The sequence below is a fragment of the Streptomyces sp. NPDC005181 genome (assembly GCF_040608395.1).
In the GTDB taxonomy this organism is placed as follows: Bacteria; Actinomycetota; Actinomycetes; order Streptomycetales; family Streptomycetaceae; genus Streptomyces.
The window spans coordinates 113,139-170,507 of sequence record NZ_JBEXID010000003.1 but is presented as its reverse complement, the minus strand read 5'-3'; the positions used below and the strand labels follow the sequence as shown (position 1 = coordinate 170,507).

48 protein-coding genes and 2 pseudogenes (1 of these 50 cut by a window edge) are annotated in these 57,369 nt (G+C 69.5%); 21 read left to right on the top strand and 29 right to left on the bottom strand.

All coding sequences use genetic code 11. From position 1 onward, the window contains the following. Nucleotides 1–83: 83 nt before the first annotated feature. The 6 genes and pseudogenes from ABZV38_RS03785 to ABZV38_RS03760 all read left to right on the top strand — a co-directional run bounded on the left by ABZV38_RS03785 (nt 84) and on the right by ABZV38_RS03760 (nt 5,765). Nucleotides 84–1,619: a molybdopterin-dependent oxidoreductase gene (locus ABZV38_RS03785; protein ID WP_356324280.1), complete on the top strand. Its 1,536-nt coding sequence runs from the start codon at nt 84–86 to the stop codon at nt 1,617–1,619. An 83-nt stretch (nt 1,620–1,702) separates the two neighbouring features. Next, nucleotides 1,703–2,347, top strand: coding sequence for a fasciclin domain-containing protein (locus tag ABZV38_RS03780; protein ID WP_356324193.1), 645 nt, complete (start codon nt 1,703–1,705; stop codon nt 2,345–2,347). A gap of 188 nt (nt 2,348–2,535) precedes the next feature. Next, on the top strand, nt 2,536–3,054 hold the full coding sequence (locus ABZV38_RS03775; RefSeq protein ID WP_356324191.1) for a hypothetical protein: 519 nt from the start codon (nt 2,536–2,538) through the stop codon (nt 3,052–3,054). Between the two features lie 43 nt (nt 3,055–3,097). Beyond that, on the top strand, nt 3,098–4,651 hold the full coding sequence (locus ABZV38_RS03770; RefSeq protein ID WP_356324189.1) for an amino acid permease: 1,554 nt from the start codon (nt 3,098–3,100) through the stop codon (nt 4,649–4,651). Beyond that, nucleotides 4,621–5,217, top strand: a pseudogene (locus ABZV38_RS03765) (ADP-ribosylglycohydrolase family protein); the annotation flags it as partial. The gene ABZV38_RS03770 and the pseudogene ABZV38_RS03765, both read left to right, overlap by 31 nt. 110 nt (nt 5,218–5,327) lie before the next feature. Beyond that, nucleotides 5,328–5,765: an SPW repeat protein gene (locus tag ABZV38_RS03760; protein WP_356324187.1), complete on the top strand. Its 438-nt coding sequence runs from the start codon at nt 5,328–5,330 to the stop codon at nt 5,763–5,765. Nucleotides 5,766–5,922: 157 nt separating this feature from the next. Here the strand turns inward: ABZV38_RS03760 and ABZV38_RS03755 are convergent, their stop codons facing one another. Next, nucleotides 5,923–6,555, bottom strand: coding sequence for a helix-turn-helix domain-containing protein (locus ABZV38_RS03755; RefSeq protein ID WP_356324185.1), 633 nt, complete (start codon nt 6,553–6,555; stop codon nt 5,923–5,925). Between the two features lie 200 nt (nt 6,556–6,755). On the opposite strand from ABZV38_RS03755, the gene ABZV38_RS03750 reads away from it, so the two are divergent. The 5 genes from ABZV38_RS03750 (at nt 6,756) to ABZV38_RS03730 (ending at nt 14,686) form a co-directional block, all read left to right on the top strand. Then, nucleotides 6,756–7,574, top strand: coding sequence for an urea amidolyase associated protein UAAP1 (locus tag ABZV38_RS03750; RefSeq protein WP_356324183.1), 819 nt, complete (start codon nt 6,756–6,758; stop codon nt 7,572–7,574). Beyond that, a complete protein-coding gene (locus ABZV38_RS03745) occupies nt 7,571–8,206 on the top strand; it encodes an urea amidolyase associated protein UAAP2 (protein WP_356324181.1) in 636 nt (211 codons plus the stop codon). The genes ABZV38_RS03750 and ABZV38_RS03745 overlap by 4 nt, the downstream gene beginning before the upstream one ends. Then, a complete protein-coding gene (gene uca, locus ABZV38_RS03740; RefSeq protein WP_356324179.1) occupies nt 8,203–11,727 on the top strand; it encodes an urea carboxylase in 3,525 nt (1,174 codons plus the stop codon). The genes ABZV38_RS03745 and uca overlap by 4 nt, the downstream gene beginning before the upstream one ends. A gap of 9 nt (nt 11,728–11,736) precedes the next feature. Then, nucleotides 11,737–13,383 (top strand): allophanate hydrolase, encoded by a 1,647-nt coding sequence (atzF, locus tag ABZV38_RS03735; RefSeq protein ID WP_356324177.1) that lies wholly within the window; start codon nt 11,737–11,739, stop codon nt 13,381–13,383. Between the two features lie 199 nt (nt 13,384–13,582). Next, nucleotides 13,583–14,686, top strand: coding sequence for an LLM class flavin-dependent oxidoreductase (locus ABZV38_RS03730; RefSeq protein WP_356324175.1), 1,104 nt, complete (start codon nt 13,583–13,585; stop codon nt 14,684–14,686). A gap of 130 nt (nt 14,687–14,816) precedes the next feature. Here ABZV38_RS03730 and ABZV38_RS03725 read toward each other — a convergent pair whose 3' ends face one another. The 12 genes from ABZV38_RS03725 to ABZV38_RS03670 form a co-directional block, all read right to left on the bottom strand. Then, nucleotides 14,817–17,648 carry a DEAD/DEAH box helicase gene (locus tag ABZV38_RS03725; RefSeq protein ID WP_356324173.1) on the bottom strand — a complete coding sequence of 944 codons (2,832 nt, stop codon included), beginning with the start codon at nt 17,646–17,648 and terminating at the stop codon, nt 14,817–14,819. Nucleotides 17,649–17,698: 50 nt separating this feature from the next. Continuing rightward, nucleotides 17,699–18,589: a diacylglycerol kinase gene (locus tag ABZV38_RS03720; protein WP_356324170.1), complete on the bottom strand. Its 891-nt coding sequence runs from the start codon at nt 18,587–18,589 to the stop codon at nt 17,699–17,701. Between the two features lie 18 nt (nt 18,590–18,607). Further along, entirely contained in the window at nt 18,608–19,558 is a 951-nt protein-coding gene (gene tatC / locus ABZV38_RS03715) for a twin-arginine translocase subunit TatC (RefSeq protein WP_356324168.1), read from the bottom strand. 62 nt (nt 19,559–19,620) lie between these two features. After that, entirely contained in the window at nt 19,621–19,911 is a 291-nt protein-coding gene (gene tatA / locus ABZV38_RS03710) for a Sec-independent protein translocase subunit TatA (protein WP_356324166.1), read from the bottom strand. A 241-nt stretch (nt 19,912–20,152) separates the two neighbouring features. After that, entirely contained in the window at nt 20,153–20,350 is a 198-nt protein-coding gene (locus ABZV38_RS03705; RefSeq protein ID WP_330243944.1) for a hypothetical protein, read from the bottom strand. A 44-nt stretch (nt 20,351–20,394) separates the two neighbouring features. After that, nucleotides 20,395–20,664: a hypothetical protein gene (locus ABZV38_RS03700; RefSeq protein ID WP_356324164.1), complete on the bottom strand. Its 270-nt coding sequence runs from the start codon at nt 20,662–20,664 to the stop codon at nt 20,395–20,397. An 18-nt stretch (nt 20,665–20,682) separates the two neighbouring features. Then, nucleotides 20,683–21,639, bottom strand: a complete 957-nt coding sequence (locus tag ABZV38_RS03695) for a WYL domain-containing protein (RefSeq protein WP_356324162.1) — start codon at nt 21,637–21,639, stop codon at nt 20,683–20,685. A gap of 14 nt (nt 21,640–21,653) precedes the next feature. Further along, on the bottom strand, nt 21,654–22,607 hold the full coding sequence (locus ABZV38_RS03690; RefSeq protein WP_356324160.1) for a WYL domain-containing protein: 954 nt from the start codon (nt 22,605–22,607) through the stop codon (nt 21,654–21,656). Between the two features lie 138 nt (nt 22,608–22,745). After that, nucleotides 22,746–23,117: an FKBP-type peptidyl-prolyl cis-trans isomerase gene (locus ABZV38_RS03685; RefSeq protein WP_266987638.1), complete on the bottom strand. Its 372-nt coding sequence runs from the start codon at nt 23,115–23,117 to the stop codon at nt 22,746–22,748. 43 nt (nt 23,118–23,160) lie between these two features. Beyond that, entirely contained in the window at nt 23,161–24,096 is a 936-nt protein-coding gene (locus ABZV38_RS03680; RefSeq protein WP_356324158.1) for an FKBP-type peptidyl-prolyl cis-trans isomerase, read from the bottom strand. Nucleotides 24,097–24,222: 126 nt separating this feature from the next. After that, nucleotides 24,223–25,584: a Pup--protein ligase gene (gene pafA, locus ABZV38_RS03675; RefSeq protein ID WP_356324156.1), complete on the bottom strand. Its 1,362-nt coding sequence runs from the start codon at nt 25,582–25,584 to the stop codon at nt 24,223–24,225. Nucleotides 25,585–25,593: 9 nt separating this feature from the next. Beyond that, nucleotides 25,594–26,853, bottom strand: coding sequence for an MFS transporter (locus tag ABZV38_RS03670; RefSeq protein WP_356324154.1), 1,260 nt, complete (start codon nt 26,851–26,853; stop codon nt 25,594–25,596). Nucleotides 26,854–26,997: 144 nt separating this feature from the next. Between ABZV38_RS03670 and ABZV38_RS03665 the strand changes: the two genes are divergently transcribed. Further along, nucleotides 26,998–28,029: a LacI family DNA-binding transcriptional regulator gene (locus ABZV38_RS03665; protein ID WP_356324152.1), complete on the top strand. Its 1,032-nt coding sequence runs from the start codon at nt 26,998–27,000 to the stop codon at nt 28,027–28,029. Between the two features lie 55 nt (nt 28,030–28,084). On the opposite strand, the gene prcA is transcribed toward ABZV38_RS03665, so the two are convergent. The 6 genes and pseudogenes from prcA to arc form a co-directional block, all read right to left on the bottom strand. Then, nucleotides 28,085–28,921 carry a proteasome subunit alpha gene (gene prcA / locus ABZV38_RS03660; protein WP_356324150.1) on the bottom strand — a complete coding sequence of 279 codons (837 nt, stop codon included), beginning with the start codon at nt 28,919–28,921 and terminating at the stop codon, nt 28,085–28,087. Nucleotides 28,922–28,979: 58 nt separating this feature from the next. Then, a complete protein-coding gene (gene prcB / locus ABZV38_RS03655; protein ID WP_356324148.1) occupies nt 28,980–29,825 on the bottom strand; it encodes a proteasome subunit beta in 846 nt (281 codons plus the stop codon). Next, nucleotides 29,777–29,968 (bottom strand): annotated as a pseudogene (locus ABZV38_RS03650) (endonuclease domain-containing protein); the annotation flags it as partial. The gene prcB and the pseudogene ABZV38_RS03650, both read right to left, overlap by 49 nt. 100 nt (nt 29,969–30,068) lie before the next feature. Beyond that, on the bottom strand, nt 30,069–30,287 hold the full coding sequence (locus ABZV38_RS03645) for a ubiquitin-like protein Pup (RefSeq protein ID WP_266745237.1): 219 nt from the start codon (nt 30,285–30,287) through the stop codon (nt 30,069–30,071). Between the two features lie 120 nt (nt 30,288–30,407). After that, the gene (dop, locus tag ABZV38_RS03640; RefSeq protein WP_356324146.1) at nt 30,408–31,919 is read right to left on the bottom strand and encodes a depupylase/deamidase Dop; all 1,512 of its coding nucleotides are present in this window, start codon (nt 31,917–31,919) and stop codon (nt 30,408–30,410) included. Nucleotides 31,920–32,155: 236 nt separating this feature from the next. Further along, nucleotides 32,156–33,922 (bottom strand): proteasome ATPase, encoded by a 1,767-nt coding sequence (gene arc, locus ABZV38_RS03635; protein ID WP_356324144.1) that lies wholly within the window; start codon nt 33,920–33,922, stop codon nt 32,156–32,158. A gap of 241 nt (nt 33,923–34,163) precedes the next feature. Here arc and ABZV38_RS03630 point away from each other — a divergent pair, with 241 nt between their 5' ends. Continuing rightward, on the top strand, nt 34,164–34,475 hold the full coding sequence (locus ABZV38_RS03630; protein ID WP_356324142.1) for a ferredoxin: 312 nt from the start codon (nt 34,164–34,166) through the stop codon (nt 34,473–34,475). Nucleotides 34,476–34,515: 40 nt separating this feature from the next. Here the strand turns inward: ABZV38_RS03630 and ABZV38_RS03625 are convergent, their stop codons facing one another. The 3 genes from ABZV38_RS03625 to ABZV38_RS03615 form a co-directional block, all read right to left on the bottom strand. Then, nucleotides 34,516–35,097, bottom strand: a complete 582-nt coding sequence (locus ABZV38_RS03625) for a hypothetical protein (RefSeq protein WP_356324140.1) — start codon at nt 35,095–35,097, stop codon at nt 34,516–34,518. A gap of 259 nt (nt 35,098–35,356) precedes the next feature. Further along, nucleotides 35,357–36,262 (bottom strand): tRNA (adenine-N1)-methyltransferase, encoded by a 906-nt coding sequence (locus tag ABZV38_RS03620; RefSeq protein ID WP_351793904.1) that lies wholly within the window; start codon nt 36,260–36,262, stop codon nt 35,357–35,359. Between the two features lie 51 nt (nt 36,263–36,313). Then, on the bottom strand, nt 36,314–37,561 hold the full coding sequence (locus ABZV38_RS03615; RefSeq protein WP_356324278.1) for a site-2 protease family protein: 1,248 nt from the start codon (nt 37,559–37,561) through the stop codon (nt 36,314–36,316). Between the two features lie 171 nt (nt 37,562–37,732). Here ABZV38_RS03615 and ABZV38_RS03610 point away from each other — a divergent pair, with 171 nt between their 5' ends. Both ABZV38_RS03610 and ABZV38_RS03605 read left to right on the top strand, forming a co-directional pair. Continuing rightward, a complete protein-coding gene (locus tag ABZV38_RS03610) occupies nt 37,733–38,578 on the top strand; it encodes a PD-(D/E)XK nuclease family protein (protein WP_356324276.1) in 846 nt (281 codons plus the stop codon). Nucleotides 38,579–38,587: 9 nt separating this feature from the next. After that, nucleotides 38,588–39,259, top strand: a complete 672-nt coding sequence (locus tag ABZV38_RS03605; protein WP_356324138.1) for a response regulator transcription factor — start codon at nt 38,588–38,590, stop codon at nt 39,257–39,259. 45 nt (nt 39,260–39,304) lie between these two features. On the opposite strand, the gene ABZV38_RS03600 is transcribed toward ABZV38_RS03605, so the two are convergent. The 3 genes from ABZV38_RS03600 to metH all read right to left on the bottom strand — a co-directional run bounded on the left by ABZV38_RS03600 (nt 39,305) and on the right by metH (nt 45,605). After that, complete coding sequence (locus ABZV38_RS03600; RefSeq protein ID WP_356324136.1) at nt 39,305–40,906, bottom strand: ABC transporter substrate-binding protein; 1,602 nt, start codon at nt 40,904–40,906, stop codon at nt 39,305–39,307. Between the two features lie 364 nt (nt 40,907–41,270). After that, entirely contained in the window at nt 41,271–41,972 is a 702-nt protein-coding gene (locus ABZV38_RS03595; protein WP_356324134.1) for an HAD family phosphatase, read from the bottom strand. Nucleotides 41,973–42,092: 120 nt separating this feature from the next. Next, nucleotides 42,093–45,605 carry a methionine synthase gene (metH, locus tag ABZV38_RS03590; RefSeq protein ID WP_356324132.1) on the bottom strand — a complete coding sequence of 1,171 codons (3,513 nt, stop codon included), beginning with the start codon at nt 45,603–45,605 and terminating at the stop codon, nt 42,093–42,095. Nucleotides 45,606–45,845: 240 nt separating this feature from the next. Between metH and ABZV38_RS03585 the strand changes: the two genes are divergently transcribed. From ABZV38_RS03585 to ABZV38_RS03560, 6 genes are all read left to right on the top strand, one after another. Continuing rightward, nucleotides 45,846–46,610 carry an IclR family transcriptional regulator gene (locus ABZV38_RS03585; protein ID WP_356324130.1) on the top strand — a complete coding sequence of 255 codons (765 nt, stop codon included), beginning with the start codon at nt 45,846–45,848 and terminating at the stop codon, nt 46,608–46,610. A 231-nt stretch (nt 46,611–46,841) separates the two neighbouring features. After that, entirely contained in the window at nt 46,842–47,633 is a 792-nt protein-coding gene (locus tag ABZV38_RS03580) for an MIP/aquaporin family protein (protein WP_356324128.1), read from the top strand. A 55-nt stretch (nt 47,634–47,688) separates the two neighbouring features. Then, nucleotides 47,689–49,224: a glycerol kinase GlpK gene (gene glpK / locus ABZV38_RS03575; RefSeq protein ID WP_356324126.1), complete on the top strand. Its 1,536-nt coding sequence runs from the start codon at nt 47,689–47,691 to the stop codon at nt 49,222–49,224. A 5-nt stretch (nt 49,225–49,229) separates the two neighbouring features. Next, nucleotides 49,230–50,840, top strand: a complete 1,611-nt coding sequence (locus ABZV38_RS03570; protein WP_356324124.1) for a glycerol-3-phosphate dehydrogenase/oxidase — start codon at nt 49,230–49,232, stop codon at nt 50,838–50,840. A gap of 156 nt (nt 50,841–50,996) precedes the next feature. Next, nucleotides 50,997–52,055: an LLM class flavin-dependent oxidoreductase gene (locus ABZV38_RS03565; RefSeq protein WP_356324122.1), complete on the top strand. Its 1,059-nt coding sequence runs from the start codon at nt 50,997–50,999 to the stop codon at nt 52,053–52,055. Nucleotides 52,056–52,175: 120 nt separating this feature from the next. Continuing rightward, a complete protein-coding gene (locus ABZV38_RS03560) occupies nt 52,176–52,847 on the top strand; it encodes a FadR/GntR family transcriptional regulator (protein ID WP_356324120.1) in 672 nt (223 codons plus the stop codon). Nucleotides 52,848–52,993: 146 nt separating this feature from the next. On the opposite strand, the gene ABZV38_RS03555 is transcribed toward ABZV38_RS03560, so the two are convergent. The 4 genes from ABZV38_RS03555 to ABZV38_RS03540 all read right to left on the bottom strand — a co-directional run. Beyond that, nucleotides 52,994–54,046: an ABC transporter permease gene (locus ABZV38_RS03555; protein ID WP_356324118.1), complete on the bottom strand. Its 1,053-nt coding sequence runs from the start codon at nt 54,044–54,046 to the stop codon at nt 52,994–52,996. Next, the gene (locus ABZV38_RS03550) at nt 54,043–55,563 is read right to left on the bottom strand and encodes a sugar ABC transporter ATP-binding protein (RefSeq protein ID WP_356324116.1); all 1,521 of its coding nucleotides are present in this window, start codon (nt 55,561–55,563) and stop codon (nt 54,043–54,045) included. The genes ABZV38_RS03555 and ABZV38_RS03550 overlap by 4 nt, the downstream gene beginning before the upstream one ends. A gap of 130 nt (nt 55,564–55,693) precedes the next feature. Further along, a complete protein-coding gene (locus ABZV38_RS03545; protein WP_356324114.1) occupies nt 55,694–56,734 on the bottom strand; it encodes a sugar ABC transporter substrate-binding protein in 1,041 nt (346 codons plus the stop codon). An 88-nt stretch (nt 56,735–56,822) separates the two neighbouring features. Beyond that, on the bottom strand, nt 56,823–57,369 hold the 3' portion of the coding sequence (locus ABZV38_RS03540; RefSeq protein ID WP_356324112.1) for an SDR family oxidoreductase. 233 nt of this gene lie beyond the right edge of the window; only the last 547 of its 780 coding nucleotides appear in the window; its start codon lies off the right edge, out of view; it ends in the stop codon at nt 56,823–56,825.

Genomic DNA, 57,369 nt, shown 5'->3' with positions numbered 1-57,369 from the left:
AACAGATCGATGTGCAGGAGCACGGGGCCACCGGGTCCCGGCGGTCCCGCTGGGCACGTGGCGGTTTCGCCGGGCTCAGCGGTCTGATCGCCGGGTTCTGCGCCCTGGCCGTGGCCGAACTGGCCTCGGCTGTCGTACGTCCGGAGGCGGGTCCGGTCGCGGCGGTGGGCGGAGCGGTCATCGACCGCACTCCCCCGGCCGTGAAGGACTTCGCCGTACGGCACTTCGGCACCGCCGACAAACTGGTGCTCCAACTGGGCATCCTGGCGCTGCTGGCGGTATTCGCCGTGGCGGTCGGGATCCTGGCGTTGCGGCACCGGCTGCTCGGCTCGGCGGCCGTTCTGGTCTTCGGCGTGGTCGGGGCGGTGGCGGCGGTGGGACGGCCGGAAGGCAGCCCCTCCGATGCCCTGCCCTCGGTGGTGGGTGCCGTAGTAGCCGCAGGAGTGCTGTACTTCCTGGTCGGACGGCTCGGCCCGGTGCTCCGTCCCTCTCCCGCGACCGGAGTGAGGGACGGGCAGGGGGACGGCACCTTCGACCGGCGCGGTTTCGTGATCGCGGCGACCGCTGCGGCGGCGGCCTCGGCCGGTGCGGGGTTCCTGGGACGGCGGCTGACGTCCTCCGTACAGGCCGGTGCCGCCGCCTCACGGCATGATCTGGTCCTCCCGGTACCCGAGTCGCCGGCGCCCGCCGTACCGCCCGGGGCTGATCTGCGGATTCGCGGGCTGAGCTCGTTCATCACCCCGAACAAGAGCTTCTACCGGGTGGACACCGCCCTGGTCGTGCCGCGCATCGACGCCGATTCGTGGCGGCTGCGGATCCACGGCAAGGGAGTCGCCCGCCCTCTCACGGTCAGCTTCCAGGACCTGCTGGGGCGGGAGATCATCGAGCGCGACATCACCCTGGCATGCGTCTCCAACGAGGTCGGCGGCCCGTACGTGGGCAATGCCCGGTGGATCGGTGTGCGGCTGGCCGACCTGCTGCGCGAGGCCGGGGTGAAACCGCCTTCGCGGGGTGGTCCCGCCGACCAGATCGTGGCGCGCTCCGTCGACGGTATGACGATCGGCACGCCGGTCGAGCCGGTCATGGACGGGCGCGACGCGATCCTCGCCCTCGGCATGAACGGCGAACCCCTGCCGTTCGCGCATGGCTTCCCGGTCCGCATGGTGGTGCCGGGACTGTACGGGTACGTCTCGGCCTGTAAGTGGATCAAGGACATCGAGCTGACGACGTTCGCCTCGTACGACGCCTACTGGGTCAGGCGCAACTGGTCCCAGCAGGCGCCGGTCAAGACGGAGTCCCGGATCGACACACCCCGTCCGTTCGCCTCGCCGAAGCCCGGCATCGTGCCCGTCGCCGGGGTGGCCTGGGCCCAGCACCGGGGGATCTCCCGGGTGGAGGTCCGAGTCGACGGCGGCGCGTGGCATCCGGCCCGGCTCGCGGCACAGGACAACCGGGACACCTGGCGCCAGTGGGTGTGGGAGTGGCCGGCCGCCTCCGGCCATCACACGCTGGAGGTCCGTGCGACCGACGGGACCGGGGCCACCCAGACCGGCGAACGCGTCGGCACCGTCCCGGACGGTGCGACCGGCTGGCACTCGGTGGTGGTCGACGTGTCCTGACCCGAACACCCCCCACACGCACCTTCGTTCCTTCGTTCTCAACCCTTTCGCGCGCCTCGCGCATCTCGCTTCAGGAGAATCACATGACCCCCTTGCACCTTCGCCGTGCCGCCGTTGCCTTCTCCGCCGCCGCGCTGCTGCCGCTGGCCCTGACAGCCTGCTCCAGCGACTCCAAGGACTCCTCGTCCGGCTCCGACGCAAGCGCGGCCAAGACATCGCCGGCGCCCGCGGCGAGCGCGTCGATGGATATGAACGAGCCGTTCGGAACGGCCTGTTCGTCCGTGCCGAAGAACGGTGCGGGCAGCTTCGCGGGTATGGCGAAGGATCCCGTCGCCACGGCAGCCTCGCACAACCCGGCGCTCTCCACCCTGGTCACCGCGGTGAAGAAGGCCGGCCTCGTCGACACCCTGAACAACGCGCAGAACGTCACCGTGTTCGCGCCGACCAATGACGCGTTCGCGAAGATCCCGCAGGCCGACCTGGACAAGCTGCTGGCGGACAAGGAGCAGCTCACCAAGGTCCTTACGTATCACGTGGTGGGTCGGAAGCTGGCGCCGCAGCAGTTGGACAAGGGCTCCTTCGCCACGCTGGCCGAGAGCGAGCTGACGACCTCCGGCACGGACATGGCGTACACGGTGAACGACACCTCGAAGGTCGTCTGCGGCAATGTCCCGACCGCCAACGCCACGGTGTACATCGTCGACACCGTCCTGATGCCCCCGCAGTAGCGTCACAGGGACACCACCGGCCGGCCGGGGCTGCGTCACCGCCCCGGCCGGTCTCTGCCGTGCGCGACCGCAGTGAGCACTTCGGCGCCGCACGGACACGGCCGTGTCATTCAGCGGAAACGGGCTCTCCCTAATTTCTGTCATCCGACAGGAATGCGGCTCCGGCCGCTGCGCCGCAAGGGGCCGCCATGTCCGCGAAGCCGCACGCCCTCCCACCGTCCGTCCCCGAACTGACCGGTGTCTGGCACCCTTCGCTGCTCGTCGGTGCGGACGGACGCCGGGACACCACCACCGCTGTGACCTGGGTGCAGGGCCCCGCCCGGTACGCGGATCTGCGGCAGCCCGCGAACCACCCCCGCCACCGCGGCGTCACCTCCCTGTGCGGCCTCCGCTTCGACGAGCTGCTCGCACTCACCCGCCAGGAGGCCTTCGCGGGGCGGCTGCGGCAGCGCTCCGCCGTGTTCCACTGGGCCCGCGCCCTCGACTTCGGGCCCGTCGGGCTCCCGGATGCCGGGCGGCTGCGCCGCGAGGGCGCCGTGCTCGTCGCGCGTCCCGGTGTCGTCGCCGGAGAACACCTCTACGCGCAGACCGTCCAGACCTTCCGCTATCTCGGGCGGCGGCTGGCCGACGGCGAGACAGCCCTGCCCGCGGGCGCCCTGCCCCTCTCCTCGTTCGGCCAGGAAGCACGCCACGCCCCTCGTTCCTGAACGCCCTCCTTTCCCCTCCCCGTCCCTGAGAGCAGGTGCTGCCATGTCCGTCACCGCCCCCACCGACGTACTCCCCGATCCGCCCGTACCCACGGGATCCGGCTCTCCCCTGCAGGAGTTCGGCTACCGCCAGGAGCTCCACCGCAGCCTCGGCCGCTACGCGTCGTTCGCCGCGGGCTTCTCCTTCATCTCGGTCCTGACGACGGTCTTCCAGTTCTTCGCCGTCGGCTACTCCTTCGGCGGCCCGGTCTTCTTCTGGGCCTGGCCCGCGGTGCTGATCGGCCAGTTGCTGGTCGCCGCCTGTTTCGCCGAACTCGCCGCCCGCTACCCGATATCCGGTGCGATCTATCAGTGGTCGTCGCGGCTGTCCAATCTGACCTTCGGCTGGTTCGCGGGCTGGATCATGGTCATCGGCCAGATCGTGGTGGTCGCCGCGGCCGCGCTGGCCCTGCAGATGGTGATGCCGCCCATCTGGTCGGGGTTCCAGCTGATCGGCGGCGACCCCGCGCCGCTGTCCCCGACGGGTGCCACGAACGCGGCGCTGCTCGGCACCGTCCTGCTGGTCCTCACCACGCTGGTGAACATCGTCGACAACCGCGTGATGTCGGTCATCAACCGGGTGGGTGTCACCGCCGAGATCATCGGCGCCGTCCTGATCGTCGTGCTGCTCCTCACCCACTCGGAACGCACCCCGTCCGTCACCTTCCACACCGGTGGCGCCGGGACGGGGGTGTTCGGCGCACTGCTGGTGGGTTCGTTCACGGCCGCGTACGTCATGATCGGCTTCGACAGCGCGGGCGAGATGAGCGAGGAGACCCGCGACCCGCGCCGTACCGCACCGCGCACCATCCTCTCCGCTCTGGGCGCGGCCGGTCTGCTGGGCGGGCTGCTGGTGCTCGGTGGGCTGCTGGCGGCGCCCAGCCTGACCGACGGTCATCTCGCGGTCGACGGGATGAGCTACGTGCTGACGAGCAGTCTCGGCGACGGAGTCGGCCGGGTGCTGCTGGTGGACGTGGTGATCGCCATCGCCGTGGCGACCCTCGCCGTGCAGACGGCGGCGTGCCGCATGCTGTTCTCGATGGCCCGGGACGGCCAACTGCCGTGCTCCGGCCTGCTGTCGAGGGTCAACGCGCGCACCGGGATGCCGACCGCCCCGGCCGTGGTCGTGGGCGTGCTCTCGGCGGTCCTGCTGCTGCTCAACTTCGCGTCGCCCGATGCGTTCCTGGCCATCGGCACCACCTGCATCGTGATGTTGTACCTGGCGTACTCGATGGTGACGGGTCCGCTGCTGGTCCGCCGGCTGCGCGGTACGTTCGCCGCGCGGACGGACGCCGTGGACGAGACGGGCCGGCCGCTGTTCTCCCTGGGCCGCTGGGGCATTGCCGTCAACGCGCTCGCGCTGCTGTACGGGCTGGTGATGACCGTCAATCTGGCCTGGCCGCGGGCCGCGGTGTACGACCCTGCGGGCGGGCACTGGTACTTCCAGTGGTTCACGGTCCTGTTCCTGACCGCGACGGTCCTGGTCGGCGCGGCATATCGGGCGTACCGGAGCAGGCGGGTCTCCCTAACGGGCGTGCGGCGGGCAACGGTTCGCTGATGCGGGCGGCGACCTCTGCCGTGTACTTCGCGAGAGCCGGCGGCCCGGAGCCGGCGGCGCGGGCAGCAATGATGGACCCCGCCCGCCGGATCGCGGCGCTGACGCACGGCGACCGAGCCGCCTGGGAAGGCACCGCCGTCCTCCATGACCTGATCCGGGTGGCACTGAACGGCGACGACCCGCTCACCGCTGTCCCTGGCGCCCTGGCCGCCGTACACGACGCCCAGCGCGAACGCTGGGCGACCGTCCTGGCGCCCGGCTGGCACCCCGGCCTGGCGACGGAGTTCAACGGGGCGGTGTGGCCGTGCCTGGGCACCGCTGTCTGGGCGCTGCGTACGACACGTACCTTCGAGGCCGCTCTGGCGGTCGCCATCGACGTGGGCGGGGACACCGACACGGTCGCGGCCGTCACCGGCGGCCTGGCCGGGGCGGTGTACGGGAGGAGGGCGATCCCTTCGCGCTGGACGGAGCCGCTGCATGTCCCGCTGCCGGGGGCCGGGGGCCGGGTCCTGCGAACGGCCCAGCTGACGGCCCTCGCCCGCCGCCTGGATTCGCAGAGCTCATAGGGTGCGAAACATGCACATAAGGCCCAGATAAGCGCAGAATGGTGTGAGGAGGCGCCTACCGCACTTCACCCTCCGCGGTCGGGCCTGCAGGATCGAAGGAGACGACTCTCATGTCCAACGTCTCACACACCCGCGCTGACATAACCAGTCACCCGGATGTTTCCGAAATGCGGGAACGCTATGCCCGCATGCTCGGCGGTCGCGATGTGGCACTCGTGGACGGACCGGTGTTCCTCGTCGGCCTCTACTGCGCCGTCTCGCCCTGGGTACTCCACTTCACCGCAAGTCAGCCCACACTCGTGCAGCACAACCTGATCATGGGGATCGCGATCGCGGTTCTGGGACTCGGGTTCACCGTGATGCCGGCCCGGATGTACGGCCTCAGCTGGGCCATCTGCGCCATAGGCATCTGGATGATCGTGTCGCCGTGGATCGTCGGCAGCAGCCCCGACATGGGCGTCATTCTCAACAACGTCATCATCGGCGGTCTGGCCCTGCTGCTCGGCCTGGTCTGCGTCGGCGCCTCGATGAAGAGCGATCGGACCTAGCACATGCCCGGCGGATGACCGCCGGGACGAACGGAGGACGGAAGGCCGTCGGCCGGTCCGCACCGAGCGGGCCGGCCGAGGCATGCCCCCGCCCGCGCCGCGCGTGCCGATCGGCTCAGGCATGGTCCGGCCCCGAACACGCATGGCCCCCGGCCGATCAGCCGGGCTCCGCCCCCACAATTCTCAACGCCGCATCCGCCGTCGCCGCCGCGAACGCGGCCACCGGCCGTTCCGGCCCCGAGCGGCGGACCAGGATCACGCCCTCGATCAGCCCGAAGACCAGATCGGTCCGGAGCGCCAGCTCCCCCTCGTCCAGCGCCGCCCCTGCCCGGGTCGCCGCCAGCAGCGCCCCGTACGCCTCCTTCAGCTCGGCCCGCACCCGGTGGAAGCCGGCGAACCGCTCGGCCCGCACCTCGGGCAGTACATACAGGGCGCCCAGGTTGTACGGCCCGCCGCACAGCAGTGCCACGTCGGAGCGGCAGAGCTCCCACAGCCGGTCCTCGGCGGACGTCGCCTCGTCGGCGAGCAGCTTCCCGGCCAGCGCCAGCGACGGAGTGACCGTGGATTCCAGGAGCTCCGCGAGAAGGTCCTCCTTGCCCGCGACGTAGTGGTACATCGTCGCCTGCCGCATGCCGGCCCGTTCCGCGACGGCTCGGGTGGTGGTCGCGGCGTATCCGTGGGTGGTGAACAGTTCGGCGGCGGCCGTCAGCAGTTCTTCGCGCGCGGACAGCCCGCTGTCCGCGCGCTGCTGGGCGCGCGGCCGGCCGACCCGTCTCCCGGTGGTGGACACGGGCCGATCGTCGCACATCCGCGCCTGCCCCGATCTTGGTGAGCCCTCGGTAACTCCCGCGCAACGGACGGGCAATGGCCCCGACTTGCCCGCGCCCTAATTTCTGTCGCACGACAGAAATGCGTGACGGACATGCACCGCAGAGGTGCGCGACAGCAGTGCGCGATCGACACAGGCACGTCGAGCCGGAGGGTCCAGACATGGCGACAGCGACGACACACGGAGCCCGGGACCACGCCCGCGCCCAGCACGGCACCCGTACCGAAACCATGCCGGTGGTGCCCGCGAGCGACTGGCCCGCGGCCGTCCCCGGCACGGCCGTCTGGGCGGAAACCGTGGCAGGGGGCAACTACACCCACCGGGTGCTCGCCCGCGGCACCGAGCTCCGGCTCACCGATCTCGCGGGCGACGCCTGCGCCCATCTGCTGCTGCACGTGGACGGGCGGCCCTGGGAGCGGCTCAACACCGCGGACACGGTCAAGGTCCAGTGGAACGCCTACCTCGGCGCGGACCGGCTGCTCCTCTCCGACCAGGGGCGGGTTCTCGCCTCGGTGGTCGCCGACAGCTCGGGCCGGCACGACGCCCTGTGCGGCACGTCGACCCTCGTGCGCAACACCGAGCGGTACGGGGACGGCACCCCGCAGTCGCCGACCCCGGCCGGCCGGGAGCTGCTGAAGCTGGCCGCAGCGAAGAACGGTCTCGGGCCGCGCGACCTGCCGCCGTCGCTCTCCTTCTTCCAGGGCGTCGAGGTACGTGAGGACGGCGCCCTGGACTTCACCGGCTCCGCCGGACCCGGCGCGTCGGTCACGCTCCGCGCCGAGCAGGACCTGACCGTGCTCATCGCCAACGTCCCGCATCCGCTCGACCCGCGCCCCGACTACGTCTGCACCCCGCTCGAGGTGCTGGCCCGGCGCGCCCGCCCGACTGCGCCCGGGGACCCGCTCTGGGGCGCCACGCCGGAGGGCCGTCGGGCCTTCCTCAACACGCTCGACTTCCTCACTGCCAGGGGGCTCGCATGACCGTCGCCACCGCTGTCACCAGCACCGTCCGCAGCTCGGACGTGATCCCCGCGCGGGCCGCCTGGTCCGCCGTCGTCCGCGCCGGCGAACAGCTCACGCTGACCGATCTGCACGGCAACCAGGCCGTCGACTTCCTCGTGTACGACGCCCAGGACACCGCCGTCCGCTACAGCGCCCCGGACACCGTCCACGCGCAGGGCAGCATCTTCCTCACCACCGGCAGCGTGCTGCTGTCCAACGAGCACACCCCGCTGATGACGGTCACCGAGGACACCTGCGGCCGCCACGACACGGTCGGCGGCGCATGCTCCAAGGAGTCCAACACCCTGCGCTACGGGCACCACACCTGGTCGCAGCACGCCTGCGTGGACAACTTCCTCGCGGAAGGCGCCCGGCACGGGCTCGGCAAGCGCGATCTGGTCTCCAACATCAACTGGTACATGAACGTCCCCGTGGAGAAGGACGGCACGCTCGGCATCGTCGACGGCATCTCCGCCCCCGGTCTGCGGGTCACCCTGCGCGCCGAACGGGACGTCCTGGTCCTGGTCTCCAACTGTCCCCAGATCAACAACCCCTGCAACGGCTTCGACCCGACGGCCGTCGAAGCCGGCATCAGCGAGGCCACCGCATGACGCATTTCGACACACTGCTGGTGGCCAACCGGGGCGAGATCGCGGTACGGATCATCCGCACCGCCCGCCGCCTCGGTCTCCGTACGGTCGCGGTCTTCTCCGACCCCGACCGCTCAGCGCCCCATGTCCGGCTCGCCGACACGGCGGTACGGCTGGGGCCTGCGCCCGCCAAGGAGTCGTACCTCGACGCCGACCTGGTCCTGAAGGCTGCCAAGGACACCGGGGCCGGGGCCATCCACCCCGGATACGGCTTCCTCTCCGAGGACGCCGGATTCGCCCGGCGCTGCGAGGACGCGGGGATCGTCTTCGTCGGCCCGACCGCCGAGCAGCTGGAGCTGTTCGGCGCGAAGCACACCGCTCGCGCCGCCGCCGAGGCCGCGGGCGTGCCGCTCGCCCCGGGCGCCGGGCTGCTCCCCGATCTGCCGTCGGCGCTGGCGGCGGCGGACCGCATCGGCTATCCGGTGATGCTCAAGGCGACCGGCGGTGGCGGCGGTATCGGCATGTCGGCCTGTCGATCCGTCGACGAACTCGCCGATGCCTGGGAGCGGGTGCAGCGGGTAGCCGCCGCGTCCTTCTCCTCCGCCGGTGTCTTCCTCGAACGTCTCGTCGAGGACGCGCGCCATGTCGAGGTGCAGGTCTTCGGCGACGGCCGGGGCCGGGTGGTGACCTTCGGCGACCGCGACTGCTCGCTCCAGCGCCGCAACCAGAAGGTCCTGGAGGAGGCCCCGGCACCTGGGCTCCCGCCGCACATCCGTAAACAACTGACCGCGTCCGCCCAGGATCTGTGCGGGTCGGTCCGGTACCGCTCGGCGGGCACGGTGGAGTTCGTGTACGACGCGGCGCGCGCGGAGGCGTACTTCCTGGAGGTCAACACCCGCCTCCAGGTGGAACACCCGGTCACCGAGGAGATCTACGGCGTCGACCTCGTCGAGTGGATGCTGCGCCTCGCCCAGGGCGACACGGATGTCGTACGCGAACCGGATGCGCCGCGCGGCCATGCCGTCGAGGCCCGGGTCTACGCCGAGGACCCGACCCGCGACCACCGCCCCGGGGCCGGCCTGCTGACCCGGGTGGCGTTCCCCGAGGGAGTCCGTGTCGACACCTGGGTCGAGACGGGGACGGAGGTGACGACGTCGTACGACCCGATGCTGGCGAAGGTCGTCGCGTACGGAACCGACCGCGCCGAGGCCCTCGCGCGGCTGGACACGGCACTCGCCGCCACCCGGATCGACGGCATCGAGACCAACCTCGGCCTGGTACGGGCCGCTCTGGCCGACGACCGGGTCCGTACCGCCGCGCACTCCACGGCCACGCTCGCCACCGTCGCCGACCCGACCCCGCGCATCGAGGTGGTCTCCGGCGGCACCCTCACCACGGTGCAGGACTGGCCGGGCCGCACGGGCTACTGGCAGGTCGGCGTCCCGCCGTCGGGCCCGATGGACGACCTCTCGTTCCGGCTCGGCAACACCGCACTCGGCAATGACGCGGGCGCGCCCGGCCTCGAATGCACGCTCCAGGGGCCGACCCTGCGGTTCACCCACCGGACCACGGTCTGTGTCACGGGCGCACCCGCCCCCGTCACGGTCGACGGCGAACCGGTCGCCCTGTGGGAACCCTTCACCGTCCCGGCAGGCTCCACACTCTCGGTCGGCGCACCGGACGGCCACGGTCTGCGTACGTACGTCCTCTTCGCCGGCGGCGGCCTGGACGTGCCCGCCTTCCTGGGCAGCGCGGCGACCTTCACCCTCGGCGGCTTCGGCGGACACGGCGGCCGGTCCCTGCGCACGGGCGATGTCCTGCACGGCGGCGCGGTACGTGCCCCGAGCACCCCCGTACCGGGCGCCGACCGTCCGCACATCGGTGGCATCTGGCACATCGGCGCGGCCGAAGGCCCGCACGCCGCACCGGAGTTCTTCACCGAGGAGGACATCCACGACTTCTACGCCGCCGACTGGAAGGTCCACTTCAACTCGGCCCGCACCGGTGTCCGGCTGGTCGGCCCCAAACCGCGCTGGGCCCGCACCGACGGCGGCGAGGCCGGACTCCACCCCTCGAACATCCATGACACGCCGTACTCCGTGGGCGCCGTCGACTACACGGGCGACATGCCGGTGCTGCTCGGCCCCGACGGGCCGTCGCTGGGCGGCTTCGTCTGCCCGGCGACCGTGGTGACGGGCGAGCGCTGGAAGCTGGGCCAGCTGCGGCCCGGCGACACGGTCCGCTTCACACCGGTCACCATCACCGGCGAGCGACGCCCGGACATCGTCGACGGCGGCATCCTGTACCGGAGCGACGACGTCACGTACCGCCGCAGCGGCGACGACAATGTGCTGGTCGAGTACGGCCCGATGCAGCTGGATCTGGCCCTGCGGATGCGGGTGCACGCGCTGATGGAAGCGCTGACCGAGGCGGCCGTTCCGGGCATCACCGGCCTCACACCCGGTATCCGCTCACTCCAGATCCAGACGGATCCGGAACTCCTCCCCCAGCACCGGCTCCTGGACCTCCTCCACGCCACCGAGGCGGCGCTCCCGCCGGCGGACGCCCTGACCGTGCCGTCGCGGACCGTGCATCTGCCGCTGTCCTGGGACGATCCGGCGACCCGCGAGGCCATCGCCCGCTATATGACGGGGGTACGCGACGACGCCCCCTGGTGCCCGTGGAACATCGAGTTCATCCGCCGGGTCAACGGCCTGGACTCGGTCGACGACGTCTACCGCACGGTCTACGACGCCGAGTATCTGGTGCTGGGCCTCGGCGACGTCTATCTGGGCGCACCGGTCGCCACCCCGCTCGACCCCCGGCACCGTCTGGTCACCACCAAGTACAACCCGGCCCGCACCTGGACAGCGGAGAACTCGGTCGGTATCGGAGGCGCCTATCTCTGCATCTACGGGATGGAGGGGCCGGGCGGCTACCAGTTCGTCGGGCGCACCACCCAGGTGTGGTCGGGGTGGCAGCAGCGCGGCGCGTTCGAGCCCGGCTCACCGTGGCTGCTGAGGTTCTTCGACCGGATCAAGTGGTACCCGGTGGAGGCGGACGAACTCCTGGAGCTCCGCGCGGACATTGCGTCCGGCCGGTTCGTACCGCTGATCGAGGAGGGCGAGTTCTCCCTGGCGCGGTACGAGAAGTTCCTGGCCGAAAACGCCGGCTCGATCGCCGGGTTCCGCACCCGTCAGGGCGCCGCCTTCTCGGCGGAACGGGACGCCTGGGAGGCGGCCGGCGAGTTCGCGCGGGCGGAGGCCGCCACGGAACCGGCTCCACCGGCCGCCGAAGTGACGGTGCCGTCGGGCGGCCGGCTGGTGGAGGCCGAGTTCGCGGCGTCGGTCTGGCAGCTGAACGTCGCCGCGGGCGACACGGTGACGGCGGGTCAGCCTCTTCTCGCACTGGAGGCGATGAAGATGGAGTCCCGGGTCCACGCCCCGGCGGACGGCATCGTCGTGGAGATCCTCACCCGGCCGGGTGCCCAGGTGGAACCGGGCACGGCACTGCTGGTCCTGGCCCCGCCCCCCACGAACTGAGGAGCACACATGACCACGCCCACATCCGTCCTGGCCCGCGTCCGCGCCGCCCACGCCCGGATCGAGGCCGTCGACCGCCCGGAGATCTGGATCGACCTGCGCCCGCTCCCCGAGGTGGAGGCCGAGGCCAGAACCCTCGACGCCCGTGTGTCCGCGGGGGAACATCTCCCCCTCGCCGGCCGCTTGCTGGCCGTCAAGGGCAACATCGATGTCGCCGGCCTCCCCACCACCGCGGGCTGCCCGTCGTACGCGTACAAACCGACGGCCGACGCCCCGGCCGTGGCCCGCCTCCGCGCGGCCGGAGCCCTGGTGATCGGCACGACCAACCTCGACCAGTTCGCCACGGGGCTGGTCGGCACCCGCTCCCCGTACGGAGCGGTCCGCCACGCCCATGACCCGTCCCGCATCAGCGGAGGCTCCAGCTCCGGTTCCGCGGTCGCCGTCGCCCTCGGCATCGCCGACCTGTCGCTCGGCACGGACACCGCGGGGTCCGGCCGGATCCCGGCCGCGTTCAACGGGATCGTGGGCCTGAAGCCGACGCGCGGCCTGGTCCCGACCGATGGCGTGGTCCCGGCCTGCGCAAGCCTGGACTGCGTCACGCTCTTCGCCCGTACGCTCCCCGAGGCCGAACAGGCACTCGCCCTGATGACCACGACCGCGCCGCAGTCCGTTCCGGCCCGGGCACCGGGCCCCTGGCGGATCGCGGTCCCGTCCACCGGACAGCTGGGTGAGCTGGACCTGGGCTGGGCAGCGGCGTACGAGGCGGCGGCCGACCGCCTCCGTGCGGCGGGCGCGCACCTGCAACCGGTGGACCTGGCCCCCTTCCTCGAAGCCGCCGCCATGCTGTACGAGGGAGCATTCGTGGCCGAGCGCTACACGGCGGTCGGCGCATTCATCGACACCGCCCCCGCTGCCGACGATCTCGACCCCATCGTCGCCCGGATCATCACGGCGGCCCGGGACATCCCGGCACACCGTCTGTTCGCCGACCGGGACCGGCTGGCGGTCCTGCGCGAAGCCGCCATGACGGCACTCTCCGACGCCGACGCCCTCCTCCTGCCCACCGCACCGGGTCACCCCACGCTCGCTGAGGTGGCCGCGGACCCGCTGGGTGCCAACGCGCGGCTGGGCCGGTTCACCAACTCCACCAACCTGTTCGACCTGTGCGCGGTGGCCGCCCCCGCCGGCGACGTGAACGGACGGCCCTTCGGCGTCATGCTGATCGGCCCGGCCCACACGGACGAACGCCTGGCCCGCATCACCGCACTGCTGACCCCGCCCACCAGGATCGTCGTCGCGGGCGCCCATCTGACGGGCCAGCCCCTGAACCCCCAACTCCTGTCCCTGGGCGCCCGCTTGCTCCATACGACGAGCACGGCCCCCGTCTACCGCCTGCACGCCCTGCGCACCGACCCGCCCAAGCCCGGCCTGGAGCGGGTGGGCGAAGGCGGCGCCGCGATCGAGGTGGAGGTATGGCAACTGCCCCCCGAGGGCCTGGGCCGCCTCACGGCGAAGCTCCCGTCCCCCATGACCCTGGGCCGAGTGGAACTCTCGGACGGCACCACCGCTCCCGGCTTCCTGTGCGAGCCCCATGCCCTCCGCGACGCAACGGACATCACGGTGCACGGTGGCTGGCGCGCCTACCTCGACCGCTGACCGGAAGCATGGTTGACGCAGTACCGAACCGCCTGTTCCACTGAGCAGATGCGTCCTCAGCTGCGGCTGGTCACCCGCGACCACATCGACTTCGGTCGAGTGTGGTCGGCCTCGTGTCGTCCCTGACTGCTCATACGTCAGCGCGTCAGCACTGTGCGCCACCCGACCGGTTCACCGCAGCACGAGATGAGACTTTGCCATGCCCGTCGAGTTTCTCGGCATCGCAGCAACCCATGACGGATCCGAAGTGACGCCCCGCTCCGGGGCGTCCTTCGACAAGGAATACACACTCAAGCTGGCACGCGCGCACGAGGACTACGGCTGGGACCGGGTGCTCTTCGCCTACGGCTCGGGTTCCCCCGACCCGTCCCCCGCGGCCGCCTATGTCGCAGCGCGCACGGACACGCTGCAGATCCTGGTCGCGCACCGGCCCAACGTCTCGTATCCGACGTTCGCCGCGAAGACCTTCGCCACCCTGGACCGGATCAGTGACGGCCGCCTCGCCGTGCACTTCATCACCGGCGGCAACGATCACGAACAGCAGCGCGAGGGCGACTTCCTCACCAAGGACGAGCGGTACGCGCGCACCCACGAGGCCATCCAGATCATCAAGAAGGCCTGGACCTCGCACGAGCCGTTCGATCACGAGGGCACGCACTACCGCTTCAACGACTTCGTCAGCGATACCTTCCCCGTCCAACAGCCCCACCCGCGGATCTCGTTCGGCGGTTCCTCACCGGCGGCCTACGCAGCCGGCGGTGCCGAGGCCGACATCTACTGCCTGTGGGGCGAGCCTCTCGCCGAGACCGCCCAGCAGATCGCCACGGTCGAAGCGGCGGCGAAGGCAGCCGGACGCGTCGACGTCCCGAAGATCCAGGTCGCCTTCCGCCCGATCATCGCACCGACCGAAGAACTCGCCTGGGAGAAGGCCCACCGAACGCTCGACCGGATCAAGGCCCGCAAGGCGGGTGCTCCACTCAGCCGCCGCCACCCGCTCCAGAACCCGGAGAACGCGGGCTCCCGACGGCTGCTGGCCGTCGCCGACCGGGGTGAGCGTCACGACCGCGCACTGTGGACACCGACCGCGGCCGAAACCGGTGGCGCCGGCAACTCGACGGCTCTGGTGGGCACACCGGAGACGGTCGCGCAGGCGTTGCTGGACTACTACGACCTGGGTGTCGAAGTGCTGTCCGCCCGGGGCTACGACCTGCTCGACGATGCGATCGACTTCGGGCGTCAGGTGATCCCGATCGTCCGGGAGGAAGTCGCCAAGCGGGACGCCGCGCGCACGGACGCTCCGTAACCGGGGGCTCTGCTCCCGGACTCCGTCCTCGATCCCGGACGGGCTCGATCCACCCGGCACATCCCCACCCGTCCGGGCCAGGGTCCAGCCCGTCCGGCGCCCCGGACCGGGGTCCGGGGCAGAGGCCCCGTCACCCCACCGAGCTGTAGGCCACCACACCCCGGAGCACCGCATCCATCGCCTTGCGCGCATTGCGGGCCACAGAGCTCCCCCCGCCCCCCGGCGCCGCGGCCGCGATCTGCCCCAGCACATCGATCACCTGCTTGCACCACCGCACGAAGTCCCCTGCCGGCATCTCCGCTTCGCGCAGCACCTCGTCCAGCGTCCGCCCCGACGCCCACGTGTAGACCGCCCAGGCAAACCCGAGATCGGGCTCCCGCTGCCCGACCCCCTCCGCCTGGTTGATCTTGAAATCCTCCTCCAGGGCATCGAGCCGCCCCCAGATATGGACCATCTCGGCCATCGCCGTCTTCGCCGGCCCGGACGGCAGCTTCGGTGCCACCGCGTCGTCCGCCTGCCGCGCCTCGTACACCAGCGCCGACACACACGCGGCAAGCTCCGCCGGGTTCAGCCCTTCCCAGACCTCGGCCCGCAGGCACTCGCTCGCCAGCAGGTCCAGCTCGCCGTACAGCCGGGCCAGCCGCCGGCCGTGCTCGGTGACCTCATTGCCCCGCAGATAGTCCAGCTCGGTGAGGAGCGCGACGATCCGGTCGAAGGTGCGGGCAATCGTGTTCGTCCGCCCCTCGATCCGCCGCTCCAGCTGCTTCGTGTCCCGCTGCAGCCGGTGGTACCGCTCCGCCCACCGCGCATGGTCCTCGCGCTCGGCGCACCCATGGCACGGATGGGCCCGCAACTCGGCCCGGTAGCGGGCGATCTGCTGGTCGTCGGCGGCCTCGGCCCGGCCCCTGCGGTGCCGCTCCGGCACGATGTGCCCCGCCTTCGTCCGCAGCGCCGACGCCAGATCGCGTCTCGACTGCGGCGACCGCGGGTTGAACGACTTGGGCACCCGCATCCGCTCCACGGCCTCGACCGGCACGGGGAAGTCGATCGCGGCGAGCCGCTTGACCTGCCGCTCGGAGGTCAGCACCAACGGCCGCGGCCCGTCGTAATATTCGAGCCCCCGGTGCCCGTTGACCCGCCCGGCCGGCAGCCCGGGGTCCAGCACGAGCGCCAGCCCGGCGAACTTTCCGGTCGGCACGTGGATGACATCGCCCGGCTTCAGCTTCTCCAGGGACGCCGCAGCCGCCGCCCGCCGCTGCGACGCGCCGTGCTTGGCGAGCTCCGTCTCCCGCTCCTTGAGGTCGCGGCGCAGCCGCGCGTACTCCTCGAAGTCACCGAGGTGGCAGGTCATGCCCTCGCGGTAACCCTCCAGGCCCTCCTCGTTCTTCTGCACCTGCCGGGAGATCCCGACGACCGAACGGTCGGCCTGGAACTGTGCGAACGAGGTCTCCAGCAGCTCGCGCGACCGGTGCCGGCCGAACTGCTGCACCAGGTTGACGGCCATGTTGTACGAGGGCCGGAAGCTGGACCGCAGCGGATAGGTGCGCGTACCCGCGAGTCCGGCCAGCGCCCCCGGGTCCATGCCGCGCTGCCACAGCACCACCGCGTGGCCCTCGATGTCGATCCCGCGCCGCCCCGCACGACCGGTCAGCTGGGTGTACTCGCCGGGGGTGATGTCGGCGTGCTGCTCGCCGTTCCACTTGACGAGCTTCTCCAGCACCACGGAGCGCGCGGGCATGTTGATGCCGAGGGCGAGGGTCTCCGTCGCGAAGACCGCCTTGACGAGCCCGCGTACGAACAACTCCTCGACGACCTCCTTGAAGGTCGGCAGCATCCCCGCGTGGTGCGCGGCGATGCCCCGCTCCAGCCCTTCGAGCCATTCGTAGTAGCCGAGGACATGGAGGTCCTCGCCGGGGATGGACGCGGTCCGCTCCTCGACGATCTCCCGCACCAGCCGGCGCCTGTCCTCGTCGTTGAGCCTCAGTCCGGCCTGCAGACACTGCTGTACGGCGGCCTCGCAGCCGGCCCGGCTGAAGATGAACGTGATCGCGGGCAGCAGCCCTTCCGCGTCCAGCCGGTCGATGACCTCGGGCCTGGACGGGGTCCAGATCCGGCTGCGCTGGCGCCGCTCGCGCTCGCGGTCCGCCTCGCGCACCATCTTTCCGCGGCGGCGCTCGCGCGGGTTGTACCCGCGCTGGTTCTCCATGCGAGCGAGCCGGACGAGGTCGGGGTTGACCTCGCGGCGGCCGGCGCCACGACCGCCGTGGTCGGTCTCCTCCTCGAAGAGGTCGTACATCCGGCGGCCGGCCAGCACGTGCTGCCAGAGCGGCACGGGCCGGCTCTCGGCGACGATCACTTCGGTGTCGCCGCGGACGGTGTCCAGCCAGTCGCCGAACTCCTCGGCGTTGGACACGGTCGCCGACAGCGACACCAGCGTCACCGAATCCGGCAGATGAATGATCACTTCCTCCCACACCGCGCCGCGGAAGCGGTCGGAGAGGTAGTGCACCTCGTCCATCACGACGTGGCCGAGGCCACGGAGCGCCTGCGAGCCCGCGTACAGCATGTTCCGCAGCACTTCGGTGGTCATGACGACCACCGGTGCATCGGCGTTGACACTGTTGTCGCCGGTCAGCAGACCGACCTTGTCCGCGCCGTAGCGCTTGACCAGATCGGAGTATTTCTGGTTCGACAGGGCCTTGATGGGCGTGGTGTAGAAACACTTGCGGCCCTGACGGAGCGCGAGATGCACAGCGAACTCGCCGACGATCGTCTTGCCCGACCCGGTCGGGGCGGCGACCAGCACCCCCTTACCCGCTTCCAAGGCCTTGCATGCCTCTATCTGGAACGGGTCCAGATCGAACTCGTACATCTCGCGGAAGGGCGCGAGTGCCGTGGCCTGCTCGGCGGCGCGGATCCGGAATGCCTGGTATCGCTCAGCTGGTGAGAGGTCCTCTGTCATCTTGCTTACGAGCCTACCCGTCACCTCTGACAGTCAGCACGATCTTTAATTCACTGTGTAAGAACCCTGACCGCACCCGGCACGCACGTGGCGGTGAGCGGCAGCGCACCGAGCGGTTCGCCGTCGGCGTAGGCGGTGACGGAGGCGGCGGCCAGCTCGATCGACGAGACCCGGTGCACGGTGACCGCGGGGTGGTCGAGGTGCGTTCCCTTGTAGACGCGTGGGAAGACTTTGAGCAGCGTCGTACGGCTGCAGTCGCCGACGACGGTCACGTCGAAGAGCCCGTCGTCCATGACGGCGTCCGCGCAGATCCGCATTCCCCCGCCGTAGGTGGAGCCGTTGCCGACCGCGATGAGCGTCGCCTCGATCTCCTGGACCGGCCCGCCGTCGAGCCTGATGCGGTACGGGATCGTCCGGAACGCGGCGAGTTCGGCGAGGATCGCGAGGTCGTACTTGAACCGCCCGCCGACCCAGCGCATCCGGTTGCCCCGGTCGTTGACCCGGGAGTCGAAGCCGGAGGCGAGCACGGACCCGAACCATCGGTCACCGACGCGGCCGAGGTCGATGTCCCTGATCGCCCCGCCCTTGAGCGCCTCGGCAGCGAGCCGGCCCGCGGCGGCCGGGTTCCGTATCGGCAGGCCGAGGGCGCGGGCGAAGTCGTTGCCGGTGCCGACGGCGATCACGCCGAGCGGCGTCATGGTCCCGGCCACGGCCTGGAGGGCGAGGGACATCATGCCGTCCCCGCCCACGGCTATCAGTGCACCGGTCCCGCCGTCGACGGCCTCGCGGGCCCGCCGCAACCCGTCGTCGGCGTCCTCGCCCAGGACCGTACGTACGGAGAATCCGGCGTCCCGCAATGCGGAAGCGGCCGGCTGCGCGGCGTGCGCGCCCCGGCCGCGTCCTGCGGTGGGATTGACGAAAAGGGTGATCTCGCTGGTCACCCGGGGGACCTTACAAGGTCAGGTGATGTCGTCGTAACCGTTCACCCGGTCACGGTCCGGCCCCGACTGCGCCGGCAGCGACCTGGCGGACGGGACCGGTTCGATCTCACCGATCTCCTCGGGGGTGAGCTCCAGCTCCGACGCCTCGTCATCGGCGGGCCCCTCCGCCGCGCGCTGCGCCCTGCGACGGTCGTTGAGGAGCGAGAGCCCCGTCGCGCAGAAGTACAGGACCCAGATCGGCCCGGCGAGCGCCAGCATGGTCAGCGGGTCCGTGCTGGGCGTGGCCAGTGCGGCAAAGAGTGTGATGCCCATGATCATGCCGCGCCACCAGCCGAGCATCCGCTTGCCCGTGATGACGCCGCCGAGGTTCAGCATGACGAGCAGCAGGGGCAGCTCGAAGGAGAGCCCGAAGACCACCACCATGCGCGTGATCAGGTCCAGCAGGTCATCGAGCGGCAGCTGGTTGTCCAGGCCGGCCGGCGAGAACTCCAGCAGGACCTTGGCCATCGTGGGCAGCGTCTTGTACGCGAAGAAGCCACCGGCGAGGAAGAGCGGGAAGCCCGCGCCGACGAAGGCCAGCGAGTACTTCTTCTCGTGCCTGTGCAGTCCCGGGGCGATGAACGCCCAGAGCTGGTAGAGCCAGATCGGCGACGAAAGGACGACGCCTGCCATCAGGGAGACCTTGAGCGCAAGGGTGAACGGGGTCAGCAGACCGTTCAGGACGATGCGCGCACAGGTGCCGTCGTCCTTCTTGGCGAGTTCGGCGAAGCTCGAATCGCAACCGACCGCCTTCAGCACCGGGTCGGTGAAGAACTCGATGATCCCCTTGTAGAAGAACGCGGCGACGATCGTGACGACGACGATCGCCAGCAGAGCCTTCGTCAGCCGGTTGCGCAGCTCACGCAGGTGCTCCACCAAGGGCATGCGGCCCTCGGGGTCCGTCTCCTGTTTGCGGGCAGACTTGAGCAACCCACGTCCTCATCTCGTGCAGCAGGCCGTCACCGATCACGGCGCCTGCGTCGGCCCGGTTGTCAGCGGTTGGTCGAGTCGGTCGGCTCGGCGACCGGCCGCGAACTCGTCACATCGCCGGGCGCGGCCTTGATCGTGCGCGGGGTCGCCTGGTCCTGAGCGGCGTCGTGCGGCGGGTCGGCGGGAGTGGCCGAAGGGTTGCCCTCGGACTTCATGGCCTTGGCCTCGCTCTTGAGGATGCGGGCCGACTTGCCGAGCGAGCGAGCCATGTCAGGAAGCTTCTTCGCGCCGAACAGCAGAACAATGACGACGAGGATCAGGATGATCTCGGGAGCGCCGAGCCTTCCGAACATATGCGTGTACCTTCTCACCGAGGCAGCAGGGGTGGGGCTGATCGAACGTCGGACAGACGTCCGATCTTCGTACTGTCAGCGATCGTATCCCGCAGGAGTAAACGCAGGGCAATACCCATGCATCCTTGCGATTACGGCCCACGCCTCGCTCTCAGGGCCGCCCCAGCAGCGTACCCTCCGAACCTGAGAAACTGGAGGCCGCGCCCTCGCTGATCAACCGGCCCGAGCCGAAAGACCCGGCCTACCGCAGGGATTCGCCGGTGGCCGCGAGATCGGTGGCGGCCCGTTCGAGATCCTCGGCCGCCCGGTTGATGCGCCGCGTGGTGTGGGTCACCTGGCGCCCCAGGCGCTGGGCCTCGACGAAGACCTTGACGGCCAGCACGCCGAGGACGGCGATGCCGAGGAACCCCAGGGCGATGGCGAGCATGGGCCAGAACATGCGCAGTGCCTCGATATGTCTAGATGGACCGGATGTCCGGAGTGCTACAGCCCGGCGTGCAGGCGAAGCGTCCGTACGCCGCCGCCGGTCAGGAGCTCGATGATCCGCTCCCCGGCCGGCTTGCGGACGGCTGTGCCGCACTCGGGGCAGGTGAAGGAGTAGAAGGTCGTACGGCGACTGGCGCCGATGGCGAGGCGCAGGGCGCCCGCCGCGAGCTCGAAGCGCCCGCGACAGTCCGGGCAGGCGGCCTTGAACCGTACGGACTCGGGTACCACTACCGTCGAGATACCTGACATCACAGACATATTGCTCATATCTCCTCAGGTATCCGTTCAGGCCGGGCCGTCATAGGCGGCCAGGGCTGCCCGTGCCGCCTGCCGCGCGCTCTGCGCCAGCTCCTGTGGGGCGACGATGCGCCCTTCCCCGCCGAGCCGCAGCGCAAGCCTGCGCAGCGAGGCCGGTTCGGGGGTGCGCAACGTGATCCGCATGCCGCCGTCGGCCAGTTCCTCCGCGCTGTCGTGCGGGTAGTACTCGGCGACCCAACGGCCACCGGGCCCCACCTCGATCACGACCTCGGGATCCTCGGCCGCCGGCTGCACCAGCCCTTCGGAGAGATCCCGCAGCTCCAGCTCCGGGGGCGCGGACGGCTCGTCCAGCAGCCGGATCTCGGCGACCCGGTCGAGCCGGAACGTACGCCGGTCCTCGGAGAGCCGGCACCAGGCCTCCATGTACGTGTGCCCCACGGCGAACAGCCGGATCGGGTCCACCTCGCGCTCGGTGAGCTCGTCCCGCGCGGGCGAGTAGTACCGCAGCCACAACCTGCGCCGCTCGGAGATCGCCCGGTCGACATCGGCGAAGACGCCGCCCTCCGACTCGAAGGTGACCGAGAGCCGGGAGCTCGCCGCCGCCGTCTCACCGGCCGCCGTCTCCAGCTTCGCGGTGGCCCGCAGCAGTGCCTGCCGGTCGCTCTCCCGCAGCCCCGGCAGCGTGGCCACGGCGCGCGCGGCGACCAGTAGCGCCGTCGCCTCGTCGGCCGCGAGCCGCAGCGGCTCGGCCACATCGTCCGGGTTGTGCCACCAGATCCGCTCGCCGTCGGTGTCGATGTCCAGCAGATCGCCGCCGCGGAAGCTCGTCCCGCACATGGGGAGCACATCGAGGTCCGAGATCAGCTCGTCCTCGGTGATCCCGAACGCACGGGCGACGTCCTGCACATGGGCGCCGGGGCGCTCCCGCAGATACGTCACCAGGGACAGCATCCGGCGCGTCTGGTCGATCGCGTTCGTCGCCATGAATACGGTCCCCCTCAGTCCTTGGCCACGGCGCGCAGCCGGTCCACCACATCGGCCCGCAGATCCGCGGGTTCCTGCACGACGACGTCGGGGCCGAACTCGACGAGCCAGGCGTCCAGACCGTGTCCGTACGGAATCTCCAACTCGTCCCAGCCGTCTCCGAGTTCCTGCACGGATATCGCGCGCGACCGCAGCGGGTAGCCGGAACCCGACCGCAGTCTGATCAGCGCGGTCCGGGTCGCCGTCTCCCCCGCCCAGCTCTCCACGGTCTCCCGCACGGTCACCACATCGGGCACCTCGGCGGTGAAGGCCCCGGCCCGCGAGCGGACCCGGCCACTGATGCGGGACAGCCGGAACACCCGCTCGGCGCCACGGTCCCGGTCCCAGCCCGCCAGATACCAGTGCCCGCGCCAGCACTCCAGCGTCCAGGGCTCGACCTGGCGCTGCTCGGACCGGGCGGCGTTGGCCTTGCGGTAGTCGAAAGTGACCGGACGGCGGTCGCGGCACGCCAGCATCAACGGCTCGAACGCGGTCTCATGCACCGGAATGCGCGGTTCGAGCGCGCTGTGCACCTCGTAGGCGTCCTCCGCCTCCGGCATCCCCGCGGCCCGCAGCTTCTGCAGCGCACCACTGGCCGCACCGGCGAGCCGGGCCTGCTGCCACACCTTCGCGGCCAGACCGAGCGCCGCGGCCTCCTCGGCGTCCAGCGTGATCGGCGGCAGCCGGTTGCTGTCCCGGCGGGCCAGATAGCCCGTGTCGCCGTCCAGGTTCTCCACGGTCTCGATGACCAGACCGAGCTCGCGCAGGTCGTCCTTGTCGCGCTCGAACATCCGGTTGAAGGCGTCGTCGGAGCCCGCTTCCAGATATGCCTCGATGGACCCGCGCAGCTCGCGCTTACTGAGCGGGCGCCGGGTCCCCAGCAGGCACAGCGCCAGGTTCATCAGCCGCTCGGCCTTGGCAATGGCCATCGACGCCCCTTTTCTCCTTGCTCTACGACGATCGACCGTACCGCTCCCAGGTGTCCGGACAAAAGCGAGGGCCCACGCCGTACGGAACGAGGGCCCGTGCAGTCCGGCACGGGCCCTCGTGATGCGTTCGGGGACGGATCAGACGGCGACCAGGTCGCAGACGAAGATCAGCGTCTCGCCCGGGGCGATCCGGCCGCCGGCGCCGCGGTCACCGTAGGCGAGGTGCGCGGGGATGGTCAGCTGGCGACGGCCGCCGACCTTCATGCCCTGCACGCCCTGGTCCCAGCCGGAGATGACCTGACCGACACCGAGCTGGAACTGCAGCGGGGTGCCACGGTTCCAGGAAGCGTCGAACTCCTCGCCGGTGGAGAAGGCCACGCCCACGTAGTGGACCTTGACCATGTCGCCGGCCTTGGCGACCGCACCGTCGCCCTCCCAGATGTCCTTGATCTCCAGGTCGGCCGGCGGCTCGCCACCCGGGAAGTCGATCTCGGGCTTCTCGATGCTCACTGAACTGCTCCTCTAAATGATGAACTGGACAACCGGGACAGTCTTACATCTTTGCCAGCAGGTCCACGGCGAACACCAGGGTGGACTTGGCGGGGATGGACTGCTGCGCCTTGTCGCCGAACGCCTGGTCCGGCGGGACGACCAGCAGGACACGGCTGCCGATCTTCTTGCCGATCAGGCCGTTCTTCAGACCCTTGAGGGTGACCTGGGCCAGCGGGAAGGTCTGGGTCTTGCCCTGGGCGTAGGTGCTGTCGAACGTCTTTCCGTCCTTCCACAGCAGGCCCACGTAGTTCACGACGACGCTGTCGGTCTCCTTGATGACGTCGCCCTTGGACTCCAGGATGTAGTTGGAGACCAGCTTCGTCGGCGGGTCGGTCTTCTCCGGGATCTTGACGGACGGTGCCTTGCCGTCGGTGTTGGTGCCCACCTTCGGAAGGTCGACATTGTCCTGGGCGACCTCGGTGCCCTTGGCGGACACAGGAATCTGCGTCGCCTTCAGAATGTCCACGACGAAGACGAGGGTGGCGTTCGGCTTGATGTCACCCTGGCCCTGCGCGCCGTAACCGAGGTCCGGCGGAATGACCAGCTCGACACGGCTGCCGACCTTCTGGCCGACGAGGCCCTGGTCCCAGCCCTTGATGACCATGCCCGCACCGAGCGTCAGATCGAACGGCTGCTTACGGTCGAAACTGTTGTCGAACGGCTTGTCGGAGTCCCACGCCTGTCCGAGGTAGTTGACCTGGATCGCGTCGCCGTTCTTCAGCTTCGCGCCATCACCCTCACTGATGACCTGCGTCTTCAGCTCCTTGGGCGGATCGCCCTGTCCCTTGGACAAGGTGGGCTTCTCGCCGAACTTCTCACCCGCGGTGATCGCGGGGAATCCGTTCTTCGAGGCGGAGTCGGAGCCCTTGTCGTCGCCACCGCACGCCGCCGTCAACAGCAGCAGGGGGACAACGAGAAGGCCGGCAAGTCGGCGCACTGGTTCCTCAGATCTCAGACGACACAGTTGGTTGAGTCCCCGACACTCTAGGGCGTGCACAGGGCCCCGTACGAGAACGTACGGGGCCCGAGTCGCACAAGTGGCGAGGCGCATTCCTGCGCCGGCTCACATACCCGCGATCAGCTTCTCCACTCGATCGTCCACGGAACGGAACGGGTCCTTGCACAACACCGTGCGCTGCGCCTGGTCGTTGAGCTTGAGATGGACCCAGTCGACGGTGAAGTCCCGCCGCTGCTCCTGCGCCCTTCGGATGAAGTCGCCGCGCAGCCGCGCCCGGGTGGTCTGCGGGGGCACCGACTTGCCCTCGAAGATCTTCAGGTCGTTGCAGATGCGGGTGGCCTGCCCCTTCCGCTCCAGCAGGTAGTACAGTCCGCGCCGACGGTGGATGTCGTGGTACGCGAGGTCTATCTGGGCGACCCGCGGATGCGACATGGTCATGTTGTGCTTGGCCCGGTACCGCTCGATGAGCCTGTACTTCATCACCCAGTCGATCTCGGTGTCGATCCGGTCGAGGTCCTCGGCCTCGATCGCGTCGAGCGTGCGGCCCCACAGCTCCAGGACCTGGGCGACGGTACCGGTGCGGATGCCGCGGCGATCGACGAAGTCCACAGCCTTCTCGTAGTACTCGCGCTGCACCTCGATGGCCGACGCCTCACGGCCGCTGGCGAGGCGGACCTTGCGCTGTCCCGTGATGTCGTGGCTGACCTCGCGGATCGCCCGGATCGGGTTCTCCAGTGTCAGATCGCGCATCACCGTGCCCGCTTCGATCATCCGGAGCACCAGGTCCGTCGCGCCGACCTTGAGCAGCATCGTCGTCTCGGACATGTTCGAGTCGCCGACGATGACATGAAGGCGGCGGTACCGCTCGGCATCGGCGTGCGGTTCGTCGCGCGTGTTGATGATCGGACGGGAGCGCGTGGTGGCGGAACTGACGCCCTCCCAGATGTGCTCGGCACGCTGGCTGACGCAGTAGACCGCGCCGCGCGGGGTCTGCAGCACCTTGCCCGCTCCGCAGAGCAGCTGCCTCGTGACGAGGAAGGGAATGAGGATGTCCGCGAGCCGGGAGAATTCTCCGTGCCGCGCCACGAGGTAGTTCTCGTGACACCCGTAGGAGTTTCCCGCCGAATCGGTGTTGTTCTTGAAGAGATAGACGTCGCCCGCGATTCCCTCCTCGTGCAGGCGGCGTTCGGCGTCGACGAGCAGGCCTTCGAGAATGCGCTCGCCTGCCTTGTCGTGGGTGACCAGCTCGGTCAGATTGTCGCATTCGGGGGTTGCATATTCCGGATGCGATCCCACGTCGAGGTAGAGGCGGGCGCCGTTCCGCAGAAAGACATTGCTGCTGCGGCCCCATGACACAACACGGCGGAAGAGGTAGCGCGCCACTTCGTCAGGAGACAGTCGGCGCTGTCCCCTGAACGTGCACGTGACGCCGTACTCGTTCTCCAGCCCGAAAATGCGGCGGTCCATGACTGAACATTACGCCTGATGGCCCGAGCTGAAACCGGGTTCGACAGCACCGTTTCGATCATTTTCCGATACCCGCACAGCAACCGGCGTACGCCCGGGAACTGCGAGGACCCTTCCCGTGGCCAGCAGCACCAGCAGCGCAACCACCCCACCGGCCCCCGCGACGGCGAAGCCCTGCGCCGTCCCGCCCAGTTCTACTGCCGGGCCCGCCACAGCTGTTCCCGCCGCCGCACCGACCCCGAACGTCGTCACGAGCCAGGAGAACGCCTCCGTCACCGTGCCCCGCGGAGCATGCCGGTCCACCACGATGAACGAGCACGCGATCGCGGGCGCCAGGAACACCCCGGCGAGCGCGGCCAGAACGGTCATCGCCACCACTCCGGGCGTCAGCATCAGCGGCAGATAGCCGAGTGCCAGCAGCGCGACGATGCCCCGCAACCGACGCTCCGGCGCCCCCGACCATCGCCACGCCCCGTACACCACGCCGCCGATCAGCGCGCCCAGTCCGAGCGCGGCCATCAGCCAGCCGTACACCGACTCACGGCCGTGGTCGTCGGCGTACGCGACACCCGCCACCGTGATCGAGCCCAGGGCGAGCCCGACGAAGAAGAAGGAACCGAGCAGTGCCAGCAGGCCCGGCGAGCGCAGAGCGCCCAGCCAGTGCGCCTCGCGGGGCGCCGAACGCCAGGTGCGGGAGGGCTCCGAGACCACCACGGAGAGCGCCCCGAGCACCCCGATCGCGTTGATGACGAGCAGCGCTGCCGCGGGCGACCAGAGCGAGACCAGCACCGTCACCAGCAGCGGCCCCACCGTGAACATCACCTCCTGGGCCACCGCGTCCATGGCGTACGCGCGGTGCACCCGGTCCTGGCACCCCAGGACCGTCGGCCACAGGGCCCGCAGGCCGCCCTCCAGTGGCGGTGTGCAGACACCGGCCACGACCACCGCCGCGTAGGCCAGCGGAAGCGATCCGAGGCCCGCCAGGGCCAGCAGGGCCATGCCCAGCGCGGACAGCACGGACGCGGGGAGCTGGACGCGCGGCTGACCGTGCAGGTCCACGGCCCGGCCCAGCAGTGGCTGCCCGACCGCCGTGGAGAGGCCGTACACCGCCGCGAGCGCCCCCGCGAGGGTGTAGCTGCCGCCCTCGGCGCGGGTGAACAGGACGATCGCGATGGGCGCAGTACCGCTGGGCAGCCGGCCCACCAGCGTGCCGACCAGCAGCCGGGCGGCATGCCGCTCCCGGAGGATGTCCAGATATCCCGCGGCCATGTCCCGCCCTCATCTCCCTCGGACGTTCTTCCGACGCCCGACGTTTTACGTATAACGTCGAGGTTCATACGTACCATGTCCCCAGTCCACAGGTCCACCTCACCGCACGCACCAGCACCGCACCCGTTCAGCCCGGAGGTCCCAGTGACCAGCGCATCACAGCCCGCCCCGGCCCGGCCCACCAGCCGCGACGTCGCGCGGGCCGCAGGCGTCTCGCAGGCGACCGTCTCCCTCGTGCTGGGCGGCAAATGGCGTGGCAGGGTCTCCGAGGCCACCGCCGAGCGGGTCCGCAGTGCCACCCAGGACCTCGGCTACCGGCCGAATCTCGCCGCCCGCAGCCTCCGCCTCGGCCGTACCAGGACGGCGCTGCTGGTCGTCCCCGCCCTCACGAACGAGTTCTTCGCCCGCGTCTACACCGGCGCCGCCGCGGTCGCCGCCGAGCACGGCTTCGGGGTCGTCCTGTACCCCTCCCCCGACGGCACGGGACCGGCCCGGGACCCCTTCGCCTCCGCCCGCGCCGCACTCGACGGAGTCATCGCCTCCTCGATGGCCGCCGACGCACTCGGCGCCCTGCACAGCGCCGACCTGCCCCTGGTCATGCTGGACAGCGACCCCGCGGACACGGGCGTCGCGGCCCGCGTCAACCTCGACATCGCCGACGGCATGCGGCAGGTGACGGACCATCTGCTCACCCTCGGCCACCGCCGCTTCATCCACCTCGCGTCGGCCATCGACTCCTGGACCTTCGCCGTCCGCGCCCGGGCCGTCCGCGAGGCCGTACAGGGGGTGCCCGGCGCCGTCGTACGGACCGTGCCGGCAGCGCTCGACGTGCGGGCCGGCCGGGAGGCCGCGGAGCACGCGCTGGCCGCCCCCGGCCCCCGGCCGACCGCGATCATCTGCGACGACGACATCCTGGCCGCGGGCGCCTGCAAGGCGGCCCGCCGGCTCGGGCTCCGGGTCCCCGACGACCTCTCCGTCACCGGCTTCGACGACCTGGCCCTGGCGACCGCTGTCGAACCCGAACTCACCACCGTGCGGCTCCCCGCGGAACAGGTCGGCGAGCGCGGCATGAACGCCCTGCTGGCCGTCCTGGACGGCCGCCCGGCCGAACCCGGCAGCCTGCCGGTGCACCTGGTCGTACGCGGCTCCTCCGCACCCCCACCGCCCCGGTCATGACTGTGCCCCGGCCAACCGGGATCGGCGGACCGGGGCACAGGGACAGGCAGACGCGCTACTCCTCGGACGAGTCCGGCGACTCGCCGGTCCCGGCGGAATCGGCAGCCCCGGAGGACTTCGTGACGTCGGTGGGAGCGTCGCCCCCGTCGCCGTCCTCGATGTCCGACGGGGCATCCGTCGGCGTGACCCCGCCGTCGGCCTCCAGCAGCCGCGCCAGCTGCCGCCCGACGATCCGCTTGAACTTCCTCTGCTGAGGCCTCGTACGGTCCAGGACCGCCACCTCAAGACGCTCGGCGGGGATCTCCCGCTCACTCCCGTTGGGATCACGGGACAGCGCCTGCACGGCCAGCTTGAGCGCCTCGGCCAGCGTCATGCCGTCACGGTGGCGCTGGTCCAGGAACGTACTGATCTGCTCCGCGTTGCCACCGACCGCGACGGAGCCGTGCTCGTCCACGATCGAGCCGTCATGCGGCAGCCGGTAGATCTGGTCGCCCTCGGGCCTGGCGCCCACTTCGGCGACCACCAGCTCCACCTCGTAGGGCTTCTCGGCCGCACTGGAGAAAATGGTGCCCAGCGTCTGCGCATAGACATTGGCCAGTCCGCGGGCCGTCACATCGTCACGGTCGTATGTGTATCCGCGCAGATCTGCGTACCGGACACCGCCGATGCGCAGATTCTCGTACTCGTTGTACTTACCGGCGGCGGCGAAACCGATCCGGTCATAGATCTCGCTGAACTTGTGCAGCGCACGGGACGGGTTCTCACCGACGAACACAATGCCGTCGGCGTACTGCAGCACAACCAGGCTGCGACCACGGGCAATGCCCTTCCGGGCGTATTCCGCCCGGTCGGCCATGGCCTGCTGAGGTGAGACATAGAACGGCGTCGACACCGGCTATCCGTCCCTTTCTGTCAGTGACGAGTCCATCGAAGAGGTCCTGGAACCGGGATCAGAGCAGCGCGGCACGCGGGCCGTCGGGCTGTTCCATCCGGCGCTCCAGGATCATCCGGGCGATCTCCGAGGATTCCGCCTCGGTGAGCTTCCGGAAACCCTCGTCGGTGATGACGGTGACGATCGGGTAGATCCGCCGGGCCACATCGGGGCCGCCGGTCGCCGAGTCGTCGTCCGCGGCGTCGTACAACGCCTGTACGACCAGGGTGAGCGCCTGCTGCTCCGTCAGGTCCTCGCGGTAGAGCTTCTTCATCGACCCGCGGGCGAAGATCGACCCGGAGCCGGTGGCCGCGTAGCCGAGCTCCTCGGACCGGCCGCCGGTGACGTCGTACGAGAAGATCCGGCCCTTCTCGCGGTCGACGTCGAAGCCGGCGAAGAGCGGGACCACGGCGAGGCCCTGCATGGCCATGGCCAGATTGCTGCGGATCATCGTGGAGAGCCGGTTCGCCTTGCCCTCCAGGGAGAGCTGGGCACCCTCGACCTTCTCGAAGTGCTCCAGCTCCAGTTGGAAGAGCTTGACCATCTCCACCGCGAGACCGGCCGTGCCGGCGATGCCCACCGCCGAGTACTCGTCGGCCGGGAAGACCTTCTCGATGTCGCGCTGAGCGATCATGTTGCCCATGGTCGCCCGCCGGTCACCGGCGAGCACCACGCCACCGGGGAACGTCGCGGCGACGATGGTCGTCCCGTGCGGCGCCTCGATGGCCCCTTGCATGGGCGGCAGGTGCCGGTTGCCCGGCAGCATCTCGGGCGACTGGTCGGACAGGAAATCCATGAACGAAGAGGATCCCGGCGTCAGGAAGGCAGCTGGTAGACGCCCGGTGCTACGAGTGTTGGCTTCCACGCGTTTCCCTCCAGGTAAGCGATGGCCCTGCGCAAGATGTCAGGATCATCTCCCAACGTGCCGATGGCCGAATTGCAGTTGAAGCACAGTACGCCACGGACCCTACCCGTCCCGTAGCGGTGATCCACATGGACTGCGGGGGAAGCTTGCGGAGTCCGAAGTGCCGGTTGTGGCCGCGCGGCACGGGCTCCCTTCGCCCGTACCGCGCGCACCACCCCATTCCCCCATGTTCACATGAGTGAACTACTGTCCACCCTTCTGAACGAACGAGCGGACGAAGTCCTCCGCGTTCTCTTCGAGTACGTCATCGATCTCGTCCAGAACCGAGTCGACATCGTCGCTCAGCTTCTCCTGCCGCTCCTGGAGGTCCTCCGAAGCCTGCGCGTCCTGCGCCTGCTCCTCGACCTCCTCGGTGGAACGTGTCGCCTTCTGCTGTCCGCCGCCGGTGTCCTTGGTCGCCATGTAGCTCACCCCGCTCGGTTCGAAGCACTTGATCAGACCCTACCTACGGGGTCCGACATTGGCCCGGTACTTGTCTCAACGTCCTGGGGCCATCTCGATGATTCCCTGATCGCGGCCATTTCAGCCGCCGGAGAGCACCCGGACCAGCTCTTCCGCCGTACGACAGCGGTCCAGGAGCTCCTTGACGTGGTTACGGGTCCCGCGGAGGGGCTCCAGGGTGGGCACCCGCTGCAGCGAGTCATGGCCCGGCAGATCGAAGATGACCGAGTCCCAGGAGGCCGCGGCGACGTCGTCGGCGTACTGTTCCAGGCAGCGGCCACGGAAGTACGCCCTGGTGTCCTCCGGGGGCTTCGTACGGGCCTGCTCGACCTCGTTCTCGTCCAGCAGGCGCTTCATCTTCCCGCGGGCCACCAGGCGGTTGTAGAGGCCCTTCTCGGCCCTCACGTCGGCGTACTGGAGGTCCACCAGGTGCAGCCGGGCCGCGTCCCAGTCCAGACTGTCGCGCCGGCGGTACCCCTCCATGAGCTCCCGCTTGGCGATCCAGTCGAGCTCCCCGGAGAGGCTCATCGGATCGTTCTCCAGCCGGTTGAGGGTGTCCTCCCAGCGGATCAGGACGTCCTTGGTCTGCTCGTCGGCGTCCACCCCGTACCGCTCCTCGACGTACTTGCGGCCGAGCTCGAAGTACTCCATCTGGAGCTGCACCGCGGTGAGCGTCCGACCGCTACGGAGCGTGATCAGGTGTTGCAGCGAGGGGTCGTGGGAGACGTGGTGCAGGGTGCGCACCGGCTGGTCGACGGCGAGGTCGACGTTGATGAAGCCGTCCTCGATCATGGACAGGATGAGCGCCGTGGTGCCGAGCTTGAGATAGGTGGAGATCTCCGACAGGTTCGCGTCGCCGATGATCACATGGAGGCGGCGGTACTTCTCGGCGTCGGAGTGGGGCTCGTCGCGGGTGTTGATGATGGGGCGCTTGAGCGTGGTCTCCAGGCCGACCTCGACCTCGAAGTAGTCCGCTCGCTGGCTGATCTGGAAGCCGTGCTCATGACCGTCCTGGCCGATGCCGACGCGGCCGGCGCCGGTGACGACCTGGCGGGAGACGAAGAACGGGGTCAGGTGACGCACGATGTCGGAGAACGGGGTCTCCCGCTTCATCAGGTAGTTCTCGTGCGTGCCGTACGAGGCGCCCTTGTTGTCGGTGTTGTTCTTGTAGAGGTGGATCGGCTGGGCGCCGGGCAGCTGGGCCGCGCGTTCGGCGGCTTCGGCCATGATGCGTTCGCCGGCCTTGTCCCAGAGGACGGCGTCCCGCGGGTTGGTGATCTCCGGCGAGCTGTACTCGGGGTGCGCATGGTCGACGTAGAGCCGTGCGCCATTGGTGAGGATGACATTGGCCAGGCCGATGTCCTCGTCGGTCAGCTGACTGGAGTCGGCGGTCTCGCGGGCGAGGTCGAAGCCTCGCGCGTCTCGCAGCGGGTTCTCCTCCTCGAAGTCCCAGCGGGCGCGACGCGCCCGGTGCATCGCCGCCGCGTAAGCGTTGACGATCTGGGACGAGGTGAGCATGGCATTGGCGTTGGGGTGGCCGGGCACGGAGATGCCGTACTCCGTCTCGATGCCCATTACTCGCCGTACGGTCATGCGGCCCTCCTTGCCCGGCGGCGTTCCCTTCCGGGATCGGCGCTCAAGTACCGCTGCTTGTCCGGTGCGTGTGCGGTGCCCGTCCCCGCACTGCGCGACTGGGCGGTACGGAAGAGCCTAGAGCGCCTCTGCGCTGGTGGGGAGATCAATTACGTCATTGCTCCGGTGTCGTGGGAGCTGTCCGGAAAGCAACCGGCTGCGGATGCCCGGCCGGGCATCCGCAGCCGGTCTGCGTTCTACAGGTACTGCCCGGTGTTTGCCACCGTGTCGATGGAGCGACCCGTGTCTGCGCCCTGTTTTCCGGTGACGAGCGTACGGATGAACACGATCCGCTCGCCCTTCTTGCCGGAGATCCTGGCCCAGTCGTCGGGGTTGGTGGTGTTGGGAAGGTCCTCGTTCTCCTTGAACTCGTCCACGCATGCCTGGAGGAGATGGGAGACGCGCAGGCCCTTCTGGCCCTGGTCGAGGAAGGCCTTGATGGCCATCTTCTTGGCCCGGTCGACGATGTTCTGGATCATCGCGCCGGAGTTGAAGTCCTTGAAGTACAGGACTTCCTTGTCGCCGTTGGCGTACGTGACTTCGAGGAAGCGGTTCTCCTCGGACTCGGTGTACATCCGCTCGACGACGGACTGGATCATGGCGTGCGCCGCGGCTTCCTTGGAGCCGGTGTGCTCGGCGAGGTCGTCCGCGTGCAGGGGCAGGGATGGCGTGAGGTACTTCGCGAAGATGTCCCTCGCGGCCTCCGCATCCGGACGCTCGATCTTGATCTTCACATCGAGGCGGCCCGGGCGCAGGATGGCCGGGTCGATCATGTCCTCGCGGTTGGAGGCGCCGATCACGATGACGTTCTCCAGGCCCTCCACACCGTCGATCTCGGCGAGGAGCTGCGGGACGATGGTGTTCTCCACGTCCGAGCTGACGCCGGATCCGCGGGTACGGAAGAGCGATTCCATCTCGTCGAAGAAGACGATGACGGGGGTGCCCTCGCTCGCCTTCTCACGGGCCCGCTGGAAGACCAGGCGGATGTGCCGCTCGGTCTCACCGACATACTTGTTGAGGAGTTCGGGACCCTTGATGTTGAGGAAGTAGCTCTTGCCGGTGGGCTGCCCGGTCACCTCGGCGACCTTCTTGGCCAGGGAGTTGGCGACGGCCTTGGCAATGAGCGTCTTGCCGCAGCCGGGCGGGCCGTAGAGCAGGATGCCCTTCGGCGGCCGCAGTTCGTGCTCCTTGAAGAGGTCGGGGTGGAGGTAGGGGAGCTCGACCGCGTCGCGGATCAGCTCGATCTGGTCGCCCAGGCCGCCGATCTTGTCGTAGTCGATGTCCGGGACCTCTTCGAGGACGAGCTCCTCGACCTCGCTCTTCGGCACCACTTCGTAGACGTAGCCGGACCTGGGTTCGAGCAGCAGCGCGTCGCCGGGCCGGATATTGATGTCGAGAAGCGGTTCGGCGAGCCGTACCACCCGTTCCTCGTCGGTGTGCCCGAGAACCAGGGCCCGCTCGCCGTCCTCGAGGATCTCCTTGAGGGTGACGATGTCCCCTGCGCGCTCGAATTCCATGGCCTCGACCACGTTGAGCGCTTCGTTGAGCATGACTTCCTGGCCGCGCCGGAGGTCGTCGAGCTCGACGCTGGGGCTGACGTTCACCCGGAGCTTGCGGCCCCCGGTGAAGATGTCGCAGGTACCGTCCTCGTTGCCCTGCAGGAAGACTCCGAAGCCGGCCGGTGGCTGTGCGAGCCGGTCGACCTCCTCCTTGAGGGCCACGATCTGGTCGCGGGCCTCGCGCAGGGTGTTGGCGAGCCGCTCGTTCTGTGCTGAGACGCCTGCGAGGTTGGTCTGCAACTCGACGATCCGCTCTTCGAGAATCCTCGTATGGCGCGGAGAGTCGGCGAGCTTACGTCGCAGGACGGCGATTTCCTGCTCAAGATAGGCGACCTGGCCGGCTGGGTCTTCGGACCCCCGCCCGGGCCGGATGCCGCGGTTGATGTCGTCGTCGTGGGCTGCCACGGTCCTCACCTCCTCCAAGGGGAGCTGGACGCTTCCTGACCCTACCTGGGTGGGTGGTGATTGAAACCCCTAGATCACAAAGACTCCGGGACGTGTCCGATCTTCACCCTTGCGCTCTCCCTCACGCCAGGGGAATACCCACCCTTCAACATCGGAAAGCGGCCGGTTGTATCGTCGAACCGTTCAACACCCGTCAGGGCTGGCCATTTTTGGTTCGGAAACGCAGGGAACGGCAGGAGAAATGACCGTGCAGCAGGACGCCCCGACCGGCAGCGACACGCAGGATCTGGAGGTCTGGATCGACCAGGACCTCTGCACGGGAGACGGCATCTGCGTGCAGTACGCACCCGAGGTGTTCGAGCTGGACATCGATGGTCTGGCGTATGTGAAGAGCGGCGAGGACGAACTGCTGCAGGACAAGGGGGCGACGACGCCCGTTCCGCTGCCGCTGCTTCAGGACGTGGTCGATTCGGCCAAGGAGTGCCCCGGCGACTGCATCCATGTACGGCGCGTTTCGGACAGGGTCGAGATCTACGGCCCCGAGGCTGCCTGATCCTGCGGAGCCCGACCGGTCGACTACGTGCAGCGACCGGTCAGGCGCTGCCCGTTTCGCTCTGGGCGGCACGGACGAAGGCACCGTTCCGCCACTGCCAGGTCACCTTTTCCTGCTGGTCGGGGCAGCAGCGGGGGACGTCGGTCGAGGAGTAGCCGAGGAGCGTGGCGGAGATCACCCCGTCACGCACGGTGAAGTCGCCGACGCTCATCTTCTGGGCGGGGTCCACCAGCGTCGCAACGATCCGGGGTGCGGCCCCGCTTCCCTGTGTGAGGACGTAGACGCCGCTCGGCGGCGTACCGGATCCGGCCGCGCAGTGGACCACTGCGACGGTCTCCGGGCGGCCGTCGCCGTCGAGGTCGCCGGGGGCCTGTTCGGCAACGATGCTGTCCGCCGTCCCGCACTGCAGCGGGAAGGTGGCCCGGGCCGGATCGGGGGCCGCGACGGGTGCGGTGCCGTGCTGCGCGGTCGTGCGGTGGGAGGCCGAGGCCGAGGCGGTCGCGTCGTCGGGCTGGAGCATGCCTGCCCCGGCAATGACGGCGGCCATGGCGGTCGCGGTGGCGAGCCAGTGCATCGGCGTGGTGTCGGTGTGCGCGAGGTCCGGGAGCTCGGAGGTCTGCACGCGGGATGTCTCCTGTGGTTCCTGTGGTTCGGCGATGCCCGTGGACGACGGGACCGGTGGGGCGTACGCCGTGGGGTGGGGGTGGCCAGCATCGTGCCACACCTCACAGAGCAGTGGAACGGTGGGGTCGGTACCTATCCCGAATCACTGCGGTGATCCCCGTACCGGCAGCCTCCGTAGCGGCAACGAAAAGGCGCCGCCGCCGAATTCCCGGGTCGGTCCGGAGAACTCGGCGGCGGCGCCGGTGCGTTGCGCGGAGTCAGCCGCGGGAGGAGCCGCTCTGACTGCCGGGACCGTCGTAGTCCTCGCCGTAGGCGCCCTTGGCGGGCCGGCGGCGGCGCAGCGGGGCCTCCACGCCGTCGGCGAGGCGGCGGGCGGTGACGAGGAAGCCGGTGTGGCCGATCATGCGGTGGTCCGGGCGGACCGCCAGGCCCTCGACGTGCCAGTTGCGGATCATCGATTCCCAGGGCTGCGGTTCGGCGAAGCAGCCCATCTCGCGGATGGACTCGACGGTCCGGGCGAGCTGGGTGGTGGTGGCGACGTACGCGCAGAGGATGCCGCCGGGCACGAGCGCCTTGGAGACGGCGTCCAGGCACTCCCAGGGGGCGAGCATGTCGAGGATGACCCGGTCGACGTCGGTGTCGGAGAGGTTGTCCTGGAGGTCGCCGACGGTGAGTTGCCAGGCAGGGTGCGGTTCGCCGAAGTAGCGCTCGACGTTCTGCTGGGCGATCTCGGCGAAGTCCTCGCGGCGCTCGTACGAGTGCAGCATGCCCTGGTCGCCGATGGCGCGGAGCAGGAAGGTGGAGAGCGAGCCGGAGCCGACGCCGGCCTCCACGACGCGGGCGCCGGGGAAGATGTCGGCGAAGGCCAGGATCTGCCCCGCGTCCTTGGGGTAGACCACGGCGGCGCCGCGGGGCATGGACAGGACGTAGTCGGGGAGCAGGGGGCGCAGCGCGAGGTAGGCGACGTTTCCCGTGGTTCGGACCACACTGCCCTCGGGAGCACCGATCAGCTCGTCGTGCGGGAAAGAACCCTTGTGGGTGTGGAAGTTCTTTCCGGCTTCGAGCGTGAAGGTGTAGTGGCGTCCCTTGGGGTCGGTGAGCTGGACCTGGTCCCCGACCTTGAAGGGCCCACGTCGGCGGGCGGCACCGGTCGGTTCAGACATGTGACCAGCGTACCGGTGTTTCCCGGGGCTCCGACCGCCCGCCCGGGCGGCTCAGGCTGCGGGGCGGGCCATGGCGGCGACGAAGGCGCGTTCGATGTCGGCGGTGGACAGGACACCGTAGATCTCGCCGGTCTCCTCCACGACGAGGTACTCGGTGGCCGGGCTGGCCCTGAGGGTGTCCAGGAGCGTCTCCCCGGACAGCTCGGCGGAGATCTTCATGCCGTCGGTGAGGTCCTGGGCGAGAGTGCTCACCGCGACCCAGGGGCGGCGGTGTTCGGGGACCGAGACGATGGCGGCCTCGCGGACGACGGCCTTGGGGTCGCCGTGTCCGTCGACGACGACGAGCGCGCGGGCGCCCGCCTCGTTGGCGCGGCGCAACGCCTCGGAGAGCGGGGTGGCGGCCTCGACAGGAACGGCGCGTCGGGTCAGTGTGCGGGCGCGCAGCTCGGGGAGGTGTTCGCGCAGGCGGGCCATGCGCAGACTGTTGCCCGCCCCGGTCCAGATGATGGCGCAGAGGATCGCGGCGAGCAGGGCATCGGTGACGGTGTCCATGCCGCTGATGTCGTCGGTGTTGTTCCCCAACCCCCCGGTCTGGGTGAGGAGCGGGAGTCCGATGAGGACGGTGACAGCGAGGGCGCGGCCGACCCAGGCCGCGGCGACGGTGCCGCTCATGGGGCGTCCGGTGATCTTCCAGACGACGGCCCGGAGCATGCGGCCGCCGTCGAGCGGCAGTCCCGGCAGCAGGTTGAAGGCGGCGACGATGAGGTTGGAGATCATCAGCCCGGCGAGCAGGACACCGGGGACGGTGCCGGGTTCGACGAATTTCATGCCGAGGTAGAAGACGCCGGCGAGGACCAGCGAGAGGAGCGGACCGACGAAGGCGAGGAGGAATTCGCGGCCGGGGGTCTCGGACTCCTTCTCGATCTCGGAGACGCCACCGAAGAACTGCAGCTGGATGCGGCGCACGGGGAGCTTGTAGCGGAGGGCGACCACGGTATGGGCGAGTTCGTGGACGAGTACGGACGCGTAGAAGGCGATCGCGAAGAAGAGGGAGACCAGATAGCGGGCCGCGCCGAGCTCGGGCAGCACCCGGTCGAGCTGGCCGCCGAACACCCAGGTGATCAGCGCCGCGACGAGGAACCAGCTGGGCGCGACGTACACCGGCACGCCGAAGGGACGGCCCATCAGAAGGCCGCCGCCCGGCTCTCGGGGGCGTTGCGGCTTGCCGTTCTCGGGCGCGGCGGGGTCCGTTCCCCCGGCGCCGGGCTCCGGCTGCCCGCTGTCGCCGCTCTCGTCCACGGGGTCCCTTCGGTCGGTGCCGTTCGGCACGATCATGCAGTGTGCGAGGGTCTGTGGTCGATGGTATGCCGCTGAGTGTCAGTGGCGGGTCGTAGGGTCTTCGTCATGACTTCCGTGCCCCGGCCGCCGCAGCCGCCCTCGTCCCTGTCGCCGTCGCGGGCGAGCGATTTCATGCAGTGTCCTCTGCTGTACCGGTTCCGGGTCATCGACAGGCTGCCGGAGAAGCCCAGCGAGGCGGCTACCCGGGGCACGCTGGTCCATGCGGTACTGGAGCGGCTCTTCGACAATCCGGCGGTGGAGCGTACGGCCGGCCGGGCCACGGCGATGATCCCCGGCCAGTGGGACCGGCTGCTGGAGTCGAAGCCGGAGCTGTCGGAGCTGTTCGCCGGCGATGCGGAGGGCGAGCGGCTCTCGCGCTGGCTGGCTGAGGCGGAGCGGCTGGTGGAGCGGTGGTTCTCGCTGGAGGATCCGACGCGCCTGGAGCCGGCCGAGCGGGAGCTGTTCGTCGAGACGGAGCTGGAGTCGGGGCTGCGGCTGCGCGGGGTGATCGACCGGATCGACGTGGCGCCGACGGGCGAGGTCCGGATCGTGGACTACAAAACGGGGAAGGCGCCGCGGGCGGAGTATGCGGAGGGCGCCCTGTTCCAGATGAAGTTCTACGCCCTGGTGATCTGGCGGCTGAAGGGTGTGGTCCCGCGCCGGCTGCAGCTGGTCTATCTGGGCAGCGGCGACGTCATGACGTACGACCCGGTCGTGGCTGATCTCGAGCGGGTGGAGCGCAAGCTGCTGGCCCTGTGGGAAGCGATCCGGCTGGCCACGGAGACGGGCGAGTGGCGGCCGCGGCCGACGAAGCTCTGCGGCTGGTGCGACCACCAGGAGGTCTGTCCGGAATTCGGCGGGACTCCCCCGGTATACCCGCTGTCCGTACGACCGGCGGAATCGGGGCAGGGTGTCCAGGGCACAATGGGGCCGGTCCGGGCCGAGGCCGGCCGGCCGGCGGCCGTCGAAGGACCTTAAGGAGATCTGGTGGCAATCCGCGTCCTACTGGTCGATGACCAGCCGCTGCTGCGCACCGGCTTCCGGATGATTCTGGAGGCCGAGGGAGATCTTGCGGTGGTGGGGGAGGCCGGTGACGGCCTTCAGGCTCTCGATCAGGTGCGGGCGCTGCAGCCCGATGTGGTGCTGATGGACATCCGCATGCCGCGGATGGACGGCGTCGAGGCGACGCGTCAGATCACGGGACCGGGCCGGGACGGTCCGGCGAAGGTGCTGGTGCTCACCACGTTCGATCTCGACGAGTACGTGGTGGAGGCGTTGCGCGCCGGCGCCAGCGGCTTTCTGCTGAAGGATGCTCCGGCCAATGAGCTGGTGCAGGCGATCCGGGTGGTCGCGGCGGGCGAGGCGATGCTGGCCCCGAGCGTCACGCGCAGACTGCTGGACAAGTACGCGGACCACCTGCCGTCGGGCGAGAACTCCGTGCCGGACACACTCCACACGCTGACGGAGCGTGAGGTGGAGGTGTTGAAGCTGGTGGCGCGCGGTCTGTCGAATGCGGAGATCGCCGCCGATCTGTTCGTCAGCGAGACGACGGTCAAGACGCATGTGGGCCATGTGCTGACAAAGCTGGGGCTGCGCGACCGGGTGCAGGCCGCGGTGTACGCGTACGAGAGCGGGCTGGTGCGCCCCGGCGCCCAGTGATCCGGCCGGTGCGGCCGGGACGGGGCGCCGGGGTGGCGCCGTGGTTCAGACGGTGCTGCGGCCGAGCTCCCAGAGCTGCAGGTCGGCCGAGGAGTTGACCGACCACTCGACGCCGGTGAGGCCGTCGCGGGAGGCGACGTACTGCTTGCCCTGCCAGATCGGGAGTACGGGGACGTCGGTGGCGACGATGTCCTGGAGCTTCTGGAAGGTCCTGCCGGCCGCGGCCCGGTCGGCCTTCTGGCGGGACTGCGGGATCAGAGTGTTCTGGGCCAGCGAGGACTTGTACGGCGAGTTGAGGAAGTTGTTCTTGTCGAGGAACGGCGCCGTGTAGTTGTCCGGGTCCGGGAAGTCCGGGAACCAGCCCATGCCGTAGACGGCGTAGTCGCCGCGCTTCTGGGCGGGGCGGTACTTCGCCCAGGGGGTGCCCTGGACGCTGACGTCGAACAGCCCGGTGGCGTTGAGCTGCTTCTTCAGCGCCTTGAACTCGGTGGCGGTGGCGGGCCCGTAGTGGTCGGTCGTGTAGTGCAGCGTGAATTTCACCGGGGTCTCGATGCCGGCGGCCTGCAGGATGGCGGCGGCCTTGGTGGCGCTGGGCTCGCCGTACTTGTTGTAGAACGAGTTGGTGTGTCCGGTGATGCTGGACGGGATGAGCGAGTAGAGCGGCTCGGCGGTGGCGCCGTAGACCTGACCGGCGATCTGGCCTCGGTCGATGACCTGGGCGATGGCCTGCCGGACGGCCTTGTCCTTCACCGCGGGGTCGGTGGTGTCGAAGGCGAGGTAGCTGATGGCGAGGCCGGGCATCTCGGTGAGCTTGATGCCGTCCTTCGGCTGCTCCAGCATCTGCTGGGCCTGCTCGGGCGACATGGTGCGGGTCATCATGTCGATCTTCTGGGCGTCGAGCGCCTTGCCCATCGCCTTCGCGTCGGGGAAGAGGTCCAGCTCGACCTTGTCGTTGAGGACCTTCAGATCGCCCTTGTAGCGCGGGTTCTTGGTGAAGACGACCTTGACGACCTGGTCGTTCTTGATCTCCGGCTTCATCGTGTACGGGCCGGAGCCGTCGACCTGGAAGCCGCCCCGCGCGGACGTCGCCGGATACTTGCTCTTCTGCACGATGCCGGCGGCCGGGGTGGCGAGCTTGTACGGGAAGGTCGCGTCCGGCGTCTTCAGGTGGAAGACGACTTCGTTGTCACCGCGCGTCTCGATCGTGTCGATGTTGGCGAGCAGGCCGACGGGGCCGCTGTCGGACTTGATGCCGATGACCCGGTTGATGGAGTACTTGACGTCCTCGGCGGTGACGGCCGTGCCGTCGGCGAACGCGAGACCACTGCGCAGCTTGCAGCGGTAGCTCTCGTTCGCCCGGTCGGTGAAGGTGCAGCTCTTGGCGGCCTCGGGGACGGGCTCGCCGCCGCCGCGCGGCACGTGGGTCAGGGTCTGCACGGTCTGCCGCAGGACGTTCCAGACGCCTGCTTCGTAGCCTATGGCAGGGTCGAGCGGCGCGGGGTTGTCCTCGGTGGCGACGAACTGGTCCGTGGTGCCGACAACGATGGCGGCCTTGCCATCGCTCCCGCCGTCCGTCCCACCGCAGGCGGCGAGTACGGGCGCGAGCAGGCCGACGACGGCCGGCAGCACCAGAGTCTTGCGGTTCATCTTGGACGTTCTCCCTCATCCGGCCATTGAGAAAACGACATTAGTAGGCGCCGCCGGTAATGCCGGACCGGGTGCTCCGCGATACGTAATGGAATGGTGAGGGGCATGCTCTGCGAGTCGACTTCCCGGGCGGGGAAGGTTCCGCACAGGACTCCATGAATCGGGACAGACAGGTGGATCAAAACGGACAGTTTGGTCGATCTTGAAATGCCTTGGCAACCCGCGACGTGACAAAGGTCACGCCCGGGTCAATTCTCGTCCTTGGCATGCACCCGACTTACCCACACGCGCGTGCGACGAAATGCGCACATCACAGCGGCGAGAGTTTTGCTGTTTATTCACAGAAATACTCTCGGTATACGCATCAACGCGCTCCAGTGACCAGTCCCCGGAGAAAAGCGAGATCGACTTCTTCAAGAGAGTCCACGACGACCCGGCCGGAGGCAGGTGCGATCGGTGCGACGGACGGTACGGCGACGACCCAGCAGCCGGCGGCCTCCGCCGCTGCGACGCCGGTCGGGGTGTCCTCGATGACCGCACAGCGCTCGGGATCCGCCCCGAAGCCGTAGGCGGCGGTGAGGTAGGGCTCCGGGTGCGGCTTTGTCCGGCAGACCTCGTCACCCGCCACGGTGAGCGAGAAGTGGTGGTGGCCGACCGAGTCCAGCACCCGGTCGATGATGCGCCGGTGCGAGGCGGAGACCAGGGCGGTCGGCATCTCGTGCGCCGCCAGTTCCGCGAGCAGCCGAGCGGCGCCCGGCATCAGCGGCACCCCGTGGTCGATGCGCTCCTCGAACCGGTCATTGAGCAGCACAGTGAGCTCCGCGAGGGTGATGTCCGCACCGGTGACGTCGATGAGGTACCCGGCGCTGCGGGTCATCGGCCCGCCGACAACCACGTCCTTCCACCTCTCGTCCAGCCGGTGCCCGAGGTCGGCGAAGACCGCCACCTCGGTCTCCCACCAGAAGCCCTCGGTGTCGACCAGAGTGCCGTCCATGTCGAGAAAGACGGCCTGAAGGGCGGCACCTTCGGACGTGCGCGTCAAGGACGCGGAGACCGTACTGGTCATGCGGCACACCTTCCACGAGGGACGAGAAGGCCGGTCACCGATTCCGGAGGAAAGGGCGACCGGCCTGCACTGGACCGACCAGTGTACGACTCGACCCGCTGGCACGCGTCGATCATTTTCTTACCGCGCGTTGAAGTACTTCGCCTCCGGGTGGTGGATGACGATCGCGTCGGTGGACTGCTCCGGGTGCAGCTGGAACTCCTCGGAGAGGTGCACCCCGATCCGCTCGGGCTGGAGCAGGTCGGAGATCTTCGCCCGGTCCTCGAGATCGGGGCAGGCGCCGTAGCCGAGGGAGAAGCGCGCACCGCGGTACTTCAGCGCGAACATGTCCTCGACGTCGGCCGGGTCCTCGCCGCCGAAGCCGAGCTCGGAGCGGACCCGGGCGTGCCAGTACTCGGCGAGGGCCTCGGCCAGCTGGACGGAGAGGCCGTGCAGCTCCAGGTAGTCGCGGTAGGAGTTGGCCTCGAAGAGCTTGGCGGTCTCCCCGCCGATCCTCGAGCCGACCGTGACGACCTGGAGGCCGATCACATCCGTCTCGCCGGACTCCTCGGGACGGAAGAAGTCCGCGAGGCAGAGACGGCGGCCGCGGCGCTGGCGCGGGAAGGTGAAGCGGGTGCGCTCGGAGCCGTCCTCGTGGAGCAGGATCAGGTCGTCACCCTTGGAAACGCAGGGGAAGTAGCCGTAGACGACGGCGGCTTCCAGCAGGTTCTCGGTGTGCAGCTTGTCGAGCCAGCCGCGCAGGTGCGGGCGGCCCTCGGTCTCCACGAGCTCCTCGTACGTCGGTCCGTCACCGGCGCGGGCCTGCTTCAGGCCCCACTGCCCCTTGAAGAGCGCGCCCTCGTCGAGCCAGGAGGCGTACTCCTTGAGCTGGATGCCCTTGACGACGCGGGTGCCCCAGAACGGGGGCTCGGGGACCGGGTTGTCGGTGGCGACGTCGGAGCGGACGCCCTCCTCCGGCTCCTCGACCTCCAGCACGGCCGTCTCCCGCTTGGGCACACGGCGCTGCTTGAGCTCCGGGAGGGCGGCGCCGGGGACGCCGCGCTTGACCGCGATCAGGGCATCCATCAGACGCAGGCCCTCGAACGCGTCGCGGGCGTAGCGGACCTCGCCCTCGTAGATCTCGTGGAGGTCCTGCTCGACATAGGCCCTGGTGAGAGCCGCGCCGCCGAGGATCACCGGATATTCGGCGGCCAGTTTGCGCTGGTTCAGCTCCTCCAGGTTCTCCTTCATGATCACGGTGGACTTCACCAGGAGGCCGGACATGCCGATGACGTCGGCGCGGTGCTCCTCCGCGGCTTCCAGGATCGCGGAGACCGGCTGCTTGATGCCGATGTTGACGACGTTGAAGCCGTTGTTGGACAGGATGATGTCGACGAGGTTCTTGCCGATGTCATGGACGTCGCCGCGGACGGTGGCCAGGACGATCGTGCCCTTGCCCTCCGCGTCGGACTTTTCCATGTGCGGTTCCAGGTAGGCCACGGCGGACTTCATGACCTCGGCGGACTGGAGCACGAACGGCAGCTGCATCTGGCCGGAGCCGAACAGTTCGCCGACGACCTTCATGCCCTCGAGCAGGGTGTCGTTGACGATGTCGAGAGCAGGGCGGGTCCGGAGTGCCTCCTCGAGGTCGGTCTCCAGGCCGTTCTTCTCGCCGTCGATGATGCGGCGCTGGAGGCGCTCCTCGAGCGGCAGCGCGAGGAGCTCCTCGGCCTTGCCGGCCTTCATCGACTTCATGTTGACGCCCTCGAAGAGCTCCATGAGCCGCTGCAGCGGGTCGTAGCCTTCGGCGCGGCGGTCGTAGATGAGGTCGAGTGCGACCTTGACCTGCTCCTCCTCCAGGCGCGCGATCGGCAGGATCTTCGACGCGTGCACGATGGCGGAGTCGAGACCGGCCTTGACGCACTCGTCGAGGAAGACGGAGTTCAGGACGACTCGAGCGGCCGGGTTGAGGCCGAAGGAGATGTTCGACAGGCCGAGCGTCGTCTGGACATCGGGATGGCGCAGCTTCAGCTCGCGGATGGCGCCGATGGTGGCGATGCCGTCCTTGCGGGACTCCTCCTGGCCGGTGCAGATGGTGAAGGTCAGCGTGTCGATGAGGATGTCCGACTCGTGGATGCCCCAGTTGCCGGTCAGGTCCTCGATCAGCCGCTCGGCGACGGCGACCTTGTGCTCGACGGTGCGGGCCTGGCCCTCCTCGTCGATGGTCAGGGCGATCAGCGCGGCGCCGTGTTCGGCAGCCAGCGCGGTGACCTTGGCAAAGCGCGACTCGGGTCCGTCGCCGTCCTCGTAGTTGACGGAGTTGAGAACGGCCCGGCCGCCTAGCTTCTCCAGTCCGGCCCGCAGGACCGGCAGCTCGGTGGAGTCGAGCACGATCGGGAGCGTGGAGGCGGTGGCGAAGCGTCCGGCCAACTCCTCCATGTCCGCGACACCGTCGCGGCCGACGTAGTCGACGCAGAGGTCGAGCATGTGCGCGCCCTCCCGGATCTGGTCGCGTGCCATCTCCACGCAGTCGTCCCAGCGGGCCGCCAGCATGGCCTCGCGGAACTTCTTGGATCCATTGGCGTTCGTACGCTCACCGATGGCGAGGTACGAGGTGTCCTGACGGAACGGGACGGTCTGGTACAGCGAGGCGGCGCCGGGCTCGGGGCGCGGGTCGCGGGGGACGAGACCGGCGCCGCGCACACGCTCGACGACCTGGCGCAGGTGCTCCGGGGTCGTACCGCAGCAGCCGCCGACCAGCGAGAGGCCGTACTCCCGGACGAACGTCTCCTGCGCGTCGGCCAGCCCTTCGGGGCCGAGCGGGAAGTGCGCGCCGTCCTTGGTGAGCACCGGCAGTCCGGCGTTCGGCATGCAGAGCAGCGGAATGCGCGAGTGGCGCGTGAGGTAGCGCAGGTGCTCGCTCATCTCCGCCGGGCCGGTCGAGCAGTTCAGGCCGATCATGTCGACGCCGAGCGGTTCGAGCGCGGTCAGCGCGGCACCGATCTCCGAGCCGAGCAGCATGGTGCCGGTCGTCTCGAACGCCAGCGAGCACAGCAGCGGAAGGTCGCTGCCCAGCGCCTCGAGCGCCCGCCGCGCACCCAGTACCGCGGCCTTGGTCTGCAGGAGGTCCTGCGTCGTCTCGATGATGAGCGCGTCCGCGCCGCCGGCGATCAGCCCCTCGGCGTTCTGCTGGAAACCGTCACGGAGCACGGTGTACGGCGCGTGGCCCAGCGTCGGCAGCTTGGTGCCGGGACCGATGGAGCCGAGCACCCAGCGCTGCTGTCCGGTGGAGGCGGTGAACTCGTCGGCCACCTCGCGGGCAATGCGCGCGCCGGACTCGGAGAGCTCGTGGATGCGGTCGGGAATGTCGTACTCGCCCAGGGCCGAGGCGTTGGCTCCGAAGGTGTTCGTCTCGACGCAGTCCACGCCGACCGCGAAGTACTCCTCGTGCACGGAGCGCACGATGTCCGGGCGGGTGACGTTGAGGATCTCGTTGCAGCCTTCGAGGTTCTGGAAGTCCTCGAGGGTGGGATCCTGCGCCTGGAGCATGGTGCCCATGGCACCGTCGGCTACCACCACTCGGGTGGCGAGCGCCTCGCGGAGGGCTTCGGCTCGGTTCCGGCTGTCGGCGGAAAGGGTCGGCAACGAGGCCATGGATGTGCTCCCTGGGATGCGACGGCTGTCGGCTTCACGGCTTCCGGAAGAGGCCGCACCTCGTCAGAGTAGCCGGGCAGCGCCTCGGAGCGTCACTGTGTCCCACGTGACGGACGGCATGCTGTGCGGGGGATATCCGGATCCGGGCAATCGAGCGAGGTTTCCGGCACGACCGGACATCGGTCGACATCGACCGATAGTGTTCAGCATTGTCGAACCACAGTGGAGGAGTACGGCGCCATGGCCAAGAACATCCAGTCGCTCGAGCGGGCGGCGGCGATGCTGCGTCTGCTGGCAGGCGGCGAACGTCGGCTGGGGCTTTCCGACATCGCCTCCTCCCTGGGCCTGGCCAAGGGCACCGCACACGGCATCCTGCGCACACTCCAGCACGAGGGCTTCGTCGAGCAGGACGCGGCGTCCGGGCGCTACCAGCTGGGCGCCGAGCTGCTGCGCCTGGGCAACAGCTATCTGGACGTCCACGAACTGCGGGCGCGCGCCCTGGTCTGGACGGACGATCTGGCCCGCTCCAGCGGCGAGAGCGCCCATCTGGGCGTCCTGCACCAGCAGGGCGTCCTCATCGTCCACCACGTGTTCCGGCCCGACGACAGCCGACAGGTCCTGGAGGTCGGGGCGATGCAGCCGCTGCACTCCACGGCGCTGGGCAAGGTGCTGTCGGCGTACGACCCGGTGGCGCACACCGAGGCCATAGAGGGCGAGCGGCTGCCCTTCACCCCGCGCACCGTCACCGATCTGGAGGAGTTCGAGTCGGTGCTCGATCTGACCCGGGCGCGCGGCTGGGCGGCCGACGTGGAGGAGACCTGGGAAGGCGTGGCCGCGGTGGCCGCGCCGATCCACGACCGGCGCCGGATTCCGGTGGGCGCAGTGGCCGTGACCGGTGCGGTGGAACGCCTCTGCTCCGGTGGCGAGCTGCGCCCCGAGCTGGTGGCGGCGGTACGGGACTGCGCGCGGGCGGTCTCCCGGGATCTCGGCGCCGGGCGCTTCTGACCGATTTGACGGATCATCGGTAACGATCGTGTTTTCCGTCCCACAACCCTTGACGCTTCATTCACCGGGGGGAAACACTGCCGTTCATCGGTCGGCATTGTCGAACGCCTAACGGCAATACGCGCTAGGGTGTGACAGGTGTCAAGGGCCGGTGAAGCCCTCACCTGAGGGCGCGAACCACCGGTGGGACCCGGGGTTCGGCTTCCTGGACGAAGGACAAAGGAGTCGCGGGTGTCCAGCTCCGACATCTTCATCGGCGAGACCATCGGTACCGCCGTACTCATCCTGCTCGGCGGCGGTGTCTGTGCGGCCGTCACTCTCAAGCACTCCAAGGCGCAGGGCGCCGGCTGGCTCTCGATCACCTTCGGGTGGGGTTTCGCCGTGCTGACGGCCGCGTATCTGGCCGGCGGCGTGTCCGGGGCCCATCTCAACCCCGCGGTCACGATCGGCCTCGCGATCAAGGGCGGCACCCCGTGGAGTGACGTACCGCTGTACCTCGGCTCCCAGCTGCTCGGCGCGATGATCGGCGCGGTGCTCGTCTGGCTGACGTACTACGGACAGTTCCGGGCTCATCTGACCGACCCGGAGACTCTGTACAGCCCGCCGAGTGAAGAAGGCCTGGTCGACCAGGCCGCCGCCCCGAAGGCCGGCCCGGTGCTGGGCATCTTCTCGACCGGCCCGGAGATCCGGAACGCCGTGCAGAACGTGGTCACCGAGGTCATTGCCACCGTCGTGCTGGTCCTGGCAATCCTCACCCAGGGCCTCAACAACGACGGCAACGGGCTCGGCACGCTCGGCGCGCTGATCACCTCCCTGGTCGTCGTCGCCATCGGCCTCTCGCTCGGCGGCCCGACCGGTTACGCGATCAACCCGGTTCGCGACCTCGGTCCGCGTATCGTGCACGCGCTGCTGCCGCTGCCGAACAAGGGCGGCTCCGACTGGGGTTACGCGTGGATCCCGGTTGTCGGCCCCCTCATCGGCGGTGCGATCGCGGGCGGTCTCTACAACCTCGCCTTCGCGTGAACCGTAGAGCCCTGAGCCGTAACCCTCAGATCCCACAGACTTCCAGGAGCACACCGTGACCGACGCACACACCACCGGACCGTTCATCGCGGCCATCGACCAGGGCACCACGTCGAGCCGCTGCATCATCTTCGACACGGACGGCCGGATCGTCTCCGTCGACCAGAAGGAGCACGAGCAGATCTTCCCGAAGCCGGGCTGGGTCGAGCACAACGCGACCGAGATCTGGGAGAACGTCCAGGAAGTCGTCGCCGGCGCCGTCGTCAAGGCGGGGATCACCGCCGCCGACGTCAAGGCGATCGGCATCACCAACCAGCGCGAGACCACGCTCCTCTGGGACAAGAACACCGGTGAGCCCGTCCACAACGCCATCGTCTGGCAGGACACCCGCACCGACGCACTCTGCAAGGAGCTCGGCCGCAACGTCGGCCAGGACCGTTTCCGCCGCGAGACCGGGCTGCCGCTCGCCTCGTACTTCGCCGGCCCCAAGGTCCGCTGGCTGCTCGACAACGTCGAGGGCCTGCGCGAGCGCGCCGAGCGCGGCGACATCCTCTTCGGCACCATGGACTCCTGGGTCATCTGGAACCTGACCGGTGGCACCGACGGCGGCGTGCACGTCACCGACGTCACCAACGCCTCGCGCACGCTCCTGATGAACCTGCACGATATGAAGTGGGACGAGCGGATCCTCCAGTCGATGGAGATCCCCCCCGCGGTGCTGCCCGAGATCCGGTCCTCCGCCGAGGTGTACGGGGCCGCAAAGGACGGCGTCCTGGCCGGTGTCCCGGTCGCGTCGGCGCTCGGTGACCAGCAGGCGGCCCTCTTCGGCCAGACCTGTTTCTCCGAGGGCGAGGCCAAGTCCACGTACGGCACCGGCACCTTCATGCTGATGAACACCGGCGAGACTCCCGTCAACTCGTACAACGGACTCCTGACGACTGTCGGCTACCGGATCGGTGACCAGAAGCCGGTCTACGCCCTGGAAGGCTCCATCGCCGTCACCGGCTCGCTGGTGCAGTGGATGCGCGACCAGATGGGCCTGATCAAGTCCGCGGCCGAGATCGAGACCCTGGCCTCGTCGGTCGAGGACAACGGCGGCGCGTACTTCGTGCCCGCCTTCTCCGGCCTCTTCGCCCCGTACTGGCGCTCGGACGCCCGCGGTGTCATCGCCGGCCTGACCAGGTACGTCACCAAGGCGCACATCGCCCGTGCCGTCCTGGAGGCGACCGCCTGGCAGACCCGCGAGATCACCGACGCCATGACCAAGGACTCGGGCGTCGAGCTGACGGCCCTCAAGGTCGACGGCGGCATGACCTCCAACAACTTGCTGATGCAGACGCTCGCCGACTTCCTGGACGCACCCGTGGTGCGGCCCATGGTCGCCGAGACGACCTGCCTCGGCGCCGCCTACGCCGCCGGTCTCGCCGTCGGTTTCTGGCCGGACACCGACGCACTGCGCGCCAACTGGCGCCGGGCCGCCGAGTGGACGCCCCGCATGGACGCGGACACCCGCGCACGCGAGTACAAGAGCTGGCTCAAGGCCGTGGAACGTTCCATGGGCTGGCTCGACGACAACACTGCCGAGGAGTAATCGACATGACCACCCTGCAGAGCGTCCCCGCACTCGGGACGCACCCGGCCTCCGGCTCACTTCCGAGCCGCGCCGAGACTCGGGAGCAGCTCTCCAAGGCGACGTACGACCTCCTGGTGATCGGTGGCGGCATCCTGGGCATCTCCACGGCCTGGCACGCCGCACAGTCCGGGCTGCGGGTGGCTCTGGTGGACGCCGGCGACTTCGCCGGCGCCACCTCCTCCGCCTCCTCCAAGCTGCTCCACGGCGGCCTGCGCTACCTGCAGACCGGCGCGGTGAAGCTGGTCGCGGAGAACCACTTCGAGCGACGCGCGGTGTCCCGTCAGGTGGCCCCGCACCTGGCCAACCCGCTCACCTTCTACCTGCCGGTCTACAAGGGCGGGCCGCACGGCGCCGCCAAGCTGGGCGCGGGTGTGTTCGCCTACTCGGCGCTGTCCGGGTTCGGTGACGGCGTCGGCCATGTGATCAGCCCGGCGAAGGCGCGGCGCGATGTCCCGGAGCTGCGCACCGACAATCTGAAGGCCGTCGCGGTCTACGGCGACGACCAGATGAACGACGCCCGGATGGCGCTGATGACGGTCCGTGCGGCCGTCGACGCGGGCGCGGTCGTCCTCAACCACGCCGCGGTGACCGGGCTGCGGTTCACCAAGGGCCGGGTGACGGGCGCCGACCTGGAGGACCGTACGGACGGCACGGAATTCGGCGTCACCGCCCGGCTCGTGCTGAACGCCACCGGACCGTGGGTCGACCACCTGCGGAAGATGGAGGACCCGAACGCGGCGCCTTCGATACGTCTGTCCAAGGGCGCGCACCTCGTCCTGAAGCGCACCCGCCCCTGGAAGGCCGCGCTGGCCACCCCGATCGACAAGTACCGCATCACGTTCGCCCTGCCCTGGGAGGACATGCTGCTGCTCGGTACGACGGACGAGGAGTACGAGGGCGATCCGGCGGACGTCGCGGTCACCGAGAGGGACACCGCGCAGATCCTGGACGAGGCGGCATTCTCGATCAAGGACCAGCAACTGTCGCGCGATCTGATCACGTACTCCTTCGCAGGTCTGCGGGTGCTGCCGGGCGGTCCCGGCGACACCTCCAAGGCCAAGCGCGAGACGGTCGTGACGGAGGGCCGCGGCGGGATGCTGGCGGTCGCGGGCGGCAAGTGGACGACGTTCCGCCACATCGGCCGTACGGTGATGAACAAGCTGGCCGCGCTCCCCGGGCACCCGCTGGCCGAGGACATGGAACCGATGGCCCATCTGCCGAAGAAGCTCCCGCTGCCCGGTATCGCCAACCCCAACGCGGTGGCGCACCGGCTGCTGATCGACGGCGGAACGCCCGGACCGCGGATGTCCGCCGACACCGCGCGGCACCTCGCCACCCACTACGGCTCGCTCTCCTTCGACATCGCGCGGCTGGCGAACGAGAACCCGGCGCTGGCCGAGCGCATCCACCCGGACGCGCCGGAGATCTGGGCTCAGGTCGCGTACGCGCGCGACCACGAGTGGGCGGAGACGGCCGACGACGTGCTGCGCCGCCGGACGACGCTGACGATCCGCGGCCTGGCCACGGACGCGATCCGGACCAGGGTCGAGGGCCTGCTGGCCGACAAGGGCTGAGACGGGCTGCCGTACGCGGACGGGGGCGGCTTCCACGGGGGGAGCCGCCCCCGTCCGCGTACCCCGGTGCCCGCACGCCCGCTGACCTGGAGCGGCCGGTGAACGTGCCACACCGCTGCCATACGCGCGCAATGTGACGCGGGGACAGTGGAGGACATGAAGTTCTCGGTGCTCTCCCTCATCGGTCATGCCCCTCACCCGCTGACCGGCGGACTCCCGTCCGCCGCCGACCGGATCGCGGAGGCGATCGAGACCGGCGTGGTGGCGGAGCGGCTCGGCTTCGACGCGTACTCGATCGGTGAGCGGCACGCCGGCCCGTTCCTCTCGTCGAGCCCGAGCGTGGTGCTCGGTGCGCTGGCCGCCCGAACCCGGACCATCCGGCTGCTGACCGGCGTCACGGTCGTCGCGATCCTCGATCCGGTGCGGGTGGCCGAGGACTTCGCGACGCTCGACCAGATCTCCCGTGGCCGCATCGAGCTGGTCGTCGGGAAGGGCGCGGAAGCCGGGCACTTCGACCTCTTCGGGCTCGACGAGGCGCGGCAGTGGGACCTCCAGAAGGAGAAGTACGAGCTGCTGCGCAGGCTGTGGACGGAGGAGGGCGTGGACTGGGAGGGCGAGTTCCGGCCGGCCCTGAAGGGTGTGACGACGGTGCCGCGTCCGTACGCCGGGCTGCCGCGCGTCTGGCACGGCTCGGCGACCAGTCTCAACTCCCCCGAACTGGCCGCCTTCCACGGCGATCCGCTGTTCACCGCCAACGCCGTCCAGCCGCGGGCCGCGTACGCCCGGCTGATCGACCACTACCGGGAACGGTTCGCGGCGTACGGGCACGATCCGGCGGAGGCGCATGTGGCGGCGGGGTCGGGCGGGCTGCTGATCGCGGATGGTTCGCAGCAGGCGGTGGCGCGCTACAGGGAGCTGCACGAGGCGAAGGTGCGGCAGTCCTTCCGGCCCCACCTGGAGGGGAAGGCGGGGTACAACACGCCGTTCCGGACGATCGAGGAGGCCATTGCGGACGGGCCCCAGCTGATCGGCAGCCCGCAGCAGATCATCGACAAGATCCTCGGCTGGCACGAGGTGTACGGACACGACCTGCAGTCGGTCTCCGTGGACGGCTTCGGGCTGAGCCACCAGGAGCAGAAGGAGACGCTGGAGCGGTTCACCGAGGAGATCGCCCCGGTGGTACGGCGCGAGGCGCCGTCGGCGCTCTGGGACTGAGCGATCGGTCACCAGCTGCGGCAGACCCGGTTCATCCGCCTGGTTCGACCCCCATAATGAAGGGAGACATCGGATGTCTTGTTCCGGGGTCTGATCCCGTCCGAATCCAGGAGGACCGTCATGGCTGTCACCGACGAGGCGATCGAGAAGATCAAGGGAATGATCGTCTCGGGTGCGCTACGGCCCGGCGACCGTCTGCCCAAGGAGAGCGAACTCGCGGCGGAACTCGGGCTGTCCCGCAACTCGCTGCGCGAGGCGGTCCGCGCCCTGTCCCTGATCCGCATTCTCGATGTCCGGCAGGGCGACGGTACGTACGTCACCAGCCTCGACCCGCAGCTGCTGCTGGAGGCGCTGAGCTTCGTCGTGGACTTCCACCGCGACGACACGGTGCTGGAGTTCCTGGCAGTCCGCCGGATCCTGGAGCCGGCCGCGACGGCCATGGCCGCGACCCGGATCACCGAGGCCCAACTGGACGCACTGAGCTCCCAGTTGGACGCACTCGGCGCGCAGCCTTCGGTGGAGGAGCTGGTCGCCTGCGACCTGGAGTTCCACCGCGGCATCGTGCAGTCGTCCGGGAACTCGGTGCTCTGTTCCCTGCTCGACGGGCTCTCCGGGCCGACGACGCGGGCCCGCGTCTGGCGCGGCCTGACGCAGGAGGACGCGGTCAGCCGCACGCTGCACGAGCACCGGGCCATCCTGTCGGCGCTGCGGGACCGGGACACGGAGGCTGCGCGGGCGTGGGCGACGGTGCATGTGGCGAGCGTGGAGCAGTGGCTGCGGTCGACGCTGTAACGGCTGCGGCGGGCTTGTTCCCCTGCCCGCTCCCCCCGGCTGGGCCGCATGCCGCTGCGCCGCGCGGGGGCTTCGCCCGGACCCCGCGCCTCGAACGCCGGCGAGGCTGAACTTTTCAGCCTCGCCGGCGTTCGAGGGCGTACGGTTCAGTCCTGCTTCTCACCACTCGCGAAGCGCGAGATGACCAGGGCGACGATGATGATCGCGCCGTTGAGGAACTGGTTCCACAGCGCCGGGACGCCGCCCAGGGTCATCACATTGACCACCAGCTGCAGCGTCAGTACACCGGTCAGCGCACCGAACAGCGTGCCCCGCCCGCCCTTGAGGCTGATGCCGCCGATGACCGCCGCGGCGAACACCTGGAAGATCCAGCCGTTGCCCTGCGTCGCGGCGACCGCCCCGTAGTGGCCGGTGTACAGGATCCCCGCGAAGGCCGCCAGCAGGCCGCCGATGGCGAGCACGATCCACGTGACCCGGTCGACCCGGATGCCCGCGGCCCGCGCCGCCTCCGGGTTGCCGCCGATCGCGTACAACGAGCGTCCGTGGCGAAGCCAGGCCAGCGCCGCGCCGCCGATCGCGAAGAGCACCAGGCAGATCCAGACCGCGGCCGGTGCGCCGAGCCACTCGCTCTTGCCGAGGTAGCGGAACGACTCCGGGACGTCGGTGATGGACTTGCCCTCGGTGATGCCGATGTGCAGGCCGCGCAGCATGGTGAGCATGCCGAGCGTGGCGATGAAGCCGTTGACCCGCAGTTTCAGCATCAGGAAGCCGTTGATCGCACCGATCGCGAGCCCCACCAGCAGACACAGCGGGATCGCCGACCAGCTGGGCAGCAGTCCGAGGCCGGCGAAGCGGCCGCCCTCGGTGGGCAGGACCAGCCACATCGCGACGACCGGCGCGATGCCGATCGTCGACTCCAGCGACAGGTCCATCCGTCCGCAGATGAGGATGAGTGCCTGACCGAGGACCAGCAGGCTGAGTTCGGACGACTGCTGGACGACGCTGATCAGGTTGTCGGAGGTGAGGAACACCGGCGAGACGATGAACCCGATCACCATCAGCACCAGAATCACCGGTACCAGGGAGAAGTCGCTCCACCGGATCAGCCTGAGCCGGCTCAGCGGGCTGTCCTCGCCGAGCCCGCCCTTCGGCCCTCCGTTGATGTCGTCGGCCGCCGGCGGCCGTATCGTGCCGGTCATTCCCTTTCCCCCACACCTTCCATGGCGGCGACGAGTTCCCCGTCGGTCCACCCGCTTGCGAACGCCCCGACCACGCGCCCGTGGAACAGGGCGAGCACCCGGTCACAGACCCGCAGATCATCCAGCTCGTCCGAGACGACGACTGCGGCATTGCCCTCGTCGGCGACCCGCCGGACGACTCCGAGCAGCGAGTCCTTGGACTTGACGTCCACACCCGCGGTGGGCCGGACCGCGACCAGCACGCTCGGCTTGCGGGCCAGTGCGCGGGCGACCACCACCTTCTGCTGATTACCGCCCGAGAGCCCGGCGACGGGCTGTTCCGGGCCCTGTGTCTTGATGTCCAGCGACTCGATCACCGACCGTGCGAACTCCCTTGTCCGAGAGGGCAGTACGGTCCCCCACGGCCCGAGCTGGTCGGTGACCGTGAGCGTGGCGTTCTCGGCGACGCTGCGCCCGAGGACGAGACCCTGGTCGTGCCGGTCCTCGGGGATGTAGCCGATGCCGGCGTCGAGCGCGTGCGGCACGCTGCCGGACCGCACGGTCCTCCCGTGCACGCAGACCGTGCCGCCGGTGGCCTTGCGCATCCCGGCGAGCGTCTCGCCGAGCGCGGTATTGCCGCTGGCCGCGGATCCGGCGAGGCCGAGCACCTCGCCGGGGCGGACCTGAAGGTCCAGCGGCTCGAACTGGCCCTCCAGAGCAAGTCCTTCGGTACGCAGTACGGGCTCCGCCGACTCGTCCCGTACCGCCGCCGACGGACCGCCTGCGTGCCAGCCGGCGGACCCGCTGCCCTGCTCGCCGGTCATCGCCGCAACCAGTTCGGTCTTGGCGAGTTCGGCGACCGGGGCGGTCAGGACATGGCGGGCGTCGCGGTAGACGGTGACCGCGGTGCACAGTTCGTACACCTCCTGCAGATGGTGGGAGATGAACAGGAACGCCACTCCCTGGCTCTGCAGATCCCGGAGCTTGTCGAAGAGCCGGCCGATGCCGCGGGCGTCGAGCTGGGCGGTGGGCTCGTCGAGGACGATCAGCCGGGCGCCGAAGGACAGCGCCCGGGCGATCTCGACGAACTGCCGCTGTTCCACGGCGAGATCCCCGGCCCGGGTGCGGGGGTCGACCTGTACCCCGTACTCGGCGAGGAGCTCCTCCGCGCGCCTGCGGAGCCTCCCCCAGCTGATCCAGCGCGACTCGTCGTCCAGCCGGCCGAGAAAGAGGTTCTCGGCGACGGTCAGATCGGGGACGACCATGGACTTCTGGTAGACGCAGGCGATCCTGGACTGCCAGGCCGTCGTGTCCCCGAAGGCGGGCGCCGGCTCCCCGCCGAACCGGACCGTCCCGGCGTCCGCCTTGTGCAGTCCGGTCAGGACGCCGACCAGGGTGGACTTGCCCGCGCCGTTACGGCCGACGAGGGCATGGGACTCGCCGGGCTGCACAGTGAGCTGCACACCGTCGAGCGCCACGGTGGGCCCGAAGCGTTTGACGACGCCTTCCGCCTGTACGGCAGGTGGTGCCTTTTCCATCAGAACCCTTCTCAGCGAGGCGCTGTAGTAACGTCGATGACCTGCCCTCGGGCGGCGGTCAGGGCTTGGCCGCGTCCCGGCTCTTCGTCGGGAGGGAAGCCCTCTCGGCAACGAGAGGGAGGAGTCACGGCTAGCTCTTCTTCTCTAGCTGATTGGCCCACAGTTTCGGGTCGTCCACGTTGTCCTTGGTCACCAGGGGCGCGGGAAGCTGATCCTCGAAACCATTGGGAATCTTGATGATGTTCGAGTCGTGGTCGGTCGGGCCTTCCTTGAAGGTCTTGCCGTCCAGGGCCGCCTTGGCGTAGTACAGGGCATACTTCGCGTACAGGTCGGCGGGCTGGGAGATCGTGGCGTCGATCTTGCCCGCCCTGATGGCGTCGAACTCCTCGGGGATGCCGTCGTTCGAGATGATCGTGATGTGGCCCGCCGTACCGGCCGGCTTCAGCAGCTTCTTCTGCTCCAGGAGCGCGAGCGTGGGCTGCAGGAAGACACCGCCGGCCTGCATGTAGATGCCGTTGATGTCGGGGTGCGCGGCGAGCGTCGACTGGAGTTTGGCGGACGCCACGTCGCCCTTCCAGTCGGTGGCCAGCTCGAAGACCTTGATGCCCGGGTAGTCCTTGTCCATGCAGGTCTTGAACGCCTCGGACCGGTCGCGGCCGTTGATCGAGGACAGGTCGCCCTGGAACTCGACGACCTTGCCCTTGCCCTTCAGCTGCTCGCCGAGGTACTTGCAGGCGTTGGTGCCGTACGCCTTGTTGTCGGCGCGCACCACCATGTAGACGTTGCCCTTGTCGGGGCGGGTGTCGACGCTGACGACCGGGATCTTCTTGTCGTTCAGCGTGTTCAGTGATTCGGCGATGGCGCCGGTGTCCTGCGGGGCCATGACCACGGCCTTGGCCCCCTGGTCGGTGAAGGTCTGGACGTTGGCGACGAGCTTGCCTATGTCGTTCTGGGAGTTGGTCAGCGGCAGCGCCTTGACCTCGCCCGCCTTGACGCCCTTCTCGATGTAGCTCTGGTAGGAGTTCCAGAAGTCGCTGTCGCTGCGCGGCAGGTCGATGCCGACCTTCCCGGCGCCGGCGCCGTCGTCGGTGGACTCGCGGTTGCAGCCCGCGAGGGCAGTAACGGCCAGCAGCACGGCGCAGGCTGCCGCACTCGTCGTACGCACTCTCATTGGTGTCCCGTCCTTCGTGGAGTACTGGCTCGATGCTCGGTGGGCAAAGACTGGTGGATGGTGCGGCTCAAGGGCTGGTGGAGCGGGGTCAGTCGGCGGCGGGCCGCAGCCGCAGGCCCTGCATGCCGCCGTCGACGGCGAGTGCCGTGCCGGTGACGGAGGCGGCGGCGGGGCTCGCCAGATAGACGATCGCGGCGGCCACCTCGTCGGCCGACACCAGCCGTCCCAGCGGCTGGCGGGCGCTCAGGGCCGCGCGTTCGGCTGCCGGGTCGTCGGCCTGACCGAGAAGCCGGCCGATCCACGGGGTGTCCGCGGTGCCGGGGTTGACACAGTTGACGCGGACTCCTTCGCGGACATGGTCGGCGGCCATGGCGAGAGTCAGCGACAGGACCGCGCCCTTGCTGGCGCTGTACAGGGCGCGCTGCGGCAGCCCGGCGGTCGCCGCGATGGAGCAGGTCTGGGTGATGGAGACGGCGCCGGGGCGGTCGGCGGCCGCACGCCGCAGATGCGGCAGGGCGTGCCGGGCGGTGCGGACCATGCCGAGGACGTTGATGTCCAGGACGCGGGTCCACTCGTCGTCGTCGTTGTCCTCGACGGTGCCGATGGACCCGATGCCCGCGTTGGAGACCAGGGTG

What these genes read in the sequence shown, in the direction of transcription:
- ABZV38_RS03780 (WP_356324193.1), top strand. Translation starts at nt 1,703, where the DNA reads ATGACCCCCTTGCACCTTCGCCGTGCCGCCGTTGCCTTCTCCGCCGCC.
- ABZV38_RS03775 (WP_356324191.1), top strand. Translation starts at nt 2,536, where the DNA reads ATGTCCGCGAAGCCGCACGCCCTCCCACCGTCCGTCCCCGAACTGACC.
- ABZV38_RS03770 (WP_356324189.1), top strand. Translation starts at nt 3,098, where the DNA reads ATGTCCGTCACCGCCCCCACCGACGTACTCCCCGATCCGCCCGTACCC.
- ABZV38_RS03760 (WP_356324187.1), top strand. Translation starts at nt 5,328, where the DNA reads ATGTCCAACGTCTCACACACCCGCGCTGACATAACCAGTCACCCGGAT.
- ABZV38_RS03750 (WP_356324183.1), top strand. Translation starts at nt 6,756, where the DNA reads ATGGCGACAGCGACGACACACGGAGCCCGGGACCACGCCCGCGCCCAG.
- ABZV38_RS03745 (WP_356324181.1), top strand. Translation starts at nt 7,571, where the DNA reads ATGACCGTCGCCACCGCTGTCACCAGCACCGTCCGCAGCTCGGACGTG.
- uca (WP_356324179.1), top strand. Translation starts at nt 8,203, where the DNA reads ATGACGCATTTCGACACACTGCTGGTGGCCAACCGGGGCGAGATCGCG.
- atzF (WP_356324177.1), top strand. Translation starts at nt 11,737, where the DNA reads ATGACCACGCCCACATCCGTCCTGGCCCGCGTCCGCGCCGCCCACGCC.
- ABZV38_RS03730 (WP_356324175.1), top strand. Translation starts at nt 13,583, where the DNA reads ATGCCCGTCGAGTTTCTCGGCATCGCAGCAACCCATGACGGATCCGAA.
- ABZV38_RS03725 (WP_356324173.1), bottom strand. Translation starts at nt 17,648, where the DNA reads ATGACAGAGGACCTCTCACCAGCTGAGCGATACCAGGCATTCCGGATC.
- tatA (WP_356324166.1), bottom strand. Translation starts at nt 19,911, where the DNA reads ATGTTCGGAAGGCTCGGCGCTCCCGAGATCATCCTGATCCTCGTCGTC.
- ABZV38_RS03705 (WP_330243944.1), bottom strand. Translation starts at nt 20,350, where the DNA reads ATGTTCTGGCCCATGCTCGCCATCGCCCTGGGGTTCCTCGGCATCGCC.
- ABZV38_RS03700 (WP_356324164.1), bottom strand. Translation starts at nt 20,664, where the DNA reads ATGAGCAATATGTCTGTGATGTCAGGTATCTCGACGGTAGTGGTACCC.
- ABZV38_RS03695 (WP_356324162.1), bottom strand. Translation starts at nt 21,639, where the DNA reads ATGGCGACGAACGCGATCGACCAGACGCGCCGGATGCTGTCCCTGGTG.
- ABZV38_RS03690 (WP_356324160.1), bottom strand. Translation starts at nt 22,607, where the DNA reads ATGGCCATTGCCAAGGCCGAGCGGCTGATGAACCTGGCGCTGTGCCTG.
- pafA (WP_356324156.1), bottom strand. Translation starts at nt 25,584, where the DNA reads ATGGACCGCCGCATTTTCGGGCTGGAGAACGAGTACGGCGTCACGTGC.
- ABZV38_RS03670 (WP_356324154.1), bottom strand. Translation starts at nt 26,853, where the DNA reads ATGGCCGCGGGATATCTGGACATCCTCCGGGAGCGGCATGCCGCCCGG.
- ABZV38_RS03645 (WP_266745237.1), bottom strand. Translation starts at nt 30,287, where the DNA reads ATGGCGACCAAGGACACCGGCGGCGGACAGCAGAAGGCGACACGTTCC.
- dop (WP_356324146.1), bottom strand. Translation starts at nt 31,919, where the DNA reads ATGACCGTACGGCGAGTAATGGGCATCGAGACGGAGTACGGCATCTCC.
- ABZV38_RS03630 (WP_356324142.1), top strand. Translation starts at nt 34,164, where the DNA reads ATGACCGTGCAGCAGGACGCCCCGACCGGCAGCGACACGCAGGATCTG.
- ABZV38_RS03620 (WP_351793904.1), bottom strand. Translation starts at nt 36,262, where the DNA reads ATGTCTGAACCGACCGGTGCCGCCCGCCGACGTGGGCCCTTCAAGGTC.
- ABZV38_RS03610 (WP_356324276.1), top strand. Translation starts at nt 37,733, where the DNA reads ATGCAGTGTCCTCTGCTGTACCGGTTCCGGGTCATCGACAGGCTGCCG.
- ABZV38_RS03600 (WP_356324136.1), bottom strand. Translation starts at nt 40,906, where the DNA reads ATGAACCGCAAGACTCTGGTGCTGCCGGCCGTCGTCGGCCTGCTCGCG.
- ABZV38_RS03595 (WP_356324134.1), bottom strand. Translation starts at nt 41,972, where the DNA reads ATGACCAGTACGGTCTCCGCGTCCTTGACGCGCACGTCCGAAGGTGCC.
- metH (WP_356324132.1), bottom strand. Translation starts at nt 45,605, where the DNA reads ATGGCCTCGTTGCCGACCCTTTCCGCCGACAGCCGGAACCGAGCCGAA.
- ABZV38_RS03585 (WP_356324130.1), top strand. Translation starts at nt 45,846, where the DNA reads ATGGCCAAGAACATCCAGTCGCTCGAGCGGGCGGCGGCGATGCTGCGT.
- ABZV38_RS03570 (WP_356324124.1), top strand. Translation starts at nt 49,230, where the DNA reads ATGACCACCCTGCAGAGCGTCCCCGCACTCGGGACGCACCCGGCCTCC.
- ABZV38_RS03565 (WP_356324122.1), top strand. Translation starts at nt 50,997, where the DNA reads ATGAAGTTCTCGGTGCTCTCCCTCATCGGTCATGCCCCTCACCCGCTG.
- ABZV38_RS03560 (WP_356324120.1), top strand. Translation starts at nt 52,176, where the DNA reads ATGGCTGTCACCGACGAGGCGATCGAGAAGATCAAGGGAATGATCGTC.
- ABZV38_RS03555 (WP_356324118.1), bottom strand. Translation starts at nt 54,046, where the DNA reads ATGACCGGCACGATACGGCCGCCGGCGGCCGACGACATCAACGGAGGG.
- ABZV38_RS03550 (WP_356324116.1), bottom strand. Translation starts at nt 55,563, where the DNA reads ATGGAAAAGGCACCACCTGCCGTACAGGCGGAAGGCGTCGTCAAACGC.
- ABZV38_RS03545 (WP_356324114.1), bottom strand. Translation starts at nt 56,734, where the DNA reads ATGAGAGTGCGTACGACGAGTGCGGCAGCCTGCGCCGTGCTGCTGGCC.